The following is a 57,671-nucleotide window of genomic DNA, read 5'->3' on the forward strand; positions in this document are numbered from 1 at the left end:
AAAATCCTGTGAAGCTAGCTTCACAGGATAGTAATTAATTATTTTATAATCTGTCAACCTATTTTAGGACGACTCATTTATTAAATATTTATTTAACGTATTGTATAGTTTGAGCTGCTTCTTCGTTCTTACTGTCGAAGAAACCTTGAACTCGCATCCACTCATCGCTATATATTTTGCTCATATAGCGAGAACCATGGTCTGGAAAAATAATAACTACATTATCTGTTTCCTTAAACTCGCCTTCAGCATCTAATTGTTTAATGGCCTGCATTGCTGCTCCAGATGTATAGCCAACAAATAAGCCTTCAGTTTTAGCGATCTCACGAGCAGTATGTGCACTTTCTTCATCTGTTACTTTCACAAACTTGTCAATAGTATCAAAATCTGTAGCAGTAGGAATAAGGTTTTTACCTAATCCTTCTATACGATATGGATAAATCTCTTTATCATCAAACTCTCGTGTTTCATGATATTTCTTTAATACAGAACCATAAGCATCTACTCCTATAATTTTAATATTAGGATTTTGCTCTTTTAAATATTTTGCTGTACCAGATATAGTACCGCCAGTTCCACTACATGCCACTAAATGTGTTATTTTTCCTTCTGTTTGATTCCAAATTTCTGGACCAGTAGTAGCATAATGTGCATCTATATTTAATTGATTGAAATATTGGTTTATATATACAGAACCTTTTATTTCATCATGTAAGCGCTTTGCAACTTGATAATATGATCTTGGATCATCTGCACTTACATTTGCTGGGCAAACATAAACTTTAGCTCCCATATTCTTTAGCATATCTATTTTATCTGCTGAAGATTTTGAGCTAACAGCTAGGATACAATCATACCCTTTTATAACACTAACCATAGCTATACTAAAACCTGTATTACCAGATGTAGTTTCTATAATAGTGTCACCAGGCTTTATAATCCCTTGCTTTTCAGCTTGTTCAATTATGTAAAGTGCTATTCTATCTTTTGAAGAATGACCTGGATTAAAAGCTTCTACTTTAGCTAAAAAGTTACCTTTAAATTCCGATGTCATTTTTTTTAGTTTTATCATAGGTGTATTGCCAATTAAGTCCAATACATTATCAAAAACTTGTTTGTCTTGTGCCATAAACAATATTTGATCAGTTACTTTAGTTAGAAATGTAACCTAAAACCTCGCAAAAATAAGAAAATTATTTTTAATGGTCAATTCCTTCTAAATCCAACAAAAAGGCATATTCTAATGCCACTTCTTTTAAGCTTTCAAACCGTCCAGATGCGCCGCCATGTCCAGCATCCATATCAATATGAAATAATAATTTATTATTATCTGTTTTATATTCTCGTAATTTCGCTACCCATTTTGCAGGCTCAAAATATTGTACTTGAGAATCATGTAATCCAGTTGTAACTAACATGTTTGTATATCCTTTTACTTGTACGTTATCATATGGTGAATAAGATTTCATATAATCATAATATTCCTTATTATTTGGGTTTCCCCATTCATCATATTCGCCAGTTGTTAAAGGAATACTATCATCTAACATTGTCGTCACGACATCAACAAATGGTACTGCTGCTATAACACCATTATATAATTCAGAATTTAAATTAATAACTGTACCTATTAATAATCCACCTGCACTTCCTCCCATTGCATATAAATGCGCTGAAGAAGTATATTTCTCTTTTATTAAAAATTTTGAACAATCTATAAAATCTGTAAAAGTATTCATCTTCGCCAATAATTTTCCATCCTCATACCATTTACGTCCCAAGTATTCTCCACCTCTAACATGAGCTATAGCATATATAAAACCTCTATCTAAAAGACTTAATCTAATTGTTGAAAAATAAGGGTCTATTGTTGAACCATAAGAACCATAAGCATATTGTAATACTGGATTTTCTCCATTAAGTTCTATTCCTTTTTTATAGACTATGGACATAGGTACTTTAACACCATCTCTTGCAATAGCCCATACCCGTTTTGATTCATAATTGTTTTTATCAAACTTGCCGCCTAAAACTTCTTGTTCTTTTTTAACTGCTTTGGTTTTAGTTTTAAAATTATAATCAATTACAGAACTTGGTGTTGTTAACGAATTATAACTATATCTTAATGTTTTGCTATTAAAATCAGGATTATTACCAATGCTTGCCGTATAGGTTTCATTATCAAATTTTAAATAGTAATCTTCATTTCCATTCCAATTAATTATTCTTATGTTATTTAATCCATCTTCGCGTTCATTTATAACTAAATAGTCCTTAAATATTTCTATATCCTCTAATAAAACGTCTTCCCTATGGGGTATCACATCTTCCCAATTTTTTTTATCTGTTTTATTTTCCGATGTTTTTTGTAATTTAAAATTGGTAGCATCATCATTATTTGTCATAATATAGAAACTGTCACCATAATGCGCAATTGAGTATTCTAATTCACGCTCTCTCTTTTGAAAAATTTTAAATGTATCATCTGGAGTATTAGCATTAAGAATTCGGTATTCTGTAGTTAATGTACTAGACGAACCAATAACTATATATTTTTTAGATTTTGTTTTATAAACAAAAGAATTAAAGGTATCGTCTTCCTCATGATAAATTAAAATATCTTCAGAAACTTTTGTATTTAATTTATGCTTATAAATTTTATCAGAACGTAAAGTAACTTCATCTTTTTTAGTATAAAATAAAGTCTTATTATCGTTAGCCCAAGTAGAACTTCCTGTAGTGTTCTCTATTTTATCTGCAAAAATATCACCTGTAACTAAGTTTTTTATTTGAAGCGTATATTGTCTACGACTAACAGTATCTACCGAAAAACTGGCCATTGTATTATCTGGGCTAATAGAAATACCTGATAATTTAAAATAGGAATGTCCTTCTGCCATTTGATTACAATCAAAAATAATTTCTTCTGCAGCTTCTAAAGTTTCTTTTTTACGTGTATATACTGGATAATCTTTACCCTTTTCATATTTAGTAATATACCAATAACCATTTAATTTATAAGGAACTGAAGTATCATCTTCCTTTATTCTTCCTTTCATTTCTTCAAATAAGCTTTTTTGAAAAGGTTCTGTATGTTTTAATACGGATTTTGTATAAGTATTTTCAGCATTTAAATGACTTAAAACGTCTTCATCTTCTCTGTTATTCATCCAGAAATAATTATCTACTCTTATATCTTTATGAATTTCTAGTTTTTTTTCCTTTTTTTTTGCTGTTGGAGCTTTTACGACTAATGTGTTATCTAGCATATTTTGATTGTCTTTACAGGATGTGCAAAAGTAAAACTTACAAGTAATAAATAAGTAAGATTTTTCAATAGATATTGTATTGGTTATTATCCATCGAATTTAATAAATTTGTACACAACAACAACTTAAAAAAAAATTATGTTTGGAGATATAATGGGAATGATGGGAAAATTAAAAGAAACCCAACAAAAAGTAGAAGAAACAAAAGCTCGACTAGACAATGTATTAATAGATGAACAAAGCAGTGATGCTTTATTAAAAGTAACTCTAACAGCTAATAGAAGTATTAAATCTATTACTATAGATAATGCATTATTAGAAGATAAAGAACAACTTGAAGATTATTTAATTTTAACACTTAATAAAGCAATAGAAAAAGCTACAAATGTAAATGAAGCTGAAATTGCTGCAGTTGCTAAAGATGGTATGCCTAACATTCCAGGTATGGATATGTTTAAATAAAAAAAACCTATAGAGCTAACGCTATAGGTTTTTTTATCAATCAATCATTTACTTAATACTGAGCATTCATATTAATGTTGTGTTAGTCTTTGTTTTTTTAAATATTCCGGAGAATTAAGAAAAAGGGTTTTTATTTGATTATCCCAATCATTTACAATATCAAAATAACTGGTATTTACTTCTGCCATAATTGTATTACAATCCTTACAGGTATGTTTATAACCTAAAAAGTAATGTCCAAATTCGTGAAAGGCAACAACTTTAAGAATTTCTTTATCTAATAATGTCATCCAACTAAACACTATTTTTTCAACTTGATTATTACTATCTCTAACGAGCATTCCTAAAGTTCCTCCTTTAGATGACATTTGTAAAGAATCTACAATTGCAATTTCTTTTAATTTGAATAATTTATCAGAATATTCAATATCGTACTCTTTACATAGTTTTAAAAAATCATCTAAAAAAGGTTGTACTAAACCATCTGTTTTTAAAACATCTGAAGAACTAACTCTATTTGGAAGTTCGTATATCGCTTTTTGGGCATTTACATTAAAGGCTAAAGCTAACAATAGGGATAGAATTAAGTAAGCTCGTTTCATCTTCATAAGGGATTAAATATAGTTGCAATAACAATATTAAAACAACTAACTGATTATCATATAGTTAAAATAACTTTAGCGAACATAATTTAAAAATATCACTAAAACAAATAAAAAACGCATTTTAACGATAAAAATTGCCTTTAATCGTTATAATTTAACATTTAAACCAATAATAAGACCAAAAACAGAATAAATAAAGAACAAAAAAAGGGAAGCCGTTTGGCTTCCCTTTTAATAATTATATAAGATTTACTATATCTTAGTTAGCATCTATAACTCTAAATTGAGTTCTTCTGTTAACTCTATGATCTCTCTCAGTACAAGAAACACCATCAGAACAGTTATTTAATAATCTAGATTCTCCATAACCATTAGAAACTATTCTTGAAGAATTGATTCCTTTTGCAATTAAGTAGTTAGTTACAGCTTGCGCTCTTCTTTCTGATAAAGAACGGTTAGATTGCTTAGAACCTCTTGAATCTGTGTGAGATGCAATCTCTACAGATACTCCACTAGATAATACTGGTAATAATTTAGCATCGATTTCTCTTTTAGCTCCTTCTGTTAATGTAGCAGAACCTAAATTCCAGTTTATGTTAAGGTCATTATATTCAACTAATTTACAATCAACTTCTTGCCAAGTAGTTAAACCACCTTTAGTTTGAAGTACTTCTTTTGTAACTGTTTTGTTAACAGCTGGAATAGTTACTTCATCAACTCTAGCATCGCTAGCTAAAATAGTTCTCTTTAAAGAAGCTGTTTTTTGTGGCACATCGATAACTCTTGTTGTTGGAGGTGTAGCCATTACAGTACGCTTCATTGTTTTTGTTACGGCAGGAATATCAATAGCTCTTGTTGTTTCTGGAGAAACAATAGTCTTTCTAATTGTAGTAGATTTAGCTGGAATATCGATAGCTCTAGAAGTTGGAGGCGTTGCCATTACAACACGCTTCATTGTTTTAGTAGTACCAGGAATATCTGTTACTCTAGTAGTAGCTGGTGTAGCTACAATAGTACGCTTCATTGTTTTTGTTACAGCAGGAATATCAATTACTCTTGTTGTTGGAGGTGTAACCATTACAGTTCTCGTAACTTCTTTTGTTACAGCAGGAATATCAATTACTCTTGTTGTTGGAGGCGTAACCATTACTTTTCTAGTTACTTCTTTAGTTACAGCAGGAATATCTGTTACAGTAGTTGTAGCAGGAGAAATTAATACTGTTTTCTTAATAGTTTTAGTTACAGCAGGTACATCTATAGTTTGAGTAGTTGCTGGTTGAGTCATTACAGTTTTCTTAACTGTTTTAGTAACAGCAGGAATATCTATTACTCTTGTAGTAGCAGGAGTTTGTACAACTTTTCTTGTATATGTACCCATACCACAATCTGAACTACCAGCATTAGCTGTATCACATCCTGGTTTAGTAATTACTTGAGCATCTGCTGCTAAAACAGTAGTATTAACTGTAATGTTTTGAGCTGGTACATTTTTATAACACCAGTATCTACAATCATTAGGATCACTTGAAGCACAATCTGCAGCTGGAGTATCACTCATTCCCCATTTTGCTGTAGCTGGCTTAGTTTCGATTACTTGGTAATCTGAAGAAAACTTAGCAGGAACAACAGTTAAAGTTGAACCATATTCTCTCTTCTTATATGATAAAGTCTCAGTTCCCCATTTTGCTGGAATAACTTCTAAACGTTGGCTTGCTTCTTTTACTACAACTTCAACATTTTCTGTTCCGTATTGAGCAGGAATTATTTTAACTCTTGTTGTTGCAGGTTGTACAACAACTTCAACGTTTTCAGTTCCCCACTTTGCAGGTATAACTTTCATGCTTTGACCAGCTTCATTTACAACTACAGTTTCTGTTCTTGTCTCATATTTAGCAGGAATAGATTGTAATTTTTGATACGCTTGTTGAACAATTACTGTTTCTGTTCTAGTTTCGTATTTTGCAGGTACAACTTCTAAACGTTGGCTTGCTTCTTTTACTACAACTTCAAAAGTTTCTGAACCTAATTTAGCAGGAATAACAGATAATGTTTGTCCTCCTTCAGAAGATGTTACTTCAAAATTTTGAGTTTCGTACTTTGCAGGAACAACAGATAATTCTTGGTACCCTACTTTAGTTATCATTTCTTCAGTTGATGTTTCTGTAGTAGCAGCAACTTTTTCAAGTCTTTGAGCTGGTCCTTGTACAGTAACTTCAAAAGTTTGAGTTTCATACTTTGCAGGTACAACAGCTAATTCTTGACCAGCAGATTGAACTACTACTTCTTCATTTTCTGTTCTGTACTGTGCAGGTACAACTTTTAATTTTTTGTAAGCAGGTGCTACTTGAATAGTAACATCTTGATTTACCCAAACATCAGGAGTTACACATCGCTTGTAACATTTTCCTGGATCAGGATTTGTTGGTAAATCTTGAGCAAATGCTGCAACACATACTACAAAAGATAAGATTGTTAGTAATACTTTTTTCATTTGTTTTGAAAATTTAATGGTTATATAAATATTGATTATACTAATAAAGTAGAATACTAGTCGTTTCTACTAATTTCGGATAAAATTAATTGTTATCAAACTCAATCAAGTCTTAATTGTTAAAATTTCTTAATATTTCGATAAAATGCAAAAAAAATCGTTTAAACATTAATTTCCGATTTTAATCACTGATAATCAATCAGTTACAAACAAAATAAAGTAATTTTACAACATTGATAAAACTTCCAAAAAACGACTATGCATATCTCTACTATAGTCTATGTGTGTTACAATTCTAAGTTTTCCTCTTCCTAAATTACTTATAAAAATTGACTGCGATTCTAGTTTGTTTATAAACTCCAGTTCTGACATTGTATTATTTAAACTAAAAATAATAATATTAGTTTCTACTGGCTCTACACTATTAATATACGTGCAGTTATTTAAAACAGATGCTATTTCCTTAGCTTTTTTGTGATCTTCATTTAATTTTTCAATATTATTATCTAAAGCATACAATCCTGCAGCAGCCATAAACCCTATTTGACGCATACCTCCGCCTAAGATTTTACGTATTCTAATAGCATTTTTCATTAATAACTCATCTCCTATTAATACGGAACCTAGAGGGCAGCCTAATCCTTTACTTAAACATACAGAAATGGTGTCAAATACTTTTCCATAATCATGGGTCGTTTCATCTCCTTCAATTAATGCATTCCATAATCTCGCACCATCTAAATGTAAACCAAGACTATTATCATTACAGACTTGTCTAATTTTTTTAATTTCATTAAAATCCCAACAAGCGCCACCTCCTTTATTTGTTGTGTTTTCTATTTCTACTAATGTTGTTAATGGGCTATGATAAAAGTCTGGTGGGTTTATAGCTTCTATAACATCTGTAGCAGAAAACATGCCTCGATTGCCGTCTATTAATTTACAAGATACACCGCTATTAAATGAAACTCCTCCACCTTCATAATTAAAAACATGTGAATACTTATCACATATTAATTGATCTCCAGGGTTAGTATGCAGTTTAATAGCTGCTTGATTTGCCATGGTACCACTAGGAAAAAACAAAGCATGGCTTTTTCCAAACATATTAGCTAGTCTTTCTTCAAGTTTATTTACTGTTTCATCTTCTTTGTATACATCATCTCCAACTTTTGCATCCAGCATTGCTTCTAGCATTTCTTTTGTTGGCTTAGTTACTGTATCACTTCTTAAATCTATTCTCATTGGTTAAATAATTTCCGCATAAAACTATAAAATAAGTCCGTAATAATTTTCATATGCTACTAATAATTCTATTTTTGTTTTAAACTAATAAAAGACTATGATTACACAAGAGCATATTAAAGATCTTACAATTCGCCTAACGTCGTTAAGGCAATATCTTTGACATAGATGCCAAGCTCATTGAAATACATAATGAAGAAGAACTAACCTTCGATCCAAATTTTTGGAATGACTCTAAAGCTGCTGAAGCTATTATGCATTCTTTGCGTACTAATAAAAAATGGGTTGAAGATTATAATACAGCTATAACCCTTACTGAAGATCTAGAAGTCATTTATGATTTTTTTAAAGAAGAAGAAGCTACTGCCGAAGACGTAAATTTAAGGTATGAAAAAGCAGTAAATCTAATTGAAGATTTAGAATTTAAAAACATGTTGTCTGAAGATGGTGATAAGCTAAGTGCTGTATTACAAATTACAGCTGGTGCCGGAGGAACAGAAAGTTGTGATTGGGCTCAAATGCTTATGAGAATGTATTTAATGTATGCTGAAAAAAACAACTTAAAAGTCAAGGAATTAAATTTTCAAGAAGGTGATGTTGCTGGTATAAAAACTGTAACGCTAGAGATTGAAGGTGATTATGCCTTTGGGTGGTTAAAAGGAGAAAATGGTGTACATAGATTAGTACGTATATCTCCATTTGATAGTAATGCTAAACGCCATACTAGCTTCGCTTCTGTTTATGTATATCCTTTAGTTGATGATTCTATAGAGATTGAAATAAATCCAGCAGATGTTGAAATTACTACCGCGCGTTCTAGTGGTGCTGGTGGACAAAATGTAAATAAAGTTGAAACTAAAGTACAATTAACCCATAAACCTTCTGGGATACAAATTTCTTGCAGTGAGACACGTTCTCAACATGATAATAGAGCAAGAGCATTACAAATGTTAAAGTCTCAATTATATGAAATAGAATTACAAAAACAATTAGCGCAACGTAATGATATTGAAGCAGGAAAAATGAAAATTGAATGGGGTAGCCAAATTAGAAACTATGTTATGCATCCATACAAATTGGTAAAAGATGTGCGCACAGCTCATGAAACTGGTAATGTAGATGCCGTTATGGATGGTAGTATTACACCATTTCTTAAAGCATACCTTATGATGATGGGACAAAAAACAACAGATTTAGATACTTTATAAGAAAAATAATTATGATTAAAATATATCACAATCCAAGATGTAGTAAATCGAGACAAGGTATAGCAGTATTAGAAGATTCTGGAAAAGAATTTGAAATCATTAAATACCTTGACACAAATATTAGTTTTGAAGAATTAAGTAACATCATTAAAAAATTAGGTATAGCACCCATAGACTTAGTAAGAAAAAATGAGAAGGTTTGGAAAGATAATTACAAACATTTAACTTTAACGAATAAAGAAATTATTGAAATTCTAATTAAGAACCCTAAATTAATTGAAAGACCAATAGTTGTTAATAAAGAGAATGCAGTTATTGGACGCCCAACAGAAAATATTAAAACCATATTATAATATGAAAAAAACAAATGTTAGCCCTAACTAACATTATATAAAGTTAATTAATAGCATACCTTAACTAACTCCCTAAACTAAAATGATAGTAATATATCACAATCCAGAATCGGAAGATTCAAATAAATGTCTTGAAATATTAGAAACTAGTAAACATAATCATGAAATTATTAAGTACCAAGATAAGCCTCTAGACCAAATTAAGCTTCAAAAAATTATTAAAGTACTTAATGTATCTCCAATAGAAATTATTAGAACCAACGATTCGCTTTGGAAAGAAAAATTTCAACATCTTATAGATTCTGGTGTTGAATTTTCTGAAAAAGAATATATAGAAATAATGATTGAATATCCAGAACTCATAGAAAGGCCTATAATTATTAATGGTCAGAAAGCAGTTATTGGTAAACCACCAAAGAAAATCTTCGAAATCATATCATAATACTCAAAGCCTTGTTAAATAATAAGGCTTTTATATTTAACATACTTTTAACCAAACACAGTTAAACCTTAAACTACTTTTGCGTTCTAATTAGCATGAAACCTTACCATAGGTTTACACTAAAACTATGAACAAAACTATTTTCTACCTTCTTTTCTCTGTTTTATTAATACCATCACTATTTGCTCAAAAAGAAGTAAAACTTACTGGAAAAATCTTAGATCAAGATACTAAAACGCCTTTAGAATATGCTACTATTGTTATTAGTAGTAATGTACCAGGTAAACTAACTACTGGTGGCATAACCAATGAAAAAGGAGAATACAGTATAGAAGTTGAGACGGGCACATATACTATCTCTTACGAATACATTGGTTTTAAATCAAAAAAGACACTAAATAAAACCATTACTGAAGATCAAAATTTAGGTATAACCTATTTAACAGAAGACGCTACAGCTTTAGAAGAAGTAGAAATTATTGCAGAAAAAACAACAGTAGAAATAAAATTAGATAAGAAAATATATAATGTTGGTAAAGATTTAACTGTTAGAGGCGGAACTGTAAGTGATGTTCTAGATAATGTACCTTCTGTTTCTGTAGACGTAGAAGGTAATGTTGCTTTACGTGGAAACGATAACGTTCGCATACTTATTAATGGAAAGCCTTCAGGTTTAGTTGGTTTAAACTCTACAGATGCATTACGCCAACTCCCTGCTGAATCTATTGAAAAAGTAGAAGTTATCACATCTCCATCTGCTAGATATGATGCCGAAGGTACTGGTGGAATTTTAAATATTATTTTACGTCGTAGTAAACTACAAGGTTTAAATGGAGCTATAACTGCTAATGTTGGTTATAATCCTTCAGCAGGTATTTCTGGGAATGTAAATTATCGTACAGGAGATATTAATATATTTAACACCTCAGGATACAATTATAGAGAGATGCCAGGAAATAACTCTGCATCGACAAGATATTTTAATCGTGAATTTGATGATGCTGGGAATATAATCTTAGATAACGCAGATACTTTTTTAGATGAAACTAATATTTACGATCGTGAACGTAAAGGTTTAAATACAAATTTTGGAATAGAATGGTATGTAAATCCATCATCTTCTATTACAGCCTCATTTTTGTATAGAGATAATGATAACCAAAACAACTCCACCAACACTTTAAATCGTTTTGACAGTGATAGAGTTCTTACCTCTTCAACAGTACGTTTTGATCCAGAAATAGAAACTGGTAAAACAATACAATATGCTATTAATTACGATAAACAATTTAAAACTAGTGGGCATAAATTAACTTTCGATTTTCAATATGAAGACAGTGATGAAGATGAACGCTCTTTAGTAAATATTAATGGAGAAAATTTAGAAAAAGTAGCTACACTTGAAGACCAAGAGCGTATATTATTACAAACTGACTATGTTTTACCTATTGGTGAGAAAAGCCAATTCGAACTTGGATTTCGTGGGAATTTTAATACTAGGAATACAGATTATAGAGTAGATTTTCTTGATGAAACTACTAATACATTTATTAATGATACTGGCTTATCTAATTTATTTAATTATCGTGAATATTTAACTGCAGTATATACTCAGTATGGAAGTAAGATTGGAAAGTTTTCTTATTTATTAGGATTACGTTTAGAAGATACCCAAATAACATTAGATCAACCTACAAGTGGTGATTTTAGAAAAAATCAATATACTGGTTTGTTTCCAACTGTAAATTTAAATTATGAATTAAATGAAAGCGAAAACATAACACTTGCATATAATCGTCGTATACGTCGTCCAAGGTCATTTTTCGTTAATCCATTTCCATCACGAGCAAGTGTAACTAGTATATTTCAAGGCAATCCGGGATTAGCACCTAGCTACTCTGGGCAATTTGATTTAGGGTATTTAAAGCGTTTTGGAAAATTTACTTTTGATACCTCATTATATTATTCTCACGCTACAGATGTTTTTAATTTTACTATTTTCGATACTGGTGAAACTGTAGAAATAGATGGTGAAACTGTACCTGTTTTTCAACGTACTCCAATAAACCTATCTACTCAAGATAGAACAGGTTTTGAGTTTACACTTGCATATAGACCATCTAGAAAATGGAATATTAATACAAACTTTAACTTTTTTCAATCTGAAACAAAAGGAGTTGCTCTTAATGGTGACGATTTAGGAAATAAGAATTCTAGTTGGTTTGTAAGACTTAATAATAAATATACTTTACCAGGTAAAGTAGAATGGCAAACGCGTTTGCAATATCGTGGGCCAAGGGAAGAAAATGGTCAAAGTAGCCGTAATGGTTTATTTGTTGCCAATCTGGCCTTTAGTAAAGATCTATTTAAAGATAAGGCTTCTATAGCGTTAAATGTTAGCGATTTGTTGAACTCAAGAAAACGTCAACAAATTACAACTACAGAAACATTTATTAGTGACAGTGAGTTTCAATGGAGGGAACGCAGTTTCAATTTATCATTCACCTATAGATTTAATCAGAAAAAAGGCCGTAAACAAAGGTCTAATTTCGACGGCGGTGATGATTTTCAAGGTTAACATAAATCCTTAAAAAAAATCAATAAAAAAGGGAAACTTATTTAAGTTTCCCTTTTTTATTATCTATTAAAAGCTAATTAAGCATTTTTATTAGCTTTCTTTTCTTCCATAATTTCTTTAACACGTTCAATTAAACTCCCTCCAATCCAGTAAGGAATAACGAAAGTTAATAAAAAAATCATTAACCAAAATCCTATGGTTAAGATAGTTAAGAATGCTAAAAAGCCTAAATATTGGTCAAATTCGAACATAATTGATGTGTCTTGTTATAAATCTTTGGCAAAGATAAGTTAAACTCTTTTTTTATACAATACAAAGTTTATAATTATTAACAGAGTTGTTAAGATATCTATTAAATTATTCTTTTCTAATAAAAGTCTGATATTTATTAGGAAACCAATGCGTTACTTTTTTAATTAATCTTAATCTTGTATTTGGAACTTTTATTATTACTGGTATAGCATTAAATTTTATAGTTGTCGTTTTTTTAATTTGTTCATTAATACTTAAACTGGTCATTAAATTATATGAAAAGAATTCACTAATTTTCTCATTCCATTGTTTCTTGTTTCCCCAATAATGACCAACACAATTATCTATCGCTTCTAGTTTATTGTTGGTTTGTAGGGCTATTGAAAATGCCAATTGTTCTATTAATCTTGGTGTTACTTGCTGCATACACATACTATCACATATATCAAGTGCTAATTGTAATACTTCTACTCTATCATTACTAACTGCAATTGCTCCTGCATTCCACATACAAGTATTCGAGTCTATATTAATGCTGCCATGGCTAGTATTTTTTAACTGATGCCACATCAATTTTTCAGTTTTAGATTGTAACTCACTAAGTTTACCTTCATTAAGGTGCATTAAATTATAACCTTGAGATAATTTTGTTTTAATACTATTAAAATCTTCAAACAAGAACGTATCTGCATCTAAGTATAAAAATGGTTTATCGTTCCATTGTTTTGCAATTAATTGTAATGCTTTAATTTTAATACGCCAAAAAAACTGATGGTCTCCTTTCCATTCTGTAAGTGTAGACTCATTTAATTTAGAAATAATAATTCTGTCCTTTATAATATTAAAATAATCTGGATGGTCTGTAAGTACAATAATCTTATCTTCTTCTTTCATTTGAGAAAGAAAAGTAAACATAGAAAATAAAGCTTGTTGATAATTTATATAATCTTTACCAAATACTAAAAAAACAATATACATGTATAACAGTTATAGAGCTAAAATACATTTATTAATAAATATAAATCACTCTGCTTTTTATTTAATTCAATAATATTATTCTATTAAAGATAATTTATAATCTAAAAGGTCTTTTTTAATTGTAAAATAGCTGTTAGAAAGTAAAAAAACATAATTATTTAAGGTAGTAAAAAGAAGTTCTAAGTTTTTATCAAAGTAATTTTGATTTCCAAAATATTCCCAATCTTTGGATAAATACAATTCAAAATTGCCTTTCATTTCTTTAGAAATACCTTTAATAAATTCATCATTACGCAGGAATTCGTTTATACTTTTCTTAAGTTTTTTTTCAAAAAAATTAATATCTAAAAAATTTGATTTGATCTCTTCGAAAGGTGTTGTGAAATTAATAAATTGAAGTTTATTGATAAGAGTTTCATAAAGTTCCATTTTTTTATCATAATCCTTTTCAAAATCAAAAAGTTTAATATACATTTTTTTGAGCTTTCCATTTTTATCTTTTTTCTGCTCTTTTATTTTAAAATGATTATAAATATTAATGTCATTAGTTTTAATAACCTCTTTCAATTCTTCTAATTCACCTTTTAATTTTTTTAAAAGCGTTTTAGTTTCTTTTCTTTTATATTTTATACCATCATAATCAAATGTTTTTATTTTGATAGTTTTATCATCAATTTGTTTTAATATTTCAATATCACTAATTAAAGCTAATTCTTCATAGCATAAATGCACTTGTTTATCTGAAAACAAATCTGAAAATGATAATTGACCAATTAACTTTTCTTGCTCATTAAATACAAATTCTTGAGGGTTTTTATTATCATAATAACCGTTATATTTTTTAGCAAAAGATTTTTTTTCAAAATCTTCTTTATATCCAGATTTAAACGATTCTAAACTATTAATTAATACTTTATTTGAGTATTTTATTTCCCCAAAAACTTTAGAAGTTAGCTCTTTTTGTGTTTTTACTACATCTGTTAATAAATTTGTAGCTGGAGTAATTGGTTTTTCTTCATGGACAAGCATAGTAGCCTCTAATTTTACTATGCGTTCTTCAATACTTGGATGTGAAGCCCATTGATTTTCAATAGTAAGTTTAGATTTATTTAATTTATTTAAATCTTCTATAGTAATTTGAGGAAAATTATTTACTACATGTAAATCATCATATTCTGAAATAAATTGTATTACAAATTTTTGCTCGGTATATATATTATTACTTTTAATATTCTCTGCTATTTTATTCTCATAAAATCCAATTACAGAATTAAATGCATGATCAGCTAAATTCATTCTTAAAAGTGATGTTTTTAAAGGTAAATAGCCTGTTACATTAGCAGCTATTTCATCAGCATGAAATTCCATTTCTCTAGATAATGCTAAATAATTTTTATTTACAAACTCATACATTATTTTAAGTATATACTGTATTGCTTGTATAATTTTTAATGCCAGCATAACAAATATTGACAAATAGCCACTTAAATTTGCCCATCCAACAATCAACTTATCGAATGATTCATTATCATGAATAGTATTGTATATAATTTGATTCAAATTATATACAATACTACCCACTTTCATCGTGCGTTGAGAAAAATGACCAAACTCATGAGATAAAATAGCTTTTAGTTCCTCTTCTGTAATTGTATTAATTAGTCCCATACCAACTTGAAGGTTTTTTTTAATTGGCAAAAACATACTCCAAAAACTAGAATCGTAAAAAACAGAGGCATTAACATCTGGAGAGAAATATATTTTTTTAGGAAAAGGTGTTCCAACTTCATTGGTTATTCCTCTTATCATTTTAAAAAAAAGCGGTTCTTCTTTTTCTGTAATTTCTACAAGGTGTGATAAGTTCGTTTTATTCGATTTAAAAATAAATTTGATTAAAAAGATAAAAACCAAAATACCTAAACTTGCAATACCTATACCTAATACTATAGTTATTAAACTAGGTTTAGTTATTATTAAAGTAATTCCTCCATAGACACAAGCAACAGTTAAAACTAATGATAATATAAAAATTACTATATAAACAATTATAAAGACAGTAATAGCAAACATTGCTTTTCCTGTCTGGCTTTTAAATTTTTCTGAAACTTTTATATTATCCTTTAGCATTAAATTCTGTGTTTAGTTTAAACATACTAAAATAGTTTTTATATTATTATATTTCTGTTTGATTTACTGATATAAAACATACCGTGCAAACCAAATAGAATATTAACAAAAATTGTCTTAAGTAATCTGAAATTAGTAATTGATTTTAAAAACCATTACAACCGTTTTAAGTGTTTTGAATCAAAAAACAAGCGACTTTACTTTCGGGTTCAAAGAAAATATATAAATCGCCATCTCCCCAGAAATTCATGTTTTCAAAATACTGTTTATACCAATCGTCTTTGGGTTTTACATTTGTTCTTTTTGTTTTTACTTCAAGTCCATCGGTTAATTGACAAAGAAATTTCATTGTTTTCTTAGATTTAGGACAAGAAGGAATATCAGGATATTGAATCCAATTAGGGACTCCTGTATGGGCAAATCCATCTAAATTATTTGATTTTTCTGTACTAATAAATACTTTTTCATAAACTATTTCCGAATTTGGTTTTAAATCATCGTAAGAATTATCCGTTTGTGAAAGTTCTTCTACATTTATAACTTTTGGGTTTAATGGATCTGAATAATCAATAAATAGCTTGTCAAAATTTAAATAGATTGGTGCTACTAAATGCAAATCGAAAGGAAGCCAATTAAAAGCTTCATTCAATTTTGATAATTTACCCAAATACTGAAAAGGTGCGTTGAATTTAAATTTTGGAATTGAAAATTTCTCTGGTATTTCTCCTCCCAAATAACTTTCAGATTTAGATACTATATTTAAGTTAAAAATTTGGTTTGGCTCTAACTTTTGGTACTCAAATCCAATTTCATTTTCATTTAACTTTCTTTCTGTTTTATGGCCTTCATCATTATCATAAGCTTTTATGAGTTTATTATCTTTAAAAACAAGATCAATCGAACTCCAAATGTTATTAGCAGTCTTTTTGTCTATAATTTGTGTTTCTAGAAATTTTTGGCATTGCTCGTCTCCATTAAATTCGGCTTCCCAACCAGCTAAATAAATATGTTTTTCATCTTTTTGTCCAAAACAGAACGTAAATAATCCCATAAATGCCAATAATATGATTTTGGTTAGTGTTTTCATTTTTCTTGAATTAAGTCTAACAACTTTGTTTATTATATATAGTTTGGAAAAAGATACTAATTTTTGGATTGTTACTATTCTTAAATTTATAAAACTATATGTCTTTTATACTACTATTACTTACTCCTTAATTGTACGCTGTTATTTTTCTGTTTGCTTTTGAATCCAATCCATTAATTCATCTTTGTTTATTGTATTCCAAGTTGTTTGTGTATTCTTTTTTTCTAATGAACTATCTTCAGGTTGAAAAACAATTAGTTCTGTGTTTTCATTTCCTGCAAGTTCTAATTCAGCTAAAAACCCAACTATATCTATTGAGTTATTTTCGTACAATGTCTTGAGGTAGTTTGTTAACCTATATTTTATTGCGGGTTCTATATAAGCTCTTACAGCATAGTTTTTATAAATTTTAATATTTCTATTCTTTTCATCATAGTAGCTATACGGTGAGAAGTTGTGATAATTATCTGGTTTAGTTTTGGGTGTGCCTTTTAAATACGTTTCTAACATAAAATTTATAAATTTTGCTTCCCATAGGTTATTTCGGTTGATTCTTATTTCACGTTTATGTTGATACCATTTTCTTGTCCAGTCTAATGTAAAATTACATATAACAATGCCTTCTATATTAAGTTGAAACTCATAATTACCCGCTTTCATAAATTTAATATATCTCATCGCTCTATGCCCTACTAAACTTGCTCCTAAAAAGAAAATATTTTTATTTGGCAAATTGTATTTAGTAAAGGCTTCGTGAATTAGTTTGTGTGTAGAAAGTATAGAGGTTTTAGAAAAGTAAAAATCAAAAGGGATTTCGGTAGAAACGGACAATACAGCAAAGCCTTTTTTAGAAGCTTGATTATAAATTTGCTTTGCACTTTTATTTCTTTTGTCATAGCCTGAATCCTCAAGAAAGATAAGTACACCTTTAACTATTTTATCTTTTGGAATCATTAATGTATAACCACTTCTTATAAATGGCAAAAAGTCATTTTCTCCTGTTCCTATTCTTAAACTGTCATTTTTTAACTGCCTGTAATTTGTTTCAAGCTTTTGTGAATAAGATTTGTTACCGAAAAAAGTAAATAAAGTAAGTATAAAGAAAAACTTAAAAGTTTTATTATTATTCATTTGTATAAATTATGTACACTATTTTAGGTGTGATTAGTTCTGATTTTCTATTATGTACTTACTCATAATTATTTATTTTCTTTTATCTTTCTATATATAAAGCTAAATTTAAAATTTGGAGCTGTTGTTACCCAACGTTTTTTATTCCAATTCTGTTTTCAATCCAATCGTGGAAATATATTACTAATCCTATTATGAGATGAAAACCAATTAATATTTGTCCAAGTAATTCTGCTGAACCTCTAGAATTCATTCCAAATAATCCTATTACAATATGATAAGCCATCAATAAGAAAAGTCCAACATTAGATTTACTATTCAAAACCCATAATATTAATATCATCTGGACTATTAATCGACCAATTTGAGTTGGAAGCCTTTCTCCTCCAATTTTATTGTAAACTAAAACCATTAAAATAATTTCAACAACTACGGTGAGAATTATAGCTAATATTAAAACAGGTCTATCCTTCATCTACTTTTTTTATATAATTTCTGTCTATGTTTATATTTCCGCATTCTGTATCTTAAATTACCTAAAAATTTATTCAATTCGTGTCTAATTCCACCAAGTTCCCAATTCACATCAAATTTTTTCTCTGGTTCGTTTGAGTTTATTGATTTAGTTACATAAAAAGGTCGAGCAACTTTACAATGTAGCATAGGCTCGTTATCTATTATTGTTGGATAAAAATCTGCTGTATGTGAGGTTTTTAAAAAGTATCTAATTTCGATTATAGTTTTATTTGGTAATGCCCTGTATATGTATAAATTTATATCATAAAGATTTTCATATATAATAGTCAATTCAGTTACAATTTCGCTCAACGATTTGGGTGATTTTTTGCCATTAACTTGTTTCCGAATTTTAGCACGTTCAAAATAATTCTTCCCAACAGTTTCATCAATTTCGGACATTATATATTCACAATTTCTCGATATTTTATTCCAACAAATATCAGTTGCCATATTAATAAGACTTGATGTAGCCTCTGAAATTTTATTTTCGAGTTCTGCTTTTTTCATAATACTTGGTAACTCACTTATGTATGATTAGATAAGGGAAATAAGTTTCGTTTTAATCAAATAAGCAAACTTTTAAATTGATATAAAAAACTATGCAACAATTAATGCTTCTCAATTTTAACATTGACTTCACGGTTTTTAACATACTTATCAAACCAATTTATTTGCTCCCATAAAACATGCTCTATGGATTCTTTTGCTCTGTAACCGTGATCTTCAAATGGTAACAATACTAATCTTGCTGTACCACCAGAACCTCTTACTGCTTCATAAAATACTTCAGATTGAAAAGTTAAAGTCCCTGGATTAGAATCATCATCTCCATGAATAATTAAAATAGGTTCATTGACTTTATCTGCAAAAAAAGTTGGGGAACAATCAATATATGATTTGGTAGCTTCAAAAAGTGAACGACGTTCACCTTGAAATCCAAATGGCTGATTTGTTTTATTGTAAGAACCACTTCTAGCAATACCAGCGCAGAACAAATCTGTATGCGCAAGTAGATTGGCAACCATCAAACCTCCATGACTATGGCCAATAACACCAATTCTGTCTGGATCTGCGACACCTATCTCTATTGCTTTAGCAACTGCTGCTTCTGCATCCGCTACTAACTGCGGTACAAACGAATCATATACTGTTTCAGGATCACCTATCATTGGCATAGCTGTATTATCTAGTACTGCATAGCCTCGCATTAAAAAGTATTTGTGAGATGGTCCATATATACGCATAAATCGATTGGATGAGCCTCTTACTTGGCCAGCAGTCTTAGCGCCACCATACTCTAATGGATAAGCATATACAACAGTTGGTACTTTAGTTCCTTTCTTATAACCCGGAGGTAAAAGGAGTTGAAAACTTAACTCCACACCATCGTTTCTTTTATATCTGATAATTTTATTTTCTATCTGACGTAACTCTGGACTTGGATCTTTAAATTTTGTAATAGGAGATTTTGTAATAGCTCTGGTTGCTTCACCTGATTTGGCTGAAATTGAATTTCCGAATTTTGCCAAATAAAAATTAGGAACGACTGAAGATGATTCCGAACTCATAATGAAGCTGTTTGGCTCTTTACCGAAATCTACAAAATATTCATATTTATCTTTTTCGCAACGAAATATTCGTTCTACATCTCCATTCACAATATTACGTTTATCAACAAAAGGGCGATCTCCTTCTTTAGTTCCACCGCTTCCACGGAAATATATAGAACCGTCTTCTACTTTAAATACATATTTTCCATTACTTAATTGTGTAAAAATTGGATACCCTGGATCGTTATAACGATCGTTTTCATCCAAATCAAACCATTGTTTAGATGTGCCTTTATTAACATCCAATAGCCAGACATAACGCCATCTTTTTATGCGTTCTCTTTGATATACCATCAACATACCTTCAGATTGTCCCCACATGGTTGATTGAATTCTATGTTGTGCTTTAAAAACTTCTTCTGGTTTACCTTTAAATGGAGCTTCCCAACGCATTAGGCGGTCTCTAAACTCTACTTTGGCAACTGGATTACCTCCATCCAAAGCTTCCCTCCAAAATAAAGTATGCGGAGCAGTTGGCTGCCAGTTTATGGACCTAGGCCCAGTTATAACACCATGTATAGGCACTTCATTTGCAACAGAATGATTGACAATTGTTTTTAATACATTTCCTTTTAAGTCCCATACTTCTGCATCATTAGCAAAACGCCACCAAGCCACTTCATGAGACCATGGTTTTTTTAATCGCTCTACCAAAAGATAATTTCCATCAGGAGAAGCACCTGCCCAAATATATGAAGCTGCTGGTCCAACCACTTCAGATTGTTTCGTTTTAGTATCATAAATGACCAATTCACAATTTGTATAGTAACTAAATAAATCATCATCATATGCCGTTTCCAACAAGTTTCTTGATTCGTAAGTTGATCTCGCTATGGCGCCTGCATCTTCCTTAATCTTAGGCCCATTGGGTATTGATGGTTTTTTTGGAACAGCGCCTCGGTCTGCAATTCTTCGAACTAACAGTTTTTCTTGATTTGGTAACCATTTTACTGCAGCATCCATAAGTGGATTAAGCACCATGTTTGGAACTTTTTCAACATGTCCACTTATATCTCCCATCCACAATTCTATTCGATCCTCAAATCCTACAGCCAAAGCAAATCGTTTACCATCTGCGGCCCAAAAGGTTGAGATAATTTCGGATTCTACTGGGGTATTAAGCTTAACTGTTTTACCATCTTTTACTGTAAGTATTCTAGGAGAAGTACCACCATGCCTTCCATGATAATAATTATTTTTTGGATTGATACGTGTTCCTGCTAGTTTTAACATAGGTGCTGCTAACTCCGACAAAGTTGGGTAAACAATAGGATCTGTTAATAGCATATGTGTTTTTGATGGAGATATAGATGTTCTTGGTAATTGTGGAGCATGTAGAATTTTAAGAATATCTTCTTTAGGAGATTGCCAGGCATTTGTATTATCATCAATACTTTTGTTCTGGGCTATTGTTTCTTGATTGCATAATAAGCAAGTAAAACTTAGTAGCATAAATACTAAAAATGATTTTTTCATGATAAAGATGTTTTTTGTTGTTTTGATTGAAGAAATATGAAATTATTATTTTTACTTAATATTTTTTATTTATTACTTATTGTATTTACTATATAGTGTCTTAACGTAGTAATATGTTACCTTATTTTATGAATTAACATCCCAAGTTGATTTAAAATTATAACAAAATATACTTCTTATTAATTCAACTCAACTTTCCTAATAAAATGGTTGTATATGTTGTCCTTTTGTATTTTAGCAACTAATTTAGTAAATATTCTTTTTCAATAATAATGGCTAATATCAAACAATCTCTTTTAGATTTATAATTGAAAATATTTATATGATACTTGGCTCAATAGTTTTACAAACTATCCATTCTACATAGGTAGAATAAAAGAAGTGCTACTTCTTGAATTTCACCTTTTGAATTTCCATTTAGGAAATTCCACCGCTATTAATTATTGGTGTTGTTATACTTGGTTTTTTTATTTATTGTTTAAGATAGTTTACCATCCATTGCACTCCGAATTTATCTGTAAATGTCCCAAAGTATGCGCCCCAAAATGTATCCTCTAGCGGCGATGTTACCGTTCCTCCAGACGAAAGTCCATTAAATAATTTAATAGCTTCTTCTTTACTGTCTGGACTAATAGAGATATAATAATTATTTCCAAATGTTAGCGATTGTCCCATGGATTCAAGTGTATCTGTACCCATAAGAAAGTTTCCAGGTCCTATAAGTAAACCAACATGCATTATTTTTTGCTTGTCCTCTTTAGACATTAAATCATTATCTGGCATATCCCCATAACGTCTTATTCCTCCAACGAATTCCACACCAAATACTGATTTGTAAAAATTAAATGCTTTTTCTGTGTTACCCATAAAGCTTAAATAAGTATTGATTGCTGCCATATTTTATTTTTTTAGAAATTAATTACTCTTAATCCTTTTATTAATGAAGCATAATGGTCTGGTAACCGTCAGTTACGGGTTAAATGCGTTAGTTTTCGGTTTAGCATAGACTTTAGCAATTGCGAGTGGACCAGACGTAGTCGAATCCACCGTAATTGCGGTTATAGATTGTTGAGTACAGTTATTTTTATTCGTTCAATATTTTCAAATGGTTCTTTTTCCTCAGCATATTCCAACAGGTCAAATGCGATTCCAGTTTTGCCTTTTTCAATTTCCGTGTTTACAATTCGTTCTAATTTTTTTATTCCAATTGCGTCAACACCATAATAATCGATAAGTATAGAATTGTTTTTTACAAATAGAGCTTTTATAATTAAAGCTTTTCGATTTATGAAACCTACCTTTTCGAACTTATGATTTAATTTAATTCCGATTTCATCTGCAATTCTTATTGCGTTTTGTTTATCAATTTTCTTTTTCTTAATCAAATACCTCTCAACCGTAAGAGGAAATAATTTTTCCAAAATAGAATTTTGAGAGTAATTTTTCGCCCAAGGTAAATTCGTGTTCTTGTTTTGAAAATGTTTTATTAATTCAATTGTTAAGTCAAATCCAATAATTCTCACACTCGGAATATAAAGTCGGATTAGTTTTCCGCTTTTTAATTCAAATTCTGGTATAGAAATTCCGTTTAACTCAAACTCTTTGTTATGGAAAGTGCTGTTTATCATAATTGTAGGCAGCTTGTTTGTATATGATTTCGTTGCGTATTTCAGCAACAAATTTAGCAAATACAAACCGAATAGAAAATCCGCGAGAATTTCCAAAATTAGGCAAGTAATAGCTATAAATCACACACTTTTTGGCAGTAGTTATTGTTCCTTTTGTCTATTCTAATTTCGAATAGTGTTTTCAACATTTTTTTCGGTCATTTTTTGCATTTTGATTAATGTTCTTACTCCGTGAATCATAATCATTGAAGCCTTTCCTGTTTCGATTATATATTTTAATTCAGTTCCATTTTCTAGCTCAACAAGTCCAAGTGTTAAAGAATCATTTTTATATCCTTTAAAATCTCCATATCCTTTGTCTTTCGCATTAATCAAATTTCCACAACTTTCAGTTCCATTCTCATTTGTTATTAATTTTTGAGTTGTCAAAATACTATAGTTTTCAGAATCAATTACTGTTGAACATATAATTAATTCGTTTTCAGTCAAGTCAAGATTTAGTCCAGAATAAGGAAAGTCCGAATTCAATTCATAAAATTTTGTCCATTTAAAATCATCATATGGTTTCATAGTACTTCTTTTAATAGAAGCTATTGAAATATTATGTTTTGATTTATCAGTCTTGTTCATTCTAATTACTGCCAACGGTTTGTGTATGGTTAGTTACGGGAAATTAGTTAGAATTTTCCGACGTTGAATTAATTATACAGGTTGTTAGTAACAGGCTTTTGATCATATTAAATTTAATAAGGATATTCTTTTTTCCAGTCCAAGTATTTATTATAAATTAATATTTTCAATTCTTTTAATTCTGTATAATCTTTTCCCAAATTATTTATTCCTGTAGACATCTCTTTTAACATCTCCATAGTCAGATGTTCATTCCAAATGAGATTGGTTCCGAATTTGTTAATTCCTTTAAGGTGTTTATTCGCGATAGCTTTTTTAAAATTAATCCAATCAGATTTTATAGTGTCCGAGTGTCTTTTTTTTCTAAGATTTATTCGATAATAGAAAACACTAACTATTCCAATGGTAAGAACAAATGTTGTAATAAGAATCATTCCATTATCCATAATATTAGTCTCTTAGTTTTTGCTTGTGTAGCTTGTTGCTAACGGTTTGCGTATGGTTACTAAGGTAACTATATATCTTAAATATATGTATACAGATATATAATTGCCAACTTATAATTTTAATGATAAAAAACATTTTTTATCAGGCATTAAACTAAATTAAAAAAACAACAATTAAATATTTATTAGTTTATAACTCTTAAAACTTATAAACATACTTACTAAAATAAAACCTTAAGTTTTTATAAATTTGCACACCTAAAACAAACCAGAAACACAATGGAATATAGAATAGAAAAAGACACAATGGGCGATGTAAAAGTGCCTGCTAATAAACTTTGGGGAGCACAAACTGAGCGCTCTAGAAATAATTTTAAAATAGGCACACCAGCTTCTATGCCATTAGAAGTTGTTTATGGTTTTGCTTATTTAAAAAAAGCTGCCGCATATACCAATGCAGAATTAGGTGTTTTAGATAATGAAAAGCGTGATTTAATTGCACAAGTCTGTGATGAAATTTTAGATGGTAAACATGATGACCAGTTTCCTTTAGTTATTTGGCAAACTGGTTCTGGTACACAGAGTAATATGAATGTTAATGAGGTAATTGCTAATAGAGCACACCAAATAGCAGGAAAGGTAGTTGGTGAAGGTGATAAAACAATTCAACCAAATGATGATGTAAATAAGTCACAATCCTCTAATGATACATTTCCAACTGGGATGCATATTGCTGCTTATAAAAAAGTAGTAGAGAATACTATCCCTGGTGTAAAACAATTACGTGATACTTTAAATGCAAAATCTAAAGCATTTAAAGACGTAGTAAAAATTGGTAGAACACATTTAATGGATGCAACACCACTAACTTTGGGTCAAGAGTTTTCTGGTTATGTATCTCAATTAGATCATGGTTTAAAAGCTTTAGAAAATACCTTACCACACTTAGCAGAGTTAGCACTTGGAGGTACTGCTGTTGGCACTGGTTTAAATACGCCTAATGGTTATGATGTTTTAGTGGCTAAATATATAGCACAGTTTACAGATTTACCTTTTATTACCGCAGAGAACAAATTTGAAGCTTTAGCGGCTCACGATGCAATTGTTGAAACTCACGGAGCTTTAAAACAAATAGCAGTATCCTTAAACAAAATTGCAAATGATATTAGAATGATGGCTTCAGGCCCACGTTCTGGTATTGGTGAAATAATTATCCCTGCTAATGAACCTGGAAGTTCTATTATGCCTGGAAAAGTAAACCCAACACAATGTGAAGCTTTAACTATGGTATGTGCTCAAGTTATGGGTAATGATGTTGCTGTAACTATTGGTGGCACTCAAGGTCATTATGAACTTAATGTTTTTAAACCAATGATGGCTGCTAATATTTTACAAAGTGCACAACTTATTGGTGATGCTTGTGTTAGTTTTGAAGCACATTGTGCTTCTGGTATAGAGCCAAATCATGATGTTATTAAAGAATTATTAAATAATTCTTTAATGCTAGTAACGGCATTAAATACTAAAATTGGTTATTATAAAGCTGCTGAAATAGCTAATACTGCTCATAAAAACGGAACAACTTTAAAAACAGAAGCTGTTAATTTAGGTTATGTTACTGCTGAAGAATATGATGAATGGGTTAAACCAGAAAATATGGTTGGGAGTTTAAAATAAACGACCCGTTTATATATAAAAAAGCCGATAGCATATTATGTTATCGGCTTTTTTTTATTAGTATTAGTTAGTTATTATATGGGATATACAATATTTTGAATACAAGTTTATAACAATCATTTCTTTTAAGCATTAACATAGGTTAATAACATTTAAAGTTTTGCTCTAATTCTACTCAATTGTACTGGTGTAATGCCCAAACTAGCAGCTATTTGATATTGTGGAATAATATTATCTAAGTTGTGAATTCTTTCTCTTAAAGCCAGATAACGCTTAGTAGCATCTTTTGTTGACAATTCTATAAAACGAGATTCATTTAATAAAATTAAATATTCTAAATATCTATTATATACAGTCATTACATTCATATCCTGATAGCACAACAAATAAAAATCTTTAAAATCTATTTCAAAAATATGACAATCTGTTAACGTTTCGAATATAGTATTGGTTGGGCGTTGCTTTAGTAATGCCCTAAAAGAGGAAAAAAACATATACTCATTAATTAGTGTTTTAGTTAACTCTTTTCCACTATCTAAAATAATATAAGATCTTACTACTCCTTTTGCTAAGAAATACAATTTTTGAGGGATAACGCCTTGCCTTAAAAGCTTTTTATTGGACTTAATTTCTCTATAAGTTCCCATTTCATAGAGTTTATCAAACACAGAATCAGGAACAGGATGAAACTTATTGACAAAGTCAAAAGCTTCTTTATAATATGGTTTCATAATATTAATTTCGAAATATAATTCGCACCTTATATTTCAATTACACATTTACCGTATCAAAGTAGTTATAAAATAGTTTGGATAGAGAACATTTCGACGTAACACTTTTTATTAACGCCAGAAAGCATGTCGTAATTAAATATTCAGTTTATGCATTTTATCCTATATTTGAGCATGAAAAAATATCTAAGCGATCCAAGGTATAATATTATCGCAATTTTTATTGCAGAAATTATAGGTATTGCATTTACCTTTACAGCAGATTTTACGGGCGCTGGCTTGGAATCTGTAATTATAAAATGGGCACCTGCTATTATAGGTATCATAGCATTATTTTCTTATTTAATTTCTAGACTTTTTTTAAAGCAATACAATTGGATTATTAGCTTAATAGGTATACTTATTATTTTAATTGTAGCGATACATATTCACAATACAGATTTTACACAAACAATATAACATGGCGTTATTAATTACTAACATAAAAGAACTTCTTCAAGTTCGAGAAACAAATGTCTTAAAGGTTTCTGGTAAAGACATGAACATATTACCAACTATAAAAAATGCATATCTTTTAATTGAAGATGATACCATTGTAGATTATGGAAAAATGGAAGACTCTAAAGGTATTGAAGCAGATAAAGTTATAGATGCTACTGGGAAATTAGTTTTACCAACTTGGTGTGATTCTCATACCCATATTGTTTATGCTGGTAATAGAGAGCAAGAATTTGTAGATAGAATTAATGGCTTATCTTATGAAGATATAGCTAATCGAGGTGGCGGTATTTTAAACAGTGCACAAACATTACAAAACACATCTGAAGACGATTTGTATACACAATCTATTGCACGCGTTAAAAAAATTATGCAATTAGGTACTGGTGCTATAGAGATAAAGTCTGGTTATGGCTTAACTACAGAAGCAGAGTTAAAAATGCTTCGCGTTATAAAACGTATAAAAAAAGAATTTCCAATAAAAGTAAAAGCTACATTTTTAGGCGCTCATGCACTACCCCAAAAATATAAAGACAATAAACAAGGTTATTTAGATTTAATTATTAATGACATGCTTCCTTTAGTTTCTAAAGAAAACTTAGCTAGCTATATTGATGTTTTTTGTGAAAAAGGTTATTTCAGTATTGAAGATACAGAACAAATTTTAATAGCGGCTAAAAAATACCATTTAACACCAAAAATTCATGTTAATCAATTTAATGCTTTTGGAGGCGTAGCTTTGGCTGTAAAGCATAATGCTTTAAGTGTCGATCATTTAGAAGAACTTAATGATAAAGATATAGACGCTTTAAAAGGAAGTAATACAATGCCAGTAGCTTTACCTTCTTGTTCTTATTTTTTAAGCATTCCATATACGCCAGGAAGAACAATTATAAATGCTGGATTACCGCTAGCTCTAGCTACAGATTACAATCCTGGATCTACACCTTCTGGAAATATGAATTTTGTATTAAGTACTGCTTGTATAAAAATGAAACTCACTCCAGAAGAAGCGATAAATGCAGCTACAATAAATGGCGCTTATGCTATGGGAATTGAAAAGAACTACGGTAGTATAACAAAAGGAAAAAAAGCAAACATTATTATTACCAAGTCTATACCAAGTTACAATTATTTGCCATACGCATTTGGTGAAAATAATATAGATAAAGTTATTATTAATGGACAAAGTATTTAATTTTGATTTAAACGATAAGCCGCTTTCTAAATCATTAAAACGTGTTGGCATTAAAAACTTCTTAGAAGCTTCTAATTATATAAAACAATTACCATACGGAAGAAATACTGATAGAGCTAATTATACTTTAGTATTAAAAGAACAAAAAGGAACTTGTTCTACCAAACATGCTTTTTTAAAACAAATTGCTATTGAAAATAATATTACTGAGCTAAGGTTAATTCTTGGTATCTATAAAATGAACAATTCTAACACTAAAGGTGTTGGTTCTGTACTTGATAAGCATAATTTAGATTACATTCCTGAAGCACATACTTATTTAAAAGTAAACAATACTGTTATTGACCTAACAAATAATACCGTTTCTAATGATTCTTTTGAAAATTCAATCTTGTTAGAAGAAGATATTATTCCAGATCAAATTGGTGACTATAAAACCAGTAAACATAAAGCATATTTAGAACAATGGATTGTTAAAGAAAATATTAATTTTTCATTTAAAGACGTATGGCATATTAGAGAAAAGTGTATCGAAGCATTATCTAATAAAAAAGCCTGAAGTTAATTATACTTCAGGCTTTTTATTTATTATAGTATTATTACTATTTTATCTTAATTCAAAATGAGTACTTGTTACTAATTCTTTCCCTTCAAAAACATTCACTGCATACAGGCCTTTCTCGAATTTTTTATTTGCTTTAGAAATATACTCACAAACATCTAGGCTTTCATTTTCGTAATTAAACGTACTTATTAAACTATAACGAAGAGATTCTTCACCAAATACAACACGTTTGTTTAAACCTAAAACATTCTTTTTTGGATCTATAACTTGTACAAACACTTCTTTCTCCCCTGTTTTTACTAAATTACTTTTAGCTACAGTAAAACAAACTCTAATCTTGTCACTTCTTCTTGCTCTTTCTGTTGGTTTTTGTTTTCCAGATGAGCGTTGTATAATACCATCTACTTTCATACTATTGGCACTTAACACTGAGGCATTTTCTATAGCATTAGCTAAAGCTACATTTTGCGCTAAAAGTGTATTGGTTCGCTTAGTAGCATCTTCTAATATTATTTTTGTACTATCTATACTAATTGCTAAATGTTGATTTTCGTTTTTAAGCGCTTCATTTTCAGTTAAAATAAGATCCATTTCTTTTTGTAGTTGGATATATTTTCTTTGATATTGCCATAAACTTTTAACATTTAATTCGGCAACTTGAAGTGAATCTTTTAAAAGTGTAATGCGATGTGTAGCATCTTCTAATTTTTTATTAACGACAGTGTTTCGTTTCATTACCTCTTGATAATAATAAATCATCTGGCCATATTTGTCTACTACCCTTTCTTTTTGTGCTAAAAGTATTTTTTCATTTTCTTGCTTCTCTATATACAAAAATGAGCAATAGGTTACAATTCCAATTAATAAAGTAATAGCGATTCCAAATGCAGATTTAAATTTAGGGCTTACTGTATCTAACATAACATAGTTGATTAAGGGGTAAAATATTATTTTTCAACATAAGTTATATAATTAAAAATAGGAGATATTCATCACATCTTTTTAATTAAAAAACTAATATCCAGTAGGTTAAACTGTAAAATTTATAGATTAAAGCAGGTATTGATTTGTATTAATTTAGAAGAATAAATCTAGTTATTTTTACTAATATTATTTAATCAATGTTATATGCTAAAGATAATAAAATATCTTTAACAACTAACACTCTCAATTTGAGATAATTGAAGAAATTAGATATAAAAAGCGCACTTATTTACTTCGTATTTCTTTCTAAAAAATGAAAATATTAAGTTTCAATTATTAACATGAAATATAAAATGAAATTGTATAAAAAAACCTGAAACATCGTTTCAGGTTCTTCTTTATATTATAATACTACTATGTAGTGTAGTATAAATAATTTATCTTAATGAAAATTGTGTGCTTGTTACCAATTCTTTCCCATTAAAAACATTTACTTTATATACGCCTTTTATAAAATCATCATTTTTATCTGCTTTAGAAATATACTCACAAATGTCTAGGCTATTATTTTCATAATAAAATTTACTAATTAAACTGTAATTAAGTGATTCTTCATCAAAAGCAACTTGTTCATTTAAACCTAAAATATTGTTTTTTGGGTCTATAACTTGAACAAATAATTCTTTATCACCAGTTTCAACTAGTTTATTTCTAGCAACAGTAAAGCATACTTTAATTTTATCACTTCTTCCTGCTCTTTCAGTAGGTATTTGCTTTCCAGATGATCGTTCTATTATACCATTCGCTTTCATACTATTTGCAGTTAATACAGCAGCACTTTCAACAACATCTGCTAAAGCTGTATTTTGCACTAGAAGAGAATCTGTAAACATAGCACGTTCTTCTAATTGTAATTTTGTACTATCTAAGCTTGTTGCTAAATATTGGTTTTCAACTTTAAGTTTATCATTTTCAGTTAAAATAACATCCATTTCTTTTTGAAGTGCTAAATACTTCTTTTTATACTTCCATAGACTTTTTAAATTAGTTTCAGAAATTTGAAGAGAATCAATTAATCCTTGAATACGATCTTTAGCTTCTACTAAATTTTGATTTACAACAGTATTTTCACTCATTGCAACTTCATATTGAGAAGCCATTTGGTTAAGCTCATCTAAAACCTTTGCTTTCTCTTGCACTAGGACTCTTTCATTTTCTTGTTTTTCTTTATAAAGTGAGGAAGAATATATTCCTACTCCAATAAATAAAGCTATTGCTATACCTAATGCGACTTTTAATCCTGTGTTTACTGTGTTTGACATAATATATTTGTTTTTTTAGGGGTGAAACGTTATTTCTTAAAATTAATAATTGTCATTTACTTTTTTAAACGTAATTTTATTTTTTATAACACACTTTCAGTTTAATGAATACACTTGTTTTATTAAAACCAAATGAAGTAGATACTCTACTTAATAAACGTCAAGGTGAATCTAAATTTGGCGAACATGTTCAATTATTAACCTCGTCTGCTAACATATACGACGACATAAAAAGTTTAGACGTTAAGTATGTTCTAATTGGTTTACCCGAAGACGTAGGTGTATTCGCAAACCACGGAAAATCAGGAACTTCAACAACATGGGATAGCACAATTAAAATTTTGTTAAATACCCAAAGTAACCAATTTATAAATCCTAAAGACATACTCATTTTAGGTCATCTAGATTTTTCTAAAGCCGTAAATATTACTTCCAAATTAAAGCAAAATAATTCAAAACACATAAATAAAGTAAAAAAGTTAGTAACAGAAATTGACAAAGACGTTAGTAACTTGATTTTCAAAATTGTAAATGCAGGTAAAATTCCTATAATAATTGGTGGTGGTCATAACAATGCCTATGGTAATATAAAAGGGACGTCATTAGCATTAAAAAAGTCTATTAACTGTATAAACTTTGATGCTCATACAGACTTTAGAGCCTTAGAAGGTAGACATAGTGGTAATGGTTTTTCTTATGCCTTTTCTGAAGGTTTCTTAGATCGTTATTTTATATTTGGTATACATGAAAATTATACATCAGCTTCTATTTTTAATACTCTAAAAGCTGAAAAACGAATAGAATATAATACATATGAAGCTATAGCCGTAAGGCAACAATTAAAGTTTAAGGCAGAGATGAAAAGGGCTTTAAAACATATATCTAATAAACCATTTGGCATAGAAATAGATTGTGACGCTATGCAAAATATACCAAGTAGTGCACAAACTCCAAGCGGATTTTCAGTAGAAAAAACAAGACAATTTATTAACTATTTTGGTTCAAGTAAACAAGCAAAGTATATACATATATGTGAAGCAGCTCCAAAGAAAAAACAAGTAAACCAAGTTGGTAAATTGATTTCTTTTTTAATTACAGATTTTATAAAATCACAATCTTAGTTGGTATTACAAAACATTCAAAACACCGGATTAAGTGATTTATTTATACGTTTAAAAGTATATTTCTTACAAAATAAGACTTTAATCAGGTTTATTTACTTTTAATCGATGTTTTTGAATTTTATAATTTAGTATATAAAAGATGTTCTAAATATATTTTAAATTCATACTATAAATGAAACATAAAATAAACTCTTTACAGAGTCAATAGAAAGAAACATTTATTATTTAAAAAAAGCATTCTTAAAATTTAATATCATTTTGATTACCCTAAATCGCTATGAAAGTACATATATTTAAGAATGCTTTTTCTTTTTCTTTTACTTCTCTTTTGCTTAATTAGTGTGTTTATTAAAATTTTCATATATTTACATAAGCACTTATATAATTACATATATAATATGGATGCATTAAGAGGATTTGGTGAATTAGGTTTAGGATCAAGACTAAAAAGGTTAAGTGAATACTTAATGAAGGAAACACAATTGGTATATAATCACTTTAATATTGACTTTGACCCCTATTTATTTCCCGTATTTAAGATTTTAGTTCATAATAAAGGGGTTACAAATACAGATATTAAAAACTCATTAAACTTATCGCAACCCGCAATTACTCAAGCTATTAATAAACTTATAAAAAAGGAGCTCGTAATAATAAGCAGTGATAAAAAAGATAAAAGAAAAAAAATTGTTCATTTATCTAAAAAAGGAGAAACTCTATTTGTAAAACTAAACCCTATTTGGAAAGACATTGATCTTGTTATTAAGAATTTTACATTAACGACTTCTAGTTCACTTATAGAACACTTAAATACATTAGAAGATAAATTAACAGAACAAAGTTTAAGTAGTATGATAATACAAAAAGCTAAGATGAATACTAAAAGTGATTTAGATATTGTTACTTATAAACCAAAATATGCAACACATTTTTATAATTTAAATATAGAATGGTTAAAAACTTATTTTTATGTAGAACCATTTGATGAGGAAGTATTAAGTAAGCCAGACCAATATATAATACAAAAAGGTGGTCATATCTTTTTTGCAATACTAAACAATAAAGTTGTTGGTACAGTAGCTCTAATGCCACTGCCAAAAGAAGATGCTTTCGAGCTTACAAAAATGGCTGTATCTCCGAAACATCGTGGGCATAAAATTGGGCAACAATTAATGCAATATTGTATAGATTATGCTAAAGAACATAAATTTAATAGACTCCTACTCTACTCTAATACTGTATTAGAAAATGCTATTTATATTTATAGAAAATATGGTTTTATTGAATTAGAATTAGAAAAAAACTCACCATATAAGCGAAGTAATATCAAAATGGAATATTTTGGTTTATAGTAGAATTGTTTGTTATACATCAAAATAAAATATAAAGAAATCACGTATTTATAATACTTCCAATGTAATTGTTTTAATAGCATAATGTATTTAGAAAAACAAAATAAAGCACTGTAAAACAGTGCTTTACCATTTAAAACATCTTAGTTTTTTAAATTATCTAATAATTATCTTTTTATAAAATTTCTTTTCATTAACAATAATTTCAATTATATAAATTCCTGTACGCAAATTTGATTTATAAATAGGTATTTCATAATTACCTTTAACTTGTTTTGTTTCTGCTAAAATTATGTTAGAATTAAAACCGGCTAAATCTGATATAGAAATAGAAACAGTACTTTCTTTTTCTAAATTGTATTTTATAATTCCAGAATCTTTAATTGGATTTGGTATGACTTCTATTGCTATAGGTAAATCTATTAAGTTGATTTGCTTAACATTTTCTTTTTTAGAGCTATTAAATTGATTAAGCTCCAAAGCAACTAAATTGTTACTTTCATTACTTTCATTTATTATATTCTGTGCATCTATTTGTAACAAAACATAATTAAACCCCGAAGGTATCGTTAACGAAATAGTAGACAATGGTATTGAACTACCTGGGCATAGCGTCAAGCCAAATCTAGAAGAATCAACGATAAGAGGATCTGTGCTTTCTCCATCAAATTGATTATCTACTGATGCATAATATTTATTAAAAGATAGTAACGTTTGATTAGGAGCTTGAGCTTTTGTAAATCCACTATTTTTAGTCTGATAGGAAACTAAATATTCATTTCCTTGTACATTTGATACCATTGGACTTTCTATTGTAAGATCTGGTTTACTAATAATTTGAAAAGTATGTTTAAATCTATTAAACTCATTAAACTCTGTAACTTCTTCAGTTGTATCAACTTCAAAAGTTACCATGTCCGTATCTCCTAACAAATAACATTCTTCAATTAGAATAGGTATAGTAATTGTGTATTCATTAGAAGTTTGCTGCGAATTCAAAGCAGGAACATTTATAGTATTTATATTAGTACCAAACGCATACTTTAATACAGAAGCCTCAGCAATCTTATCTCCAGTATTTTTTACTTTAAACTTAATTATCAAATCTTCACCAGGTATTATCTCATTTGGGTTACTTGTAAACTCTAACGTAAGGTTAGGCAATAAAAAATCAGAATTAGGGTTAAATGTTTCCGCCATTTCTACAGCTGCTTTTGCATTTAAAGCACCATACCCTGTTTCTTCATCCCATTCATTAGGATTATTAGGTGCTATATCTCTTGCTGTTTCTTGCATAATATGCAATACTTGATAATTCTTTAGATTACTATTCATGCTCCATACTAGAGCAGCAATACCAGCAGCAAAAGGAGAAGACATTGAAGTTCCATAAGTATCTAGAATATAGTTACCATTCTCTACAGATTCATAAATATCATATTGAGAGTAACCTTCTGTAATACCCATTACATCTGTACTAGGTAATAAAGTCCCAGGTGCTAAAAAATCTAAACCTATACCATAATTACTTCCCCAATTAGTTGTTGGATGGTCTTCCCTACTATCTTGATCACAAGATCCACCATCGCTATCAGAAGTACTGCTTTTTCTTTCATCACATGGGCTTAAAGCTCCAACACCTGCAATAGAAGGATACTTTGCAGGGTAATCCATACTATTACCATTATCATTCCCTGCTGCTGCAAAAAGCAAAAGCCCAGCATCTATTGCATCTCCAAATGTTCGTTCTTTTTCAATATCGTATATAGTATTTCCTGTTGCAGTATGATTACCAAAACTCATGGTTACAATATTAGCTCCATAAAGTATAGCATGACGAATAGCGCTATCTACAAGATCATTTGGAGCGCCACCTCCCGAAATAACTTTAAGAGGCATAATATTACAATTCCAATCAACGCCAGCTACGCCTTCTCCATTGTTTGGTGTAGCTCCTAAAATACCAGTCACTAGTGTACCATGCCCCAATAAATCTTCGTAATTTGAAGTTCCATCCACAAAATTATAGCCATTTACGATTCTTGTATTATCTATATCTAAATGGTTTATATTTAAACCACTATCTAATATTGCTACCGTAATATTTGAAACCCCTTTAGTAATGTCCCAAGCTCCAAATACATCTGTCCCTTGTCCCAAATTTGAAATAGGGTTTCCATTAAAATCATTAAGAGTATTAATAGTATTAAAATGTCCCCATTGCTTAGCAATATATGGATCATTATAAAAAGGTCCATCACATATTCCTATTAAGGCGTCAAAATTTGCACCATTAATAGCATCAAAATCTGGTAGTAATGTAATTTCAAAACCAGCTCGATATTCAACTGTTGCGGTATTACCTATAAAATTTACTCCTGTTGCAGTAATACTATTAGTCGCTTGTACAACTTGATTACCAGTTACTGTTCCATTTGAAACATTTATATTTTCTTGACAAGCTTGTGCTTGAATTTGAATAACTGTAAAGAATAAAAATCCCAGCGATATATATATTTTCTGTATCATATCTAAATTATAAGGGTTAATTATTTATCTAACAGTTTATTAACCAAGCTCTTTAGCTGCTCTATTTCTTTTTGTTGGTCTATTGTATACAATGTAAGTTCTTCAATTTTTTCTAATAATTTAGCATTCATTTCTCCTACATTAAAACCTTCTTCTTTAACTTTTTTAGCAGAAGGCATGTTAGGTAAATGTCCAAGCGTATTAATTTCGATTTCTAAATTTGCTAGCGGTTTTAAATTGTAACTATCTTCAAAAACATAATCTGGCCAATTTGCATAAGTTCTAATTTTTAATTCTTCTGTCAATATGTTACCATTCACAGCTAATTTGTAACCTCTTGTATTTGTTGTCCCTATGCCTAATTGGCCATTTGTATTAAAAACAACTCTATCTTCCACATTTCCAGTATATTGATGTATGTATAAATTTCCGCCTTTAGGCTGAATGTGTAAAGAAGCATGATTTCCATTATTTCTAGCTTGAATTTCATTATTATCTATAACAACATTATGACTATTAAGAAGTCCTGCTGTGATAAATCCTCCTCCTGAAAGACCTGCTGGTGTTCCATTGGCAACATGAATTTTTGATTCTGGATTTATAGTACCTAATCCTATGCTTCCATCTACTAATAATTTAGATCCAGCAATTGTTACACCATCTTCGAAATCGCCATTATGATTAATGACTAGTTTTGACCTGTTTAAGGATGCATTATAAATTGGAAACAAAGCTCTATTATATTGAACTTCTCCTGCACTAAAATGTCTTAACTTAACTACACCTTTATCATTTGTTTTAAAACTAGGTGTTGTAATTATACCATCTACATGTAATTTTGATTCTGGATTAGTAACTCCAATACCAACAAAACCATTGTTTGTTATGCGCATACGTTCTATAGGAGCTGCACCATTAATAAAATTAGTTCCAAAAAGAATATCTCCATTTGTTTGTCCCTTTACTATTAAATCTCCAGGGAAAGCTGTTGAAAGAAATCTACCTTTTTTATTTGTAATTCCAATAAAAGCTGGATTATATGTTAATGTATAAGGTGCAGTTGTTAATGTAATATTTGGAGTTTCTCCTGAAAGAAGAATTGAGGGGTTATTATTAACAATATGAAGTGGTTGGTTTGGAGTTGTAGTTCCAATACCAACATTTCCAGCATTTGGAAATATATTTTGAGATTGAACCTTCGAAGGCATGAATACATACCCTAATATAATAACGATAATTAATACTTTGTTTTTCATAAAATTAAAATTTCATAATTAATTAAAATGTTTGCTTAATGAGTTTTATTGTTATTTTAAAATCTCACTTTTTGATAAATATCAAGACAAAAAAAAGAGGTGTACAAATCCTTAATTCATTTTAAAAGTAAAATAAAAATTAGGTCAAAAAAAAGAGTGTATTGTCAGTTTTATAAAATTGAACAGTTATAAAAACCTTAAAAAAACAATACTATTTTAATAATTAAACTAATCGCAAAAAAACTACCACAATCCTAATAAAGACAGCAACTACCATCAATTTTATTAGGCTCAAATTTATAAAATTGATAGTTACAACCTTTGAATGATAGCTTAAGAATAATTATCTTTATTGTAGTCTAATTTAAAATCTATAATTATGAAAAAAATTAATGGGATACTATTACTATCAATTACTTTTTTCTCTTGCTTAGTAAATGCACAATCTCTAAATCAATGTTCAAGTAACACTGTTAGCATTGTTATATCAAGTGTTCCAGGAACCACAAGTAGAGATTTTTCCATTTCTTTTACAAATGTTCCAAATCAAGTCTCTCAATTTGATGGTATGACATTAGATTTATGTGTTTATAATAATAGTAGCTATCCAATTCCTGGCTGGCGTTTTTATCTTGAAAACAATCATGTAAAAGGTTCTAGAATAGAGTCTTCAAATTGCCAAGAAATACTAGGAGGTCTAACTCCTGTTCGCATTCCCCCAATAGAATCTGGAGATTCTATTACAATGCCAGGTGCAATAAACATTCCTGGTAATGGAGGAACCGATCGTTTTTTATCTACTGGATCTCATATATTTAATTTCTCTATATACAAATATAAAAGTAGTGGTAAGAAAGTAATAAAAGATACGCAAGAAATGAATTTTAATGTTGTTACTTCAAGTTCGCAAGCTGTCAGTAATTGTGAATTATTATCTAAAACATCTAATAATTCTCAAGCTATAACGACCTATCCAAATCCATTTATAAATAAAGTCGTATTCGATATTAGCAAACAAAATTTTAAATTCCCTATAAGTTTAGAGATCTATAACAACAAAGGAATATTAGAAGATAAACATACATTTGATAAGAATAGTTTAAAAGGGTTAGAATATTACAATAACCAATTGAGTGCTGGAATCTATTATTATAAGTTGTTTTCCAAAAATAAAATTGTTTCTGGAAGTTTTGTTCGTAAATAATTAAGATTCTTTATTAAATTGTTTTATGTAATAAGACAAGTTTAATTGAGTATGCTTTTTAAACGTTTGATTTAAGGTATTCACACTTTTATACCCTGTTTCTTCTGCTATTGCCTTAATGGTATACAGTCTGAAACGTGGGTTCTCTTTTATTTCTTTTAAAACAAATTCTATTCTAAGTTCATTAATATATTCTTTAAACGTTTTTTGCTTATATGAGTTAATTATTTTAGATAAATAAGACGTATTAGTTTTTAATTTTGCTGCTGTATTGTGCAAACTACAGTCCTTTCTCAGAAAAAACGCCTTCTTTTCTAATTTTTCTAATTGTATTAATATTGTATTGACTTTTTCATCAGAGACAATAGTTGGAGATATTATTTTCTCTGTTTCAATTTTCTCAATTCTATTTAAAAGCTTTTTGAATTTTTTTCTGTTTTTTGAGTTATTATTCCAGTAAACAGAAACAGTTATTAATAAGCTTAATAATAAGATAAATATTATAATTTTTGTTTGCCCCAGTTTTTCAGATATTGTTTCATTATTTAAATTAAGCGCTTCATTCTTTTCAGAAAGATCTTTATTAATTAATTTTCTAGTTGAAACATTTCTTTTATGAATGGAATCTGTTATTTTATTTCTTAATAAACTATACTCTAGTTGTTTTTCTTTATCATTAAGTTTAGTTCCCATTTCGGCTGCTAAATCTGATATATCTATAAAAATGTTTAAATATATTTTTCCTTCTGAATTTGCTAGCGCTTCTTCTAAAACTATAAGTGCTTCTTTATAGTTCTGTTTTCCTTCTAAAGCCTTAGCCATAAAGAAACACATATAAAAATAAGTATGATCACTAAATTTATTTTCCTTTAAAAAAACATCTTTCGATAAGTTCAAATGGTGTAATGCTGTATCATAATCGCCTTGATTGATGCACGATTTACTCATATTAGATAATAATCTAGCCCGTTTTACATTAAAACTTTGATTATCTAAATTTTCTATAAATGAAATACCTTCTTTAAATAATTCTATAGATTTTTTTGTTTGCCCTATTTCTCGATGACAGATAGCTAATACATTAATTCCATTAATATAAATACGATTATAAGAGTCAATAGTGTGGTATTGTTCTGTTTTTAATAAAGAGAATAATTGATTATAAATTTCTATTGCTTCTTCATATTCTTCTAACTCTTTTTTTATATGGCCAAGGTGTCCCATTGACACAAGTTCTTCTTCATAAAGCTTATTTTTTTTAGATAAATCATAAGCATCTTTATACGATTTAAATGCATTTTCATAGTCCCCATATTGAATCTCTAAATTTCCTTTTAAATTGAGAGCTCTTGTTATTTTACTAAGAATATCTATATTTTTAGCAACTACAAGTGTAGAATCTGCATAAGCAGTTGCTTTAAAAAAATCTGCTTGTTCATAATGATAATATTCACTAAAACAATAGTAACTTAAGTACCTTATAGTATCATTATTAGTTCTTTTTCCGCGTTGTAAAAACAAAGAATTATAGTCAATTAATTTTTTCGGATTTTCTAGTGAAGTATTATAAATAAATTTCCCAACTTCATCAACACTAGCTTCCGTTATGAAATTATTTATCTCCTTATCATTAAGACTTTTTTTCGTTTCTATTTTTTGTTGCCCATATATTTCTCCCTGGACATTAAAGAATAAAAAAATACTTATTATAAAGTATTTATATCTAAACAATCTAGATATTAGAAGTCTCAATGTTTTCAAATAATAATGTTTTTCGTAAATATAGCAACCGATGTAAATATAAACAATAGAGCTATTAAATTTTAAGAAACTTTTCTAGTTCATTACAGTAATAGATATCTTCTTCACATAAAATATTAGTAGTTTCTATTAGCAAATTTATAACCTGATCATTATCTGGATTTATCTTATGAGCCAAAACAAATTCTGAATATGCCCCATGCACATTATTATTACTCAATCTACTAATACCAGAATTTAATAGAAAGTTAAAAGCTGTCGTATTTTTATAAGTTTTTGCTACGTTAATTGGTCTATTATATGCTTTTTCATGCTCAAAAAACTTATTACAAAAAAGAAAGGTAAAAAAAACTAAAGTTACAATAGTAAATACCGTTATAAATCCAGACAGTCTTTTATTTCTTTTAATTGTTGGTTTTAATTTAAACGTTCTTGAGTATTTTTGAAGAGGATTAAATGTAGGTACTTTTCCTCTTTTAGAAAATGGCTTTCGCATTTTTCTTTTATAAATCCAACTTTGCATTCCAAACCCCATATATCCTGCCATAATACTCTTTTATTTATAAGTATATTAATGTATATATATGTTACATTAAATAACTTTAGAAATAAGGAATAAAAGTACTATTTCAATAAAAACAAGTATTTATACGCTATTATGAGATATGAGATGTTTTTACTTTTGTTACACACTCTAAAATCAACAAAAATGAAAATCACTACACTCTTAATTTTACTCTTTCTTTTTACTTCTTGTCTCTCTGATAAAAACAAGAATTCCAATACCATAGCAATGGAAGTTCCTACTATTGAAACCGATTTATGTTTTGCTATAGATTCTATTAGATTTTGCGAAGATAAAACAGATAGTTTCTGTCCAAAATTACCATTAGATGTTTATTATTTAAACAGTAAAGATGGGCAATTTCAAAATGGTTATTCTTCTACTCTATCTCCAAATACCCAACCTTCTTTTGCTAATTTCTCATGGCAAAGTTTTATTGCTTTAAATTGGCCTGCAGATAGTAATGGTAATCCAGTTGGAGAATTAAATGAAAATACAAATAATAAACGTGTATGGGAATACTACACAGATGCTTCTACTGTCTTTAATAGCGCTCCCAAAGGTGTCACAAATTTAAATACAACCCAAGGAAAAAAGATTTTACATCTATCATCTAAAAACCCAGAATCTATACAAGTATCAGAGTTTTTAGAAGCAGATGATTATCCTTTAATAGATAGAAACTTAAACTTTGTAGTTTTTGAAGAAAAAATGAATAGTATTGAAGAGTTATTTATTACAAAAAACAATTTAACAACTAAAGAAGGTATCTATAATTATAAAAAGAAACATGGAGATTTTCAATTGCCTACAAATACAGATAAAAAAGTAGGTGCAATGGAAATTAAAGCAAGCTGGCGTATTATTGATACTAGCAAAGGTGATGATGCTAGTTTATTTTTTACTAGAGAAGCCACAATATTTGTTGATGCAGACAATAGTATTTCTGGACAATCATTTACCATAGATTGCACAATAGGATTAGTTGGACTTCATATATTAAGAAAAACTAAAAAATTCAACAATTGGGTTTGGTCTACATTTGAACATGTGGATAATGTTCCAGACAATGTTCAAGAGGCGCAAACAGATCAAGAAACGAACTGGTCTTTTTATAATCCTGAATGTTTAAACTGCGCTCCTAATACACCACCACAACATATTGCTGGTGATACATTAAGCAATGGAACAGTGGTATACAGATGGAATACAACAGCGCCTTATGGTGCTAGATATGGCGTTACTGTAGCAGGAGAAGCGAATGGCAAAGCCTTTGGAACACAAGTAACTCGTGTTTACCCTGTTTATTATTGTACTGAGCAGTTAAATAGTATCTGGCAAAGTAAATTGAAAGCTCTAGGTTCTGTATTTGCAAATTATAAACTAGTTGGTACACAATGGATGCTTCCTTTAGATGCGCCTCCGTTTTCAAAAATTAATGCACCATTCTTTTTAGGCAATACTACTGCAGAAACCTATATGCAAGACTCTGCATCCTGTATTTCTTGTCATGATTTTGCAACTGTAAAATATAATGGAGAAACTATTAAAACAGATTTTAGTTTTTTGTTTTCGAAAGCTAAGTAATATAAAAACAGGCTACTTTAGTTAGTAGCCTGTTTTAATTTTACAATCCCTTTAAAGAATCTAATTCACGCTTTAAACGTTTTATTTCTTCCTCTTTTTTAAGTTTCTTAAGAGAATCTACTTTACGTTGCATAGATTCTAATGTTTCACCTGATCCTTCTTCAACAACAAGTGGGTTGATTTGAACTTCTGGCACTTGGTCTCCTACAACATCTATAATTTTTGTGTCTTCAACAAAATATTCTCCAATACCTTCACTAGAACGCCAAGCTTCATTTAATTGATCATATACTTCTTTTTCCCAACTACTTGGATGTTTTACATCTATCCAAACAACATCTCGATACTCGCTATCGATTAATGCTAAATCTGGAGTTGCAGATCCATCAAAATTATCTGAATCTTCCGTAACAGAAGCTACCGTTCCTAAGAAGAATAAACGTTTTCTTCCTGCTATATTTTTAATATATGGCCTAAATTCTACTGGTTTATTTACATTCCAATCGTATTCTTTACGCGATTCTCTTACTTTTGAAGGCATCGCTGAAATACCAGCATAACCTTGTTTTTTTGAAGCATGATCGTAATAATATAACTTATCTGTTCCATCAGCTGGTATAAAAATACTATAGGTTAAACTAGTACGTTCATTACCTACAGGTTCTAAACCAAACCAATGGTATAAACCGCTATAAGTTTCTACTTTAGTTCCTTCAAAATTAAAATCGGTTACAAAAGGTAATTGGTTTTGATCTTCTTCTAAATCTGGAATTTTTACTGCCGTTTTCATATTCCATGGCAAAGGATCACTAAATCCACCTAGAAACTTTAAAGATTCTGCTTGCAAACGAGACACTTTTTCTGCTAAAGTATTTTGTCTTGTTAAATATGGATAGTTTTTCATTTCTTCTGGTGCAATAAATTGCCCTTTCCCTATTGCAATACGCTCAATATAATCATTAAAATCATGTGCTCCATTTTCAATAACCACGACACCGCCAAAACTTGGATAAGGAAAGAAAAAACCTTTCCATTTTATTAAACTTACTACTTGTACCCATTGTCCCGTATCGTTTTTCATATAAAACGTATCACTGGGTTCGTAATTAAATAACATCCATGGATTAAAACGTTGCACTACAGCATTATAGGTGTTACGACTAAACTTTAAAGACTCGCCTATAGAAAATGTAACAGGTATTCTGTTTTCATTAGAAAACCTAGGAAATGGTGTTGTACTAGATACAGCAAAGACTTCTTCTGTATTATCTCGCATACCTTGCCAATAGTATTTCTCGGTTGGCTGTATAGCCATAGTCCACTTATTCTCATCACCTATACGCACTAAATGCGGTAAAGACACATCTTTTGTTTCACCAACACTTTCATTCCCCATAGAATGTACATTTTTAAGTGGCTGAATGCGTTCGTTTTGAGTTAATGGTAACTCGCTTATTTCTACACGATTTAAATCGTTAAATACGTTATATGTTTTCATATAATCGTATAATTCCATCTTCCATCCAACAAAATAAAAAGCGCCAAAAAAGACTGCTAGTATAGCTAAAATAAAAATACGCTTACCAGTTGACGATTGGTTTCTAAACTTTCTTAAACCAAAGAAAAGTACTAAAGCACTTAACAAAATGACAAAGATGAATTTGCGAATAAACAATAACGCTGGTTGATAATCGTCTCGTAAAAAGAATAATAAGATGATAAATAATAGTGATAGAAAAATAACTATCCCTTTTTGTTTTCCGCCTTTATTCCAGTAGTTTTTAATCATATTATTTTAAGGTTTTTGCCTTTAGTTATTAGTTTTGGTAGAATGCTCATTATTTTTTATAAATTATAAATGACCTTTATCCTTCAAACGTTGTCGGGCACTCTTTTTTGGCGGTTCAGGTTTCGTTTTTATTTCTTGTTTTGTTTCTTCAACTACCTTACTTTCTTTAGTTTCTAAATTCTCTATAAATTCTTTACCTTTTTCAACTGTATCTTTTACAGCATCAACTAAAGAGTCACCTTTTTCATCTATTACTTCAGATGATTTAAATACAAAATTAGCCAAATACGTTCCTAATAATGTTCCAAAAATACTAGATGCAAATAAAGAAATAGTTGCTAGGTCTATAGGAATTATAAATCGTACTACAACAATTCCTACTAAAAATAATATTCCAATATACACTAAACGCATTAAAAAAGATTGTTGATACAGGAAGCCCTTTTTGCTTTCTGGTTTCATTTGTAATTCTTTAGAATAGAATATTTTATTAAAAAAACGATAAATCTTATTGCCTTTAGATTCTCTCCAATACAATACAATTCCAAAAAGAATTGAGGCGATAAATATTATTATTTCAAGTGACATCATAGTGCTTATGCTTTTATGGTTAGTAATTCTTTACTATAATATAAGTATACAAATGTTAGATATTGTTACTAATTTCTTGAATTACCCAATCTCTCATTGAGTCATCCCACGTTTCATAATTAATATAAAACTGTTCTTTATCGTACCAGTATAAAAATAAGATATCTTTTGCAGAAATATTAACTAATAGCTTCCAAATTAGATCTATATGTTTTGATGGTAATGAAGAATGTGGTTGATGTAAAGCTTCATAAAACTTAGTATCTACAATATCTCCAATTTTATATTGGTTACTTATTTCTAGCTTCTCAAGATAGCGTTCAACACCCATTACTCGTTTTCTTGAGTCTATATCTAGTTTGTTTAAATAGCTTTTAAATAGTACTTTATCGTTTAAAATAGTTTGAATAGGATGCTGTGTTTCTTTTAAAGACTGTGCAAATTCAAACTTTTTAATACGTTTATATCTATCTGTCTTAACTGCTCTTTCTAAATCACATTCTATAATAATATGGTCTCGAAGTTTAGCCATTAATTCTGGTTGCGATATATGATAAATCAAGACATCGTGTGTTGTATCTTTTATTGCTTCTTTATACCATTTTTCGTCCTCAAACACTACAATTTCACTAATAAAATCTCGTAATACATAAACGCCACCAAAAGCTTTAGTAAAAAAAGAATCTGTACTATATTGAAGTTCATGTAAATCTAAATCGCGATTCCTTAAATCTCCATAGGTTTTAGCAGATTCTAATAGCTGTTGTTGTAAGTTTTCATCTATAAAATTATTACCTGTTTTAAATTTTTCTACTAGCTGTAATTGTTCTTTTTGAACCGAATCTAAATTGTCTATTAAGTGAAAATGAATCGTTACTTTATCATATTTTAAAATATCTAATGGCTCGTAGAACGCATCGATATCTTGATCAAAATCTAAGCAAATAGCACTATCTCTAGTAATATCATTAATTTTTTGATTGTGGGTTCTAAATACATGCTGCATCATCTCACGATCAAACGTATGAAAAGGCACATATACTGGTTTTCCTTTTTGCAGTGGAGAAATTAATATAGCATGCGGATTTGCTTCTCCATTATTAAGGTAGTGTAAATTCTTTTTTTCTTCAGCAATTTCGGGGCTCCAACCAATACCGTCAATAGAAAACTCTTTAAGTTTTGTTGGCATAAAGCCAAGTTTAACCAAACATTTATTATAACGTTCTACTAGTTTTCCACTTACTGGGATAAGTTCACTCCTATATAGATTTGCTTGTTTTAATTTTTGCATCTTGTTTAAGTAAAACGGTAATCTTTTTTTGTATTCAATATTTAATACTGAATAACTTATTCTAAATAATTATTCTTTCTCTTTTAATTTCTTAATAACTTTAATGTTACCATCTATTGGAGCTATAGCTACTTCTCTTTCTTTCTGGGTAACATAAAATACATATAAACTATTTTTTCCTAACATTTTCACTTCTTGCTTTTCGCCATCTTCAAAAACTAATTGATGTGTTAACTCTATGGTTTCTTTAGCAAGTTTTTCTTTGGTTTTTCCGCCTCTACCAACTCCAAAGCCAATAAATAAACCAAAAATATACAGTGCTATAATAAAAATGATAAAGCTACTAGATTTAAAAGCCATATTCATTTTATCTAGCTTTTCTTTCTTTTTTCCGCTTTTATATTTTTCTTTTTTCCCTAACCATTTATAATATAACGGCATTAATTTAGCATAAGCTATTCCTAAAATAATACAAACTATAAATCCAACACCAAGTGATAGTGTACCAGAAATAACAGATACTGGACTAATTAAAACATCTAATATGGATGAATATTCTAAAATATTTATGCCTAAAAAATTGTAATATATAGTCTCATGAAAAATGCCAAGAATTAAAAGAAACACATAACCAATAGATAAATAGTCTTGTATACCATAACTACTTTTATTTTTCTCTTCTATAACTTTTTTAACTTGGTCTTCCATACTATATTAAGCTTAGTTTTTACCGAATGTTTCTCTAGCTTTTAAGTCTATATTCATTTGGTTAACTCTAGCATCTACTTTACGTTTAAAATCTGTATCTGCAATAGTTGCAACATTATCTAAGTAACGCACTACTTCTTGTCTTCTAATTTCAGAAAAATCTAAACCTTTCATATTGGCTTTCATTAACTCTTGAAGCATGTTGAATTTGGTTTCATAATTTTGCTTAAAATAGATTTCAGGTTTATCAAACCAATCTTGTTCTAAATCGAAATCTGTTAAACGTAATGAAATTGCAGATTGAATGTTACGCACATCTCTTGAAGAAAAAAATGGAAATATACTTTGAATTTCTTTATATAAACCTGCATAAAATAAATGCTCGTTTGTTTTATGACGTTTTTCTGCTTTATCATAAGCTTCCAAAACTCTAGCTTCTGTTGGTTTTTCGACACTATTTAAAATATCTCCCATGTTTTTTGCTAAACCTTGATCTTTTAAATAGTCGTAATCACTAGGGCTAGCCATATTTACAAAATCTGGCATGGTTTTATCTAGTTTTCTCCACCATAAATGGTCTTGATCTAAGAAATCATGTTCGGTTCTTGCTCCATCTATTTTAAAACGGCCTTGTACACGTGAAATCACAGCTTTATCTAACATTTCTGGAAGGTTTGTAAATAGCCCAATAGAACTATTTCCATAATTTACAGCGTATGCACCTTCAGTATATCTTAAAAAGACGCCAATCACTTCTTTTACACCAGCAGAAACACCTTGTGCTGTACGCTCTTGTAAATTATTTTCTGCATCATCAATTGGCGCAAAAATTAATTTTGAAGGGTCTTGCATTGGTTTCATCCATTCAACCATCTTTTCCGCAGACCCACCTTGAAAAGTACTTATCAAAGTATCTGGCATTGGATGAAATAAAAATGGGATATCTAAATTATCACAGTGTTCTTTTAATCTCGTTGCTATAGCAGCAATTAGCATACTTTTTCCTGTTCCAGGAATACCATATCCCATAAATACGGGCATGAAACCACCTAATTCTTGAAACGGATTCTTTTTTGCATCAAAATCGTAGCTTAACATACGTTCTGTTAAACGTCTAGCAAAGTGTTTTGCATCTCTGTTTCCTACAATTTGTTCAAATTGAATTTTATTAAATTCAATACTCTTAGCAGCACCAGCGAATACATTATCCCAACCTGAAATAGCAAATTCGGAATTTTCAAGTTTATAAGTTCTATCGACAATAGTCTCTGTATATTCTAAACTACTTTTACGTAGTTGAATTTCATCTATTAAAGCTTCGAAATACACGGTAGTAAAATCGACAACATCTTTATCACTTTTAATAATATCTGGGTGTCCTAAGTATTTGTCATAATAGAATAAACTACAAGCAATTCCTTTTAATGGAGACATAAAAGAAACTTCTGGTAAACCTGCAAACTTTTGCTTCATTACAGACAAATCATCTGATGCATGCGGCTTTAAATTATGTAAAACGTTATAAGCCATTGAAAACAACATAAATGCTGTAGCAGTTTGCATTTTACTTTCATACTCTCGCTTTCCATTACTATCTAATGCAGATCTACGTTCATGCAAACTTGATAAACCTGAGGCATCATAATAACTGTCTTTTACCCAAATCCCTAAAGCAATACCTTCTTGTACTGCATATAATGTTTGATTTAAAAGTACTGGTATAGCTATAGAATCTGGTAATAATCGTTTTTTTAATGCTAAAATTGTTTTAGAAACCGAAGTAATTTCTACTGCGCCACTACCATTATTTGCACGAGATAAGTACAATAATATCGATTCGTTTTTAGCATCTTTATCTTTATTTTTGGCTCTAGCGCCTTGTTCCCACTGTACACTTTTTAAGTAACCGCTAGCTTCATCTCGAAGCATATCTAGTTCATTTTTCTTTATTGGGAATGTTGAGTTGTGTTCCATTTATATAGTTAAAAGTTATAAGTGTAAAGTGAAAAGTTTTTACTCAAATGCATAGAGTTTAAAACCTCTTGCTTCTACCCTTCTATTTCATTTTTAAATCTGCAACTTGAAAAGGTGGTTTTGCCAACTTATTCATAATTTCAGGGTTTTTATTATATAATAGTTGAATGATACGATGAGGCGCAAACACATAATCTTGTTTTATAACATCGCTCCATTTTTGTAATTCTTGTTTGCTAAAATAACCACCTTCACTAAACGTGCTTCCAGATAATACCTCATCAATTTTAAACGATAAAGCGTAAGACTCTAATGGGACTTCTTTTTTAGCTATACTCTCTAAAATAGTATGTGTTAATACATTTTCGTCTTTAGCAAAGATATTATGAAACGGCCCTAAATCTATTCGTTTTATATGTTTAGGCTTTACATTTTTTAAACGTCTATCTATAGAATATGCCATAGTATCTAAAGGCATTTCTCTATCTGCAATGTTTTTTAAAACATCATATATCTCTTCTTTTTCTTTATTAGGATCTTTTCCATCATAATCGAAATACATAAAACATATAAATGGTCTATTATGAGATACATCATAAAAACTCCAGCTTACCATATATTTTGCTTGGCTTTTTTCTGGTGCATCTATAATTTTACCTTGAACAAAACGGTTGAAGATATATTTTTGTTCTACAGAAGTATAATATACTATTGAAGCTGCTTGAAATAATTTATCTCTTCTAACTGGTTGCTTTTTATGCATTAATTGCGTTAAAAATTCTTCCTGTAATTCGCTTACGTCTTTTAATTTATTTAAATAATTATCTCTTAATGACAAGTCATTAAATAGATAACGAAATTCTAGATAGTTAGGAAAGCCAGAATCTGTTAAATCGACTTTCATGTTGTCTTCATCATCATACATGTACTTAACACGCATGGCTTCTATTGAATACAATAATAAATCACAATATTGTTTAAAAAAGGTCATTTCTTTTGGTGTACACAATCCATTTTGTTGCACACTTACAATAAGCTCTTTTAAAGCAAAATCTACTTTTTTATGATAAAACACATATTGTTCTTTACTGTCTAGAACAGCAGAATCTAAAGGTGTTACTATGTGGTTTATTGACATTACTATAAATTATATTTCTCGTTACAAATATGTTTATTTGTCATCTTTTTTTTAGAACCATTCTTTGAGTAAACTACTTCTTCAACATTTAAACACTCTTTATGATCATTGGTAAAATGAATAAAAGTTATAGCAACAATAAACAAAACAGCAATACAAGCTAAAACTGTAATTATCTTCTTCATAATTTTATATATAAGTGTCTAGTTATGGCGTTTAAATACTACTTCTCTTTTAAGAATGATAAAAAAACAACCTTCTTTTATCTTATTACAAGTAAAAGAAGGTTTATATCACTATTATATTAAGACAATAAATCGTCGTCGCTTGACTCTGGTTTTGGTGCTGGTTTCCCATCATCTCCACCACCAGAAGGCGCAGTATTATCTGCATTATAGTAATCTTCAAAAATCTCTTTCATATCAATACCATAACGCTCTGCAAAATTCTTTTGAATATCTACATCTTTTGCTCTAATCTCTTGTAAAGCCTCAGCATAACTACTATAAACACCTTGCATTACTTTTTCATGAACAGGTATATTATCCATCATTTCTTGACGTGCTTTAGCACTTGCTGTATGCATAGATGCTAATGTTTCTCCTATATGTTCATCTGTTTTTACACCTAAATGCTCTAAAATAGCAGCAAACTCTTGATCTGTACGAGCTTTTAATGCCACTACATAACCATCATAGTATTTTAAACGCTCGTCTGTATCACTTTTTAATTTAGCACGGTGCGTTTGTAAGTTAGAACGTAAAGAGGTTAGAACTTTAATTGTTAAATTATGTTTATGTACAAAACTATCTTTAGAAGCAGCTAATGTTGTATACGCATTTTTAAGCCCTTCTAATTCTTCTACTTTTTGTTCTAAAGTTGTTACTTTAGATAACGCATCTGAATATTCTGTAGACTGTTTGTCTGCAACTTCTTCTAAAGCTTGTCTTGCTTGTTTAAGTAAAGCATATTGCTCTTCTAATTTTGTTTCGGTCTCCTTTTTCTTTTCTAAAGCTTTAGTATGATTCTTAGATGCTTCTACTATTGCATCTTTAAGTTTTTCCTCTACTTCTTTTATTTCTGTTTCACGGTTTTTTAAACGTGTTACTGCAGCTTGAGATTTGTATGACAACTCACTTAATAAAGTTTGTACATCTGCACTTTCTATACGCTCTTGAAACATTGCCTTTGCTTTATTATCTGCAGCAGCTCTTGTTTTTTCAGCTTCTTTTAATTCAGCTTCAGCCTTTTTTATTTTGCTTTTACGCCCCCAAAGATTATTCCACCAAGTATCTGGTTTGTTTTGAGCATCTTCTAATTCTACTTTAGCACGCTCTAATGCTTTTTGAGCATCGTCTATTACTTTCTGTTCCGTTTCGTTTAAGGATGAGAAACGTTCGAATAAAATACCAACCTCATCTTGGTAATCTGTTAAATCTTTAATAGCATCTAAAAGTGTCGTTCTATCTTTTTCTGCCATATCCACAACATCATCTAATGTTGCATTTAATATTTTTTGACGACTTTCCGGATCATCTTCTTGAGCTAGCTTAGATTTCATTGTATCTATAGCTTTCCCCCAATTTACATCTACTTTTTCAGCTTTTTCGTTTGTATTAGTTTCTAATAAATCAAAATCATCAGACATAGGATATATTGTTTTTTAAGGTTGGACAAATTTTGGTTAAGCAATTTCGTCAAAAAATATTAGTTGTGAAATAAAATCACACAATATATATGTATTAACTTTTATTTAAATGTTACAACTTTCTTCTTTGAAATAAAGAAATTATCTTTATCAAAACTAAAAACTATTAATCATGAGAGTGAAATTGTATTTAATTCTAATCGTAGCTATTTGTTTTACAGCCTGTAAAAGCGATAAAAAAGCTGAATCAAAAAAAGCTATAGGCCTAAAAATAACACCTATAGAACATGCTTCTTTTGTAATACAATACAATGACCTTACCATATATATTGATCCTACTGGAGGAAAAGAAGCTTATGACGCTTTCCCAAAGGCTGATTATGTATTAATTACTGATATACATGGAGACCATATGAATTTAAAAACACTTGAAGCTTTAGATTTAAGTACTACAAAAATTATTTCTCCCGAAGCCGTCTATGAAGCGCTTCCAAAAGTATTAACAAAAAACACTATTCCATTGGTTAATGGGGTGAAAGAAGATTTTAAAACTTTTACTTTAGAAACTGTACCTATGTATAATTTGAGAGAGGATGCATTAAAGTTTCATCCTAAAGGAAGAGGTAATGGCTATGTTATTTCTATTGCTAAAGAAAGAATATATATTTCTGGAGATACTGAAGATATTATAGAAATGAGAAACTTACAAAACATTACTAAAGCATTTGTTTGTATGAATTTACCATATACAATGACAGTAGAAAGTGCTGCAAATGCTGTTTTAGAATTTAAACCAAAACAAGTTTACCCTTATCATTATAGAGGTACTAATGGTTTAAGCGATGTTAATAAGTTTAAATCTATTGTAAATGCAGGAAATTCTAATATTGAGGTTACTCAGTTAAATTGGTACTCTAACAAGTAATGTATCAACTATTTAGTTTAATTTACAACAACTCTTTTCTGTTAATAAAAAAAAATTGATTATATCGAATTTTATTTTATATTTGAGAAACCATGTGCTTTTAATTAAATGATAACCAGTTTATTAACTCTACCATATAAAGCTTCTGCTTCGTTACATATATTTATATTTGTATTTTGGGCTTTATTCATTTTTTTTATTATTCATATAATAAACCAACGAGGAAAAGCTTCAAAGAAAAACAAAGAACTTCTTAAATCTTTTGATGATAACATTAAAAAGATGTCTGATAACTCATATAAAGATTTTACTGAGGGTCATATCTATAAAAAATAAAAAAGCCAGCTAGTTAGCTGGCTTTTTTATTTAATGTTAATTAAAACTATCTAATTAACTTCTTATATTTTATACGTTTAGGCATTAAATCTCCACCTAATCGTTTTTTCTTATTTTCTTCATATTCACTAAAACCACCTTCAAAGAAATACACTTGAGAGTCACCTTCAAATGCTAAAATATGAGTACATATTCTATCTAAAAACCAACGGTCGTGACTTATTACTACTGCACAACCTGCAAAGTTTTCTAAGCCTTCTTCTAATGCTCGCAATGTATTAACATCTAAATCATTAGTTGGCTCATCTAATAGTAGAACGTTTCCTTCTTCTTTTAATGTCATGGCAAGATGCAAACGATTACGTTCTCCACCAGATAATAACTTAACTTTTTTGTTTTGCTCACTTCCACTAAAATTAAAACGGCTTAAATATGCACGAGAGTTTACTTGCTTTCCTCCCATCATTACAAGTTCTTGCTCATCACTAAAGTTTTGCCATATTGATTTTTCTGGATCAATATTTGAATGACTTTGATCTACATATGCAATTTGAGCAGTTTCTCCAACCTTAAATTCTCCCTTATCAGAAGTTTCTTCACCCATTATCATTCTAAAAATGGTAGTTTTACCAGCTCCATTAGGGCCAATTATACCTACAATTCCAGCTTGCGGTAAGCTAAAGTTTAGGTCTTCATATAATAACTTATCATCATATGCTTTACTAATACCTATAGCGTCTATAACATTTGTTCCTAAGCGCGGACCATTAGGAATATATATTTCTAGTTTTTCGTCAAGTTGTTTTTGATCTTGACTCATTAACTTATCATAATTTTTTAAACGCGCCTTTTGTTTTGTTTGGCGCCCTTTTGCTCCTTGTCTAACCCAGTCTAACTCACGCTCTAATGTTTTTTGTCTCTTTGAAGCTGTTTTACTTTCTTGCGCCATACGCTTAGATTTTTGATCTAACCAAGAAGAATAGTTTCCTTTCCAAGGTATGCCTTCTCCTCTATCTAACTCTAAAATCCAACCAGCAACATTATCTAAAAAGTATCTATCGTGCGTTACAGCAATTACAGTTCCTTTATATTGTGCTAAATGATGCTCTAACCAATGTACAGATTCTGCATCTAAGTGGTTAGTAGGCTCATCAAGCAATAATACATCAGGTTCTTGTAAAAGCAAACGACATAAAGCAACACGTCTACGTTCTCCTCCAGATAGCACTGAAATCTTTTTGTCTCCATCTGGGGTACGCAATGCATCCATTGCAATCTCTAATTTGGTATCTAATTCCCAAGCATTAGAGGCATCAATTTGATCTTGAAGTACAGCTTGGCGATTCATTAGCTTTTCCATTTTATCTGCATCGCTATAAACTTCTTCTAAACCAAACTGATCATTAATTTTATTATACTCATCCAATATTGCAACAGTTTCTGCTGCACCTTCACGTACAATTTCCATTACAGTTTTATCCTCGTCAAGTTTTGGTTCTTGTTCTAAATAACCAACAGTGTAGTCTTGAGAAAAAACAACATCACCTTGATAGTTTTTATCAATACCTGCAATAATCTTTAATAACGTTGATTTACCAGATCCATTAAGACCAAGAATACCAATCTTAGCACCATAAAAGAAACTTAAATAAATATTTTTAAGCACTGGTGTATTTGCACTTTGAAATGTCTTTGTCACACCAGACATTGAGAATATTATTTTTTTATCATCACTCATAACTATACACGTCCTTTTAAAGCATTAAACACCCAAGCAATAGCGAAGAAACCAATGCCTACTGCTGCAAAACCCCAACCAGCTACATCATCATATCTAAATGCGCCCAATGCTATTAATGCTAATCCTACTATTATCATAATTGTGGTAGCCCATGCTAACACAGTATTTTTATTCATTGCCATATATTATTTCTTTAAAAAGGGAATTACAAATATCGTAAATATTTGTTGAAAATAGCTTGTACTTATATACGTATTACAATTAATTTAATGCTTGTCAATCCAAAGTCTAAATTCTGGTGTTCTACTATTAGATGTATATAATATAGACATTTCGTTATTTACAGAAACTTCCAATCTGTTTTTAGTATAAGATTTAAATTTTGTTATAAAATTAAAATTGACAAGCTCACTCCTATTAATTTGAAAAAACGTTCCTTGACATATTTGGGTTTTAATTGTTTTAAGTGACTCATTAATAATATGTTTATTATTACTATTATCAAAAGCAAACACAAAATCTCCTTGTGCTTGAAAGTATACTATATCTTTTACATATAAGAGAAAAACACCATCTCTCTTTTTCACTGTAAAAGTCTTTTTAACTGGTATTGTTTCAATTTCACTTTTTATAGTTGAAATATTCATTGTTTCAAAATGATTTTTATCTATTCCAACTATTTCTAATGAATTTAATTCTAACTGTAAGTTTTTAAGTTTTAAAGTTTCTATTACAGATTGATTAAGAATCCAGTCTCTTGTAAATCGATACACAAAAGAATAGAAAAGGCTGTGAAAAATTAATACGTTTAAAATGCCAAAAACTAAACTATTTTCTCCAAACAGTTCATTTTTAAAAAACTCTCTAAATGAATTATAATCGCTTAAAAAACAAGAAAATACAAAAGCTCTAATGATTTCAAAACCAAAAAATAAAGAGGTAGACAACCACAAATAACGCATCCATTGTGTCTTATTAAGAAACTTAGGTATTAACCAAAATACGTTTATTAAAAATATTGCAGGCACAGCTAAGGCTGTATGTGGTGCAACGGATTCTGGTAAAAAACTTTCTGCTATCCACGATTTAGTCCAGTTTACATTTATAGAAGCAAAAAATAGTGCCCACAAAATAATATGCAACCAAACTTCTTTATTTAATAAAAATAACTTGACCTGTGAAATCTTCATTTTGATAGCGTTTGATTATACTAATTAAACGATTAGCATTTGTTTTTGTAACAATTTTCAACTTGATTCTTGCCTTATTCAACTTCAAAATCACCTTGTTGGATTGAAAAACCCATATAAACAGTAACATGCGGGCACTTTTATCGTGTTACTAGTATGAGAAAACAACTTTTATTTCAATTGATTCTATGTGTTTTTATTTCAATAGGAAACATAACTAAAGACTTATTTCCTTTAGGAAAAACTTATTTAAAAAACTATGCCTGTCAATTTGATATACAGGTTTTGTTAAATGAAGAAATACTAAACAAAATAAAATCTAATCTAAGTCAAGAGGAACTAGAAGACATCAAAAAACTAAAAGACAATTATTGTAAAACATATCTATAATCAACAAAACATGAACCTAACAATCACAAATCTTACAAAAACATATAGTAATGGCACAAAAGCTATAGACAACCTCAACATAACAATAAATAAAGGTATGTTTGGACTTCTTGGTCCTAATGGTGCTGGAAAATCTTCTCTTATGCGAACTATTGCAACTCTGCAAGCTCCAGATTCTGGAAGTATTACTTTTCAAAATATAGATGTTCTAAACGATCAAATGAGTTTAAGAAAAGTATTAGGTTATTTACCACAATCTTTTGGTGTATACCCTAAACTATCAGCAGAAAAACTACTTGACTATTTTGCCGTTTTAAAAGGTATCGCTTCAAAGAAAGAGAGGCAAAAAATGATAGAGCATGTATTAGAACTCACTAATCTTCATGATGTTAAAGAGAAACATGTAAGTGGTTATTCTGGAGGAATGAAACAACGTTTTGGTATTGCTCAATTATTACTAAACTCACCTCAACTTATAATTGTTGACGAACCTACAGCTGGTTTAGACCCTGCTGAACGTAACCGCTTTTTAAATGTACTTAGAGAAGTTGGCGCAGAGAATACAGTTATCTTCTCCACACATATTGTTGAAGATGTTAAAGAACTATGTACAGATATGGCTATTATGAATAATGGCCAGATTTTACAAAAAACAAAACCTTCATTAGCGACTCAATCATTAGAATCAAAAATATGGACCACTACTATTGAAAGAAAAGAGTTAGACCTTTTTGAAAAAAAACATAACATTTTATCTAGTAATTATAACGAAGACAATTCATTAAATATTCGGGTATATGCTTTAGAGAAACCAAATGATACATTTCAATCTATTACTCCAAATTTAGAAGATGTCTATTTCATTGCTTTAAAAAATTCTTAAAATTCAATAATTATGTTCAGGTATATTTTTTTAAATGAATTAAAATATTGGTTAAAAAAACCGGCTATATACATTTATATTTTATTTTTCTCTGGTATAGCATTTATAGGTTTTGTTGGTACAGCGGGATTATTTGATTCACCTACAACTCAAAAGTTAACAAGACTCTCTAATTCTCCTTTCGAGATTAATTATATGATGCAATACTTTAACAAATTCTTTTTGTTTTTGCTTCCT

Annotated in this window: 52 protein-coding genes (1 of these 52 running past the window's edge); 17 read left to right on the plus strand and 35 right to left on the minus strand. The window is 29.5% G+C overall.

Annotated elements, in window-relative coordinates; translation table 11 throughout:
- Positions 1-88: 88 nt before the first annotated feature.
- Positions 89-1,129, minus strand: a complete 1,041-nt coding sequence (locus tag Q0997_RS09170; RefSeq protein ID WP_299887744.1) for a PLP-dependent cysteine synthase family protein — start codon at positions 1,127-1,129, stop codon at positions 89-91.
- 70 nt (positions 1,130-1,199) lie between these two features.
- On the minus strand, positions 1,200-3,269 hold the full coding sequence (locus Q0997_RS09175) for a S9 family peptidase (RefSeq protein ID WP_299887747.1): 2,070 nt from the start codon (positions 3,267-3,269) through the stop codon (positions 1,200-1,202).
- A gap of 138 nt (positions 3,270-3,407) precedes the next feature.
- On the opposite strand from Q0997_RS09175, the gene Q0997_RS09180 reads away from it, so the two are divergent.
- Entirely contained in the window at positions 3,408-3,731 is a 324-nt protein-coding gene (locus Q0997_RS09180) for a YbaB/EbfC family nucleoid-associated protein (RefSeq protein WP_299887750.1), read from the plus strand.
- Positions 3,732-3,802: 71 nt separating this feature from the next.
- Here the strand turns inward: Q0997_RS09180 and Q0997_RS09185 are convergent, their stop codons facing one another.
- The 3 genes from Q0997_RS09185 to Q0997_RS09195 form a co-directional block, all read right to left on the minus strand.
- Positions 3,803-4,333: a hypothetical protein gene (locus Q0997_RS09185; protein ID WP_299887753.1), complete on the minus strand. Its 531-nt coding sequence runs from the start codon at positions 4,331-4,333 to the stop codon at positions 3,803-3,805.
- Positions 4,334-4,595: 262 nt separating this feature from the next.
- Positions 4,596-6,827: an OmpA family protein gene (locus tag Q0997_RS09190; protein WP_299887757.1), complete on the minus strand. Its 2,232-nt coding sequence runs from the start codon at positions 6,825-6,827 to the stop codon at positions 4,596-4,598.
- A gap of 225 nt (positions 6,828-7,052) precedes the next feature.
- A complete protein-coding gene (locus Q0997_RS09195) occupies positions 7,053-8,072 on the minus strand; it encodes a low specificity L-threonine aldolase (protein WP_299887760.1) in 1,020 nt (339 codons plus the stop codon).
- A 97-nt stretch (positions 8,073-8,169) separates the two neighbouring features.
- Here Q0997_RS09195 and prfB point away from each other — a divergent pair.
- From prfB to Q0997_RS09215, 4 genes are all read left to right on the plus strand, one after another.
- Positions 8,170-9,280 (plus strand): peptide chain release factor 2 gene (gene prfB / locus Q0997_RS09200; RefSeq protein WP_299887763.1). Its coding sequence is split into 2 segments (ribosomal slippage): positions 8,170-8,232 and positions 8,234-9,280, totalling 1,110 coding nucleotides; the frame shifts between segments, so codons are not numbered across the junction.
- Positions 9,281-9,291: 11 nt separating this feature from the next.
- Positions 9,292-9,633, plus strand: a complete 342-nt coding sequence (arsC, locus tag Q0997_RS09205) for an arsenate reductase (glutaredoxin) (protein ID WP_299887767.1) — start codon at positions 9,292-9,294, stop codon at positions 9,631-9,633.
- An 82-nt stretch (positions 9,634-9,715) separates the two neighbouring features.
- Positions 9,716-10,075 carry an ArsC/Spx/MgsR family protein gene (locus Q0997_RS09210; RefSeq protein ID WP_299887771.1) on the plus strand — a complete coding sequence of 120 codons (360 nt, stop codon included), beginning with the start codon at positions 9,716-9,718 and terminating at the stop codon, positions 10,073-10,075.
- Between the two features lie 127 nt (positions 10,076-10,202).
- On the plus strand, positions 10,203-12,653 hold the full coding sequence (locus Q0997_RS09215) for an outer membrane beta-barrel family protein (protein WP_299887774.1): 2,451 nt from the start codon (positions 10,203-10,205) through the stop codon (positions 12,651-12,653).
- A 77-nt stretch (positions 12,654-12,730) separates the two neighbouring features.
- On the opposite strand, the gene Q0997_RS09220 is transcribed toward Q0997_RS09215, so the two are convergent.
- From Q0997_RS09220 to Q0997_RS09275, 12 genes are all read right to left on the minus strand, one after another.
- Positions 12,731-12,904, minus strand: a complete 174-nt coding sequence (locus Q0997_RS09220) for a hypothetical protein (protein ID WP_299887777.1) — start codon at positions 12,902-12,904, stop codon at positions 12,731-12,733.
- A 106-nt stretch (positions 12,905-13,010) separates the two neighbouring features.
- Positions 13,011-13,883 (minus strand): hypothetical protein, encoded by an 873-nt coding sequence (locus Q0997_RS09225; RefSeq protein WP_299887779.1) that lies wholly within the window; start codon positions 13,881-13,883, stop codon positions 13,011-13,013.
- 75 nt (positions 13,884-13,958) lie between these two features.
- On the minus strand, positions 13,959-16,010 hold the full coding sequence (locus tag Q0997_RS09230) for a M48 family metallopeptidase (protein WP_299887782.1): 2,052 nt from the start codon (positions 16,008-16,010) through the stop codon (positions 13,959-13,961).
- Positions 16,011-16,176: 166 nt separating this feature from the next.
- On the minus strand, positions 16,177-17,097 hold the full coding sequence (locus Q0997_RS09235) for a hypothetical protein (RefSeq protein WP_299887785.1): 921 nt from the start codon (positions 17,095-17,097) through the stop codon (positions 16,177-16,179).
- Positions 17,098-17,238: 141 nt separating this feature from the next.
- Positions 17,239-18,228, minus strand: a complete 990-nt coding sequence (locus Q0997_RS09240; RefSeq protein ID WP_299887787.1) for a hypothetical protein — start codon at positions 18,226-18,228, stop codon at positions 17,239-17,241.
- A 127-nt stretch (positions 18,229-18,355) separates the two neighbouring features.
- The gene (locus Q0997_RS09245) at positions 18,356-18,703 is read right to left on the minus strand and encodes a hypothetical protein (protein WP_299887790.1); all 348 of its coding nucleotides are present in this window, start codon (positions 18,701-18,703) and stop codon (positions 18,356-18,358) included.
- Positions 18,700-19,254, minus strand: coding sequence for a hypothetical protein (locus Q0997_RS09250; RefSeq protein WP_299887793.1), 555 nt, complete (start codon positions 19,252-19,254; stop codon positions 18,700-18,702). Before Q0997_RS09250 ends, Q0997_RS09245 begins: the two co-directional genes overlap by 4 nt.
- Positions 19,255-19,355: 101 nt before the next feature.
- A complete protein-coding gene (locus Q0997_RS09255) occupies positions 19,356-21,833 on the minus strand; it encodes a prolyl oligopeptidase family serine peptidase (protein ID WP_299887796.1) in 2,478 nt (825 codons plus the stop codon).
- 471 nt (positions 21,834-22,304) lie between these two features.
- On the minus strand, positions 22,305-22,730 hold the full coding sequence (locus Q0997_RS09260; protein WP_299887799.1) for a VOC family protein: 426 nt from the start codon (positions 22,728-22,730) through the stop codon (positions 22,305-22,307).
- 161 nt (positions 22,731-22,891) lie between these two features.
- Positions 22,892-23,461, minus strand: a complete 570-nt coding sequence (locus Q0997_RS09265; RefSeq protein WP_299887802.1) for a hypothetical protein — start codon at positions 23,459-23,461, stop codon at positions 22,892-22,894.
- A gap of 162 nt (positions 23,462-23,623) precedes the next feature.
- Positions 23,624-24,106, minus strand: coding sequence for a hypothetical protein (locus Q0997_RS09270; protein WP_299887805.1), 483 nt, complete (start codon positions 24,104-24,106; stop codon positions 23,624-23,626).
- A 98-nt stretch (positions 24,107-24,204) separates the two neighbouring features.
- Complete coding sequence (locus tag Q0997_RS09275) at positions 24,205-24,537, minus strand: hypothetical protein (RefSeq protein ID WP_299887807.1); 333 nt, start codon at positions 24,535-24,537, stop codon at positions 24,205-24,207.
- Between the two features lie 279 nt (positions 24,538-24,816).
- On the opposite strand from Q0997_RS09275, the gene fumC reads away from it, so the two are divergent.
- Positions 24,817-26,214 carry a class II fumarate hydratase gene (gene fumC / locus Q0997_RS09280; protein ID WP_299887809.1) on the plus strand — a complete coding sequence of 466 codons (1,398 nt, stop codon included), beginning with the start codon at positions 24,817-24,819 and terminating at the stop codon, positions 26,212-26,214.
- A gap of 152 nt (positions 26,215-26,366) precedes the next feature.
- On the opposite strand, the gene Q0997_RS09285 is transcribed toward fumC, so the two are convergent.
- A complete protein-coding gene (locus Q0997_RS09285; protein WP_299887812.1) occupies positions 26,367-26,945 on the minus strand; it encodes a Crp/Fnr family transcriptional regulator in 579 nt (192 codons plus the stop codon).
- Positions 26,946-27,119: 174 nt separating this feature from the next.
- On the opposite strand from Q0997_RS09285, the gene Q0997_RS09290 reads away from it, so the two are divergent.
- The 3 genes from Q0997_RS09290 to Q0997_RS09300 are packed head-to-tail and all read left to right on the plus strand — an operon-like array spanning position 27,120 to position 29,200.
- Complete coding sequence (locus Q0997_RS09290; protein WP_299887814.1) at positions 27,120-27,404, plus strand: hypothetical protein; 285 nt, start codon at positions 27,120-27,122, stop codon at positions 27,402-27,404.
- A gap of 1 nt (position 27,405) precedes the next feature.
- Complete coding sequence (gene hutI / locus Q0997_RS09295) at positions 27,406-28,641, plus strand: imidazolonepropionase (RefSeq protein WP_299887816.1); 1,236 nt, start codon at positions 27,406-27,408, stop codon at positions 28,639-28,641.
- Entirely contained in the window at positions 28,625-29,200 is a 576-nt protein-coding gene (locus Q0997_RS09300) for a hypothetical protein (RefSeq protein WP_299887819.1), read from the plus strand. The genes hutI and Q0997_RS09300 overlap by 17 nt, the downstream gene beginning before the upstream one ends.
- A 48-nt stretch (positions 29,201-29,248) precedes the next feature.
- Here the strand turns inward: Q0997_RS09300 and Q0997_RS09305 are convergent, their stop codons facing one another.
- Together Q0997_RS09305 and Q0997_RS09310 are read right to left on the minus strand one after the other, a co-directional pair.
- Complete coding sequence (locus Q0997_RS09305; protein ID WP_299887822.1) at positions 29,249-30,127, minus strand: chromosome partitioning protein ParA; 879 nt, start codon at positions 30,125-30,127, stop codon at positions 29,249-29,251.
- A 440-nt stretch (positions 30,128-30,567) separates the two neighbouring features.
- Positions 30,568-31,452, minus strand: coding sequence for a chromosome partitioning protein ParA (locus Q0997_RS09310; protein WP_299887825.1), 885 nt, complete (start codon positions 31,450-31,452; stop codon positions 30,568-30,570).
- 104 nt (positions 31,453-31,556) lie between these two features.
- Here Q0997_RS09310 and Q0997_RS09315 point away from each other — a divergent pair, with 104 nt between their 5' ends.
- On the plus strand, positions 31,557-32,573 hold the full coding sequence (locus Q0997_RS09315) for a formimidoylglutamase (RefSeq protein ID WP_299887828.1): 1,017 nt from the start codon (positions 31,557-31,559) through the stop codon (positions 32,571-32,573).
- Between the two features lie 401 nt (positions 32,574-32,974).
- A complete protein-coding gene (locus tag Q0997_RS09320) occupies positions 32,975-33,928 on the plus strand; it encodes a bifunctional helix-turn-helix transcriptional regulator/GNAT family N-acetyltransferase (RefSeq protein ID WP_299887831.1) in 954 nt (317 codons plus the stop codon).
- Between the two features lie 156 nt (positions 33,929-34,084).
- Here Q0997_RS09320 and Q0997_RS09325 read toward each other — a convergent pair whose 3' ends face one another.
- Together Q0997_RS09325 and Q0997_RS09330 are read right to left on the minus strand one after the other, a co-directional pair.
- Positions 34,085-36,457: a S8 family serine peptidase gene (locus Q0997_RS09325; RefSeq protein WP_299887834.1), complete on the minus strand. Its 2,373-nt coding sequence runs from the start codon at positions 36,455-36,457 to the stop codon at positions 34,085-34,087.
- Positions 36,458-36,477: 20 nt separating this feature from the next.
- Entirely contained in the window at positions 36,478-37,713 is a 1,236-nt protein-coding gene (locus Q0997_RS09330) for a hypothetical protein (protein WP_299887836.1), read from the minus strand.
- 379 nt (positions 37,714-38,092) lie between these two features.
- Here Q0997_RS09330 and Q0997_RS09335 point away from each other — a divergent pair, with 379 nt between their 5' ends.
- The gene (locus tag Q0997_RS09335) at positions 38,093-38,917 is read left to right on the plus strand and encodes a T9SS type A sorting domain-containing protein (RefSeq protein WP_299887838.1); all 825 of its coding nucleotides are present in this window, start codon (positions 38,093-38,095) and stop codon (positions 38,915-38,917) included.
- On the opposite strand, the gene Q0997_RS09340 is transcribed toward Q0997_RS09335, so the two are convergent.
- Both Q0997_RS09340 and Q0997_RS09345 read right to left on the minus strand, forming a co-directional pair.
- On the minus strand, positions 38,918-40,678 hold the full coding sequence (locus Q0997_RS09340) for an AraC family transcriptional regulator (protein ID WP_299887840.1): 1,761 nt from the start codon (positions 40,676-40,678) through the stop codon (positions 38,918-38,920).
- Positions 40,679-40,733: 55 nt separating this feature from the next.
- Entirely contained in the window at positions 40,734-41,225 is a 492-nt protein-coding gene (locus tag Q0997_RS09345; RefSeq protein WP_299887843.1) for a hypothetical protein, read from the minus strand.
- A gap of 162 nt (positions 41,226-41,387) precedes the next feature.
- Between Q0997_RS09345 and Q0997_RS09350 the strand changes: the two genes are divergently transcribed.
- A complete protein-coding gene (locus tag Q0997_RS09350) occupies positions 41,388-42,830 on the plus strand; it encodes a hypothetical protein (protein ID WP_299887846.1) in 1,443 nt (480 codons plus the stop codon).
- 40 nt (positions 42,831-42,870) lie between these two features.
- Here Q0997_RS09350 and Q0997_RS09355 read toward each other — a convergent pair whose 3' ends face one another.
- The 8 genes from Q0997_RS09355 to Q0997_RS09390 all read right to left on the minus strand — a co-directional run bounded on the left by Q0997_RS09355 (position 42,871) and on the right by Q0997_RS09390 (position 51,969).
- Positions 42,871-44,619 (minus strand): hypothetical protein, encoded by a 1,749-nt coding sequence (locus Q0997_RS09355; protein WP_299887849.1) that lies wholly within the window; start codon positions 44,617-44,619, stop codon positions 42,871-42,873.
- Positions 44,620-44,682: 63 nt separating this feature from the next.
- Positions 44,683-45,210, minus strand: coding sequence for a hypothetical protein (locus Q0997_RS09360; RefSeq protein WP_299887852.1), 528 nt, complete (start codon positions 45,208-45,210; stop codon positions 44,683-44,685).
- A 55-nt stretch (positions 45,211-45,265) separates the two neighbouring features.
- A complete protein-coding gene (locus Q0997_RS09365; RefSeq protein WP_299887855.1) occupies positions 45,266-46,501 on the minus strand; it encodes a DUF6638 family protein in 1,236 nt (411 codons plus the stop codon).
- Between the two features lie 69 nt (positions 46,502-46,570).
- Entirely contained in the window at positions 46,571-47,209 is a 639-nt protein-coding gene (locus Q0997_RS09370) for a hypothetical protein (RefSeq protein ID WP_299887857.1), read from the minus strand.
- A gap of 12 nt (positions 47,210-47,221) precedes the next feature.
- Positions 47,222-49,183 carry an AAA family ATPase gene (locus tag Q0997_RS09375; protein WP_299887891.1) on the minus strand — a complete coding sequence of 654 codons (1,962 nt, stop codon included), beginning with the start codon at positions 49,181-49,183 and terminating at the stop codon, positions 47,222-47,224.
- Between the two features lie 82 nt (positions 49,184-49,265).
- Positions 49,266-50,321, minus strand: coding sequence for a hypothetical protein (locus tag Q0997_RS09380; RefSeq protein ID WP_299887895.1), 1,056 nt, complete (start codon positions 50,319-50,321; stop codon positions 49,266-49,268).
- Between the two features lie 2 nt (positions 50,322-50,323).
- On the minus strand, positions 50,324-50,506 hold the full coding sequence (locus tag Q0997_RS09385; protein WP_299887898.1) for a hypothetical protein: 183 nt from the start codon (positions 50,504-50,506) through the stop codon (positions 50,324-50,326).
- 119 nt (positions 50,507-50,625) lie between these two features.
- Positions 50,626-51,969: a microtubule-binding protein gene (locus tag Q0997_RS09390; RefSeq protein WP_299887900.1), complete on the minus strand. Its 1,344-nt coding sequence runs from the start codon at positions 51,967-51,969 to the stop codon at positions 50,626-50,628.
- Positions 51,970-52,141: 172 nt separating this feature from the next.
- On the opposite strand from Q0997_RS09390, the gene Q0997_RS09395 reads away from it, so the two are divergent.
- Positions 52,142-52,894 (plus strand): MBL fold metallo-hydrolase, encoded by a 753-nt coding sequence (locus tag Q0997_RS09395; protein WP_299887903.1) that lies wholly within the window; start codon positions 52,142-52,144, stop codon positions 52,892-52,894.
- Between the two features lie 382 nt (positions 52,895-53,276).
- Here the strand turns inward: Q0997_RS09395 and ettA are convergent, their stop codons facing one another.
- The 3 genes from ettA to Q0997_RS09410 form a co-directional block, all read right to left on the minus strand.
- The gene (gene ettA, locus Q0997_RS09400; protein ID WP_299887906.1) at positions 53,277-54,968 is read right to left on the minus strand and encodes an energy-dependent translational throttle protein EttA; all 1,692 of its coding nucleotides are present in this window, start codon (positions 54,966-54,968) and stop codon (positions 53,277-53,279) included.
- 2 nt (positions 54,969-54,970) lie between these two features.
- Positions 54,971-55,153 carry a CAL67264 family membrane protein gene (locus Q0997_RS09405; RefSeq protein WP_034045305.1) on the minus strand — a complete coding sequence of 61 codons (183 nt, stop codon included), beginning with the start codon at positions 55,151-55,153 and terminating at the stop codon, positions 54,971-54,973.
- 84 nt (positions 55,154-55,237) lie between these two features.
- Positions 55,238-56,161, minus strand: a complete 924-nt coding sequence (locus Q0997_RS09410) for a LytTR family DNA-binding domain-containing protein (RefSeq protein WP_299887913.1) — start codon at positions 56,159-56,161, stop codon at positions 55,238-55,240.
- A gap of 156 nt (positions 56,162-56,317) precedes the next feature.
- Between Q0997_RS09410 and Q0997_RS09415 the strand changes: the two genes are divergently transcribed.
- The 3 genes in view from Q0997_RS09415 to Q0997_RS09425 are tightly spaced (at most 12 nt apart) and all read left to right on the plus strand, a layout consistent with a single transcriptional unit that may run on beyond the window.
- On the plus strand, positions 56,318-56,551 hold the full coding sequence (locus Q0997_RS09415) for a hypothetical protein (protein WP_299887916.1): 234 nt from the start codon (positions 56,318-56,320) through the stop codon (positions 56,549-56,551).
- A gap of 10 nt (positions 56,552-56,561) precedes the next feature.
- Complete coding sequence (locus tag Q0997_RS09420) at positions 56,562-57,434, plus strand: ABC transporter ATP-binding protein (protein ID WP_299887919.1); 873 nt, start codon at positions 56,562-56,564, stop codon at positions 57,432-57,434.
- 12 nt (positions 57,435-57,446) lie between these two features.
- Positions 57,447-57,671, plus strand: the 5' portion of a protein-coding gene (locus Q0997_RS09425; protein ID WP_299887922.1) for a M1 family aminopeptidase. The gene runs 3,261 nt beyond the window's last position; only the first 225 of its 3,486 coding nucleotides appear in the window; its start codon is at positions 57,447-57,449; its stop codon lies beyond the right edge, outside the window.

The organism is uncultured Lacinutrix sp. (assembly GCF_947500325.1).
GTDB lineage: Bacteria > Bacteroidota > Bacteroidia > Flavobacteriales > Flavobacteriaceae > Lacinutrix.

Bases quoted from the DNA above. Each gene is read 5' to 3' on its own strand.
- Q0997_RS09420 (WP_299887919.1), top strand. From the start codon at position 56,562: ATGAACCTAACAATCACAAATCTTACAAAAACATATAGTAATGGCACA.
- Q0997_RS09250 (WP_299887793.1), bottom strand. From the start codon at position 19,254: ATGAAAAAAGCAGAACTCGAAAATAAAATTTCAGAGGCTACATCAAGT.
- hutI (WP_299887816.1), top strand. From the start codon at position 27,406: ATGGCGTTATTAATTACTAACATAAAAGAACTTCTTCAAGTTCGAGAA.
- Q0997_RS09395 (WP_299887903.1), top strand. From the start codon at position 52,142: ATGAGAGTGAAATTGTATTTAATTCTAATCGTAGCTATTTGTTTTACA.
- fumC (WP_299887809.1), top strand. From the start codon at position 24,817: ATGGAATATAGAATAGAAAAAGACACAATGGGCGATGTAAAAGTGCCT.
- Q0997_RS09305 (WP_299887822.1), bottom strand. From the start codon at position 30,127: ATGTTAGATACAGTAAGCCCTAAATTTAAATCTGCATTTGGAATCGCT.
- Q0997_RS09220 (WP_299887777.1), bottom strand. From the start codon at position 12,904: ATGTTCGAATTTGACCAATATTTAGGCTTTTTAGCATTCTTAACTATC.
- Q0997_RS09320 (WP_299887831.1), top strand. From the start codon at position 32,975: ATGGATGCATTAAGAGGATTTGGTGAATTAGGTTTAGGATCAAGACTA.
- Q0997_RS09385 (WP_299887898.1), bottom strand. From the start codon at position 50,506: ATGAAGAAGATAATTACAGTTTTAGCTTGTATTGCTGTTTTGTTTATT.
- Q0997_RS09185 (WP_299887753.1), bottom strand. From the start codon at position 4,333: ATGAAACGAGCTTACTTAATTCTATCCCTATTGTTAGCTTTAGCCTTT.
- Q0997_RS09240 (WP_299887787.1), bottom strand. From the start codon at position 18,228: ATGAATAATAATAAAACTTTTAAGTTTTTCTTTATACTTACTTTATTT.
- Q0997_RS09175 (WP_299887747.1), bottom strand. From the start codon at position 3,269: ATGCTAGATAACACATTAGTCGTAAAAGCTCCAACAGCAAAAAAAAAG.
- Q0997_RS09375 (WP_299887891.1), bottom strand. From the start codon at position 49,183: ATGGAACACAACTCAACATTCCCAATAAAGAAAAATGAACTAGATATG.
- Q0997_RS09370 (WP_299887857.1), bottom strand. From the start codon at position 47,209: ATGGAAGACCAAGTTAAAAAAGTTATAGAAGAGAAAAATAAAAGTAGT.
- Q0997_RS09260 (WP_299887799.1), bottom strand. From the start codon at position 22,730: ATGGCAGCAATCAATACTTATTTAAGCTTTATGGGTAACACAGAAAAA.
- Q0997_RS09230 (WP_299887782.1), bottom strand. From the start codon at position 16,010: ATGCTAAAGGATAATATAAAAGTTTCAGAAAAATTTAAAAGCCAGACA.
- Q0997_RS09390 (WP_299887900.1), bottom strand. From the start codon at position 51,969: ATGTCTGATGATTTTGATTTATTAGAAACTAATACAAACGAAAAAGCT.
- Q0997_RS09315 (WP_299887828.1), top strand. From the start codon at position 31,557: ATGAATACACTTGTTTTATTAAAACCAAATGAAGTAGATACTCTACTT.
- Q0997_RS09210 (WP_299887771.1), top strand. From the start codon at position 9,716: ATGATAGTAATATATCACAATCCAGAATCGGAAGATTCAAATAAATGT.
- Q0997_RS09235 (WP_299887785.1), bottom strand. From the start codon at position 17,097: ATGAAAACACTAACCAAAATCATATTATTGGCATTTATGGGATTATTT.
- Q0997_RS09245 (WP_299887790.1), bottom strand. From the start codon at position 18,703: ATGAAGGATAGACCTGTTTTAATATTAGCTATAATTCTCACCGTAGTT.
- Q0997_RS09325 (WP_299887834.1), bottom strand. From the start codon at position 36,457: ATGATACAGAAAATATATATATCGCTGGGATTTTTATTCTTTACAGTT.
- Q0997_RS09300 (WP_299887819.1), top strand. From the start codon at position 28,625: ATGGACAAAGTATTTAATTTTGATTTAAACGATAAGCCGCTTTCTAAA.
- Q0997_RS09195 (WP_299887760.1), bottom strand. From the start codon at position 8,072: ATGAGAATAGATTTAAGAAGTGATACAGTAACTAAGCCAACAAAAGAA.
- Q0997_RS09225 (WP_299887779.1), bottom strand. From the start codon at position 13,883: ATGTATATTGTTTTTTTAGTATTTGGTAAAGATTATATAAATTATCAA.
- Q0997_RS09265 (WP_299887802.1), bottom strand. From the start codon at position 23,461: ATGATAAACAGCACTTTCCATAACAAAGAGTTTGAGTTAAACGGAATT.
- Q0997_RS09335 (WP_299887838.1), top strand. From the start codon at position 38,093: ATGAAAAAAATTAATGGGATACTATTACTATCAATTACTTTTTTCTCT.
- Q0997_RS09360 (WP_299887852.1), bottom strand. From the start codon at position 45,210: ATGATGTCACTTGAAATAATAATATTTATCGCCTCAATTCTTTTTGGA.
- Q0997_RS09345 (WP_299887843.1), bottom strand. From the start codon at position 41,225: ATGGCAGGATATATGGGGTTTGGAATGCAAAGTTGGATTTATAAAAGA.
- arsC (WP_299887767.1), top strand. From the start codon at position 9,292: ATGATTAAAATATATCACAATCCAAGATGTAGTAAATCGAGACAAGGT.
- Q0997_RS09405 (WP_034045305.1), bottom strand. From the start codon at position 55,153: ATGGCAATGAATAAAAATACTGTGTTAGCATGGGCTACCACAATTATG.
- Q0997_RS09380 (WP_299887895.1), bottom strand. From the start codon at position 50,321: ATGTCAATAAACCACATAGTAACACCTTTAGATTCTGCTGTTCTAGAC.
- Q0997_RS09365 (WP_299887855.1), bottom strand. From the start codon at position 46,501: ATGCAAAAATTAAAACAAGCAAATCTATATAGGAGTGAACTTATCCCA.
- Q0997_RS09275 (WP_299887807.1), bottom strand. From the start codon at position 24,537: ATGGATAATGGAATGATTCTTATTACAACATTTGTTCTTACCATTGGA.
- Q0997_RS09290 (WP_299887814.1), top strand. From the start codon at position 27,120: ATGAAAAAATATCTAAGCGATCCAAGGTATAATATTATCGCAATTTTT.
- Q0997_RS09170 (WP_299887744.1), bottom strand. From the start codon at position 1,129: ATGGCACAAGACAAACAAGTTTTTGATAATGTATTGGACTTAATTGGC.
- Q0997_RS09190 (WP_299887757.1), bottom strand. From the start codon at position 6,827: ATGAAAAAAGTATTACTAACAATCTTATCTTTTGTAGTATGTGTTGCA.
- Q0997_RS09310 (WP_299887825.1), bottom strand. From the start codon at position 31,452: ATGTCAAACACAGTAAACACAGGATTAAAAGTCGCATTAGGTATAGCA.
- Q0997_RS09285 (WP_299887812.1), bottom strand. From the start codon at position 26,945: ATGAAACCATATTATAAAGAAGCTTTTGACTTTGTCAATAAGTTTCAT.
- Q0997_RS09415 (WP_299887916.1), top strand. From the start codon at position 56,318: ATGAGAAAACAACTTTTATTTCAATTGATTCTATGTGTTTTTATTTCA.
- Q0997_RS09350 (WP_299887846.1), top strand. From the start codon at position 41,388: ATGAAAATCACTACACTCTTAATTTTACTCTTTCTTTTTACTTCTTGT.
- Q0997_RS09355 (WP_299887849.1), bottom strand. From the start codon at position 44,619: ATGATTAAAAACTACTGGAATAAAGGCGGAAAACAAAAAGGGATAGTT.
- Q0997_RS09215 (WP_299887774.1), top strand. From the start codon at position 10,203: ATGAACAAAACTATTTTCTACCTTCTTTTCTCTGTTTTATTAATACCA.
- Q0997_RS09330 (WP_299887836.1), bottom strand. From the start codon at position 37,713: ATGAAAAACAAAGTATTAATTATCGTTATTATATTAGGGTATGTATTC.
- Q0997_RS09410 (WP_299887913.1), bottom strand. From the start codon at position 56,161: ATGAAGATTTCACAGGTCAAGTTATTTTTATTAAATAAAGAAGTTTGG.
- Q0997_RS09180 (WP_299887750.1), top strand. From the start codon at position 3,408: ATGTTTGGAGATATAATGGGAATGATGGGAAAATTAAAAGAAACCCAA.
- Q0997_RS09255 (WP_299887796.1), bottom strand. From the start codon at position 21,833: ATGAAAAAATCATTTTTAGTATTTATGCTACTAAGTTTTACTTGCTTA.
- ettA (WP_299887906.1), bottom strand. From the start codon at position 54,968: ATGAGTGATGATAAAAAAATAATATTCTCAATGTCTGGTGTGACAAAG.